Origin of the sequence: Natrinema versiforme JCM 10478 (assembly GCF_000337195.1) — an archaeon.
In the GTDB taxonomy this organism is placed as follows: domain Archaea; phylum Halobacteriota; class Halobacteria; order Halobacteriales; family Natrialbaceae; genus Natrinema; species Natrinema versiforme.
The window spans coordinates 1-55,753 of sequence record NZ_AOID01000027.1 but is presented as its reverse complement, the minus strand read 5'-3'; the positions used below and the strand labels follow the sequence as shown (position 1 = coordinate 55,753).

General features: G+C 62.1%; 58 protein-coding genes and 1 pseudogene. 30 read left to right on the top strand and 29 right to left on the bottom strand.

Going from position 1 to position 55,753, the window contains the following annotated elements; all coding sequences use genetic code 11:
- The first annotated feature begins 129 nt into the window (after positions 1-129).
- From C489_RS22585 to C489_RS09160, 3 genes are all read left to right on the top strand, one after another.
- Positions 130-753: a beta-class carbonic anhydrase gene (locus tag C489_RS22585; RefSeq protein ID WP_006430942.1), complete on the top strand. Its 624-nt coding sequence runs from the start codon at positions 130-132 to the stop codon at positions 751-753.
- Positions 754-797: 44 nt separating this feature from the next.
- Positions 798-914: a winged helix-turn-helix transcriptional regulator gene (locus C489_RS22580; RefSeq protein WP_394296299.1), complete on the top strand. Its 117-nt coding sequence runs from the start codon at positions 798-800 to the stop codon at positions 912-914.
- A 91-nt stretch (positions 915-1,005) separates the two neighbouring features.
- Positions 1,006-2,424: an FAD-dependent oxidoreductase gene (locus tag C489_RS09160; protein ID WP_049890743.1), complete on the top strand. Its 1,419-nt coding sequence runs from the start codon at positions 1,006-1,008 to the stop codon at positions 2,422-2,424.
- A gap of 46 nt (positions 2,425-2,470) precedes the next feature.
- On the opposite strand, the gene C489_RS09155 is transcribed toward C489_RS09160, so the two are convergent.
- From C489_RS09155 to C489_RS09125, 7 genes are all read right to left on the bottom strand, one after another.
- Positions 2,471-3,403 carry a VOC family protein gene (locus tag C489_RS09155; protein ID WP_006430939.1) on the bottom strand — a complete coding sequence of 311 codons (933 nt, stop codon included), beginning with the start codon at positions 3,401-3,403 and terminating at the stop codon, positions 2,471-2,473.
- A gap of 68 nt (positions 3,404-3,471) precedes the next feature.
- On the bottom strand, positions 3,472-3,750 hold the full coding sequence (locus C489_RS09150) for a MarR family transcriptional regulator (protein ID WP_006430938.1): 279 nt from the start codon (positions 3,748-3,750) through the stop codon (positions 3,472-3,474).
- 120 nt (positions 3,751-3,870) lie between these two features.
- A complete protein-coding gene (locus C489_RS09145) occupies positions 3,871-4,554 on the bottom strand; it encodes a haloacid dehalogenase type II (RefSeq protein ID WP_006430937.1) in 684 nt (227 codons plus the stop codon).
- Between the two features lie 82 nt (positions 4,555-4,636).
- Entirely contained in the window at positions 4,637-5,119 is a 483-nt protein-coding gene (locus C489_RS09140) for a peroxiredoxin family protein (protein WP_006430936.1), read from the bottom strand.
- An 89-nt stretch (positions 5,120-5,208) separates the two neighbouring features.
- Positions 5,209-6,300 carry an AI-2E family transporter gene (locus C489_RS09135; protein ID WP_006430935.1) on the bottom strand — a complete coding sequence of 364 codons (1,092 nt, stop codon included), beginning with the start codon at positions 6,298-6,300 and terminating at the stop codon, positions 5,209-5,211.
- A 153-nt stretch (positions 6,301-6,453) separates the two neighbouring features.
- Complete coding sequence (locus C489_RS09130) at positions 6,454-7,143, bottom strand: haloacid dehalogenase type II (protein ID WP_006430934.1); 690 nt, start codon at positions 7,141-7,143, stop codon at positions 6,454-6,456.
- A 103-nt stretch (positions 7,144-7,246) separates the two neighbouring features.
- Positions 7,247-8,047, bottom strand: coding sequence for a class I SAM-dependent methyltransferase (locus C489_RS09125; protein ID WP_006430933.1), 801 nt, complete (start codon positions 8,045-8,047; stop codon positions 7,247-7,249).
- Between the two features lie 144 nt (positions 8,048-8,191).
- Here C489_RS09125 and C489_RS09120 point away from each other — a divergent pair, with 144 nt between their 5' ends.
- Both C489_RS09120 and C489_RS09115 read left to right on the top strand, forming a co-directional pair.
- Positions 8,192-8,560 (top strand): methylglyoxal synthase, encoded by a 369-nt coding sequence (locus tag C489_RS09120; protein WP_006430932.1) that lies wholly within the window; start codon positions 8,192-8,194, stop codon positions 8,558-8,560.
- Positions 8,561-8,654: 94 nt separating this feature from the next.
- On the top strand, positions 8,655-9,314 hold the full coding sequence (locus tag C489_RS09115; RefSeq protein WP_006430931.1) for an HAD family hydrolase: 660 nt from the start codon (positions 8,655-8,657) through the stop codon (positions 9,312-9,314).
- Positions 9,315-9,754: 440 nt separating this feature from the next.
- Here the strand turns inward: C489_RS09115 and C489_RS09105 are convergent, their stop codons facing one another.
- The 3 genes from C489_RS09105 to C489_RS09095 all read right to left on the bottom strand — a co-directional run bounded on the left by C489_RS09105 (position 9,755) and on the right by C489_RS09095 (position 11,370).
- Positions 9,755-10,153 carry a hypothetical protein gene (locus C489_RS09105; protein WP_006430929.1) on the bottom strand — a complete coding sequence of 133 codons (399 nt, stop codon included), beginning with the start codon at positions 10,151-10,153 and terminating at the stop codon, positions 9,755-9,757.
- Between the two features lie 23 nt (positions 10,154-10,176).
- Entirely contained in the window at positions 10,177-10,635 is a 459-nt protein-coding gene (locus tag C489_RS09100) for a DUF2240 family protein (RefSeq protein ID WP_006430928.1), read from the bottom strand.
- A 93-nt stretch (positions 10,636-10,728) separates the two neighbouring features.
- Positions 10,729-11,370, bottom strand: coding sequence for a ribonuclease H family protein (locus C489_RS09095; protein WP_006430927.1), 642 nt, complete (start codon positions 11,368-11,370; stop codon positions 10,729-10,731).
- Between the two features lie 278 nt (positions 11,371-11,648).
- Here C489_RS09095 and C489_RS09090 point away from each other — a divergent pair, with 278 nt between their 5' ends.
- Positions 11,649-12,014, top strand: coding sequence for a DUF7344 domain-containing protein (locus C489_RS09090; protein WP_006430926.1), 366 nt, complete (start codon positions 11,649-11,651; stop codon positions 12,012-12,014).
- Between the two features lie 206 nt (positions 12,015-12,220).
- A complete protein-coding gene (locus tag C489_RS09085; protein ID WP_049890754.1) occupies positions 12,221-13,147 on the top strand; it encodes a DMT family transporter in 927 nt (308 codons plus the stop codon).
- Positions 13,148-13,246: 99 nt separating this feature from the next.
- On the opposite strand, the gene C489_RS09080 is transcribed toward C489_RS09085, so the two are convergent.
- Complete coding sequence (locus tag C489_RS09080; RefSeq protein WP_006430924.1) at positions 13,247-13,522, bottom strand: hypothetical protein; 276 nt, start codon at positions 13,520-13,522, stop codon at positions 13,247-13,249.
- Between the two features lie 218 nt (positions 13,523-13,740).
- Between C489_RS09080 and C489_RS09075 the strand changes: the two genes are divergently transcribed.
- Genes C489_RS09075 through C489_RS20785 form a run of 8 tightly spaced genes read left to right on the top strand, consistent with a single transcriptional unit; the run spans position 13,741 to position 24,331 of the window.
- The gene (locus tag C489_RS09075; RefSeq protein WP_006430923.1) at positions 13,741-14,625 is read left to right on the top strand and encodes a DUF7310 family coiled-coil domain-containing protein; all 885 of its coding nucleotides are present in this window, start codon (positions 13,741-13,743) and stop codon (positions 14,623-14,625) included.
- Complete coding sequence (locus C489_RS09070; RefSeq protein ID WP_006430922.1) at positions 14,622-15,086, top strand: DUF7311 family protein; 465 nt, start codon at positions 14,622-14,624, stop codon at positions 15,084-15,086. Before C489_RS09075 ends, C489_RS09070 begins: the two co-directional genes overlap by 4 nt.
- A gap of 31 nt (positions 15,087-15,117) precedes the next feature.
- Entirely contained in the window at positions 15,118-17,088 is a 1,971-nt protein-coding gene (locus C489_RS09065; protein ID WP_006430921.1) for a type II/IV secretion system ATPase subunit, read from the top strand.
- A gap of 7 nt (positions 17,089-17,095) precedes the next feature.
- Positions 17,096-18,811: a type II secretion system F family protein gene (locus C489_RS09060; RefSeq protein ID WP_006430920.1), complete on the top strand. Its 1,716-nt coding sequence runs from the start codon at positions 17,096-17,098 to the stop codon at positions 18,809-18,811.
- A gap of 47 nt (positions 18,812-18,858) precedes the next feature.
- On the top strand, positions 18,859-19,785 hold the full coding sequence (locus C489_RS09055) for a DUF7283 family protein (protein ID WP_006430919.1): 927 nt from the start codon (positions 18,859-18,861) through the stop codon (positions 19,783-19,785).
- Complete coding sequence (locus C489_RS09050) at positions 19,763-20,245, top strand: DUF7285 family protein (RefSeq protein WP_049890741.1); 483 nt, start codon at positions 19,763-19,765, stop codon at positions 20,243-20,245. The genes C489_RS09055 and C489_RS09050 overlap by 23 nt, the downstream gene beginning before the upstream one ends.
- Entirely contained in the window at positions 20,242-21,300 is a 1,059-nt protein-coding gene (locus C489_RS09045) for a DUF7284 family protein (RefSeq protein WP_006430917.1), read from the top strand. The genes C489_RS09050 and C489_RS09045 overlap by 4 nt, the downstream gene beginning before the upstream one ends.
- The gene (locus tag C489_RS20785; protein WP_083902788.1) at positions 21,293-24,331 is read left to right on the top strand and encodes a DUF7286 family protein; all 3,039 of its coding nucleotides are present in this window, start codon (positions 21,293-21,295) and stop codon (positions 24,329-24,331) included. Before C489_RS09045 ends, C489_RS20785 begins: the two co-directional genes overlap by 8 nt.
- Here C489_RS20785 and C489_RS20780 read toward each other — a convergent pair.
- Positions 24,324-25,442 (bottom strand): outer membrane protein assembly factor BamB family protein, encoded by a 1,119-nt coding sequence (locus tag C489_RS20780; RefSeq protein ID WP_160163640.1) that lies wholly within the window; start codon positions 25,440-25,442, stop codon positions 24,324-24,326. The genes C489_RS20785 and C489_RS20780 overlap by 8 nt on opposite strands.
- A 312-nt stretch (positions 25,443-25,754) precedes the next feature.
- Between C489_RS20780 and C489_RS09030 the strand changes: the two genes are divergently transcribed.
- Positions 25,755-27,044, top strand: coding sequence for a DUF7125 family protein (locus tag C489_RS09030; protein WP_049890751.1), 1,290 nt, complete (start codon positions 25,755-25,757; stop codon positions 27,042-27,044).
- A gap of 35 nt (positions 27,045-27,079) precedes the next feature.
- On the opposite strand, the gene C489_RS09025 is transcribed toward C489_RS09030, so the two are convergent.
- From C489_RS09025 to C489_RS08985, 9 genes and pseudogenes are all read right to left on the bottom strand, one after another.
- Positions 27,080-27,778: a MinD/ParA family ATP-binding protein gene (locus C489_RS09025; protein WP_006430912.1), complete on the bottom strand. Its 699-nt coding sequence runs from the start codon at positions 27,776-27,778 to the stop codon at positions 27,080-27,082.
- Positions 27,775-28,146: a DUF7857 domain-containing protein gene (locus tag C489_RS09020; RefSeq protein ID WP_006430911.1), complete on the bottom strand. Its 372-nt coding sequence runs from the start codon at positions 28,144-28,146 to the stop codon at positions 27,775-27,777. The genes C489_RS09025 and C489_RS09020 overlap by 4 nt, the downstream gene beginning before the upstream one ends.
- A 78-nt stretch (positions 28,147-28,224) precedes the next feature.
- Positions 28,225-29,022: a protein sorting system archaetidylserine decarboxylase gene (locus C489_RS09015; RefSeq protein ID WP_006430910.1), complete on the bottom strand. Its 798-nt coding sequence runs from the start codon at positions 29,020-29,022 to the stop codon at positions 28,225-28,227.
- A 140-nt stretch (positions 29,023-29,162) separates the two neighbouring features.
- Positions 29,163-31,217, bottom strand: coding sequence for a PAS domain-containing sensor histidine kinase (locus tag C489_RS09010; protein WP_049890740.1), 2,055 nt, complete (start codon positions 31,215-31,217; stop codon positions 29,163-29,165).
- A 175-nt stretch (positions 31,218-31,392) separates the two neighbouring features.
- The gene (locus C489_RS09005; protein ID WP_006430908.1) at positions 31,393-34,233 is read right to left on the bottom strand and encodes a DEAD/DEAH box helicase; all 2,841 of its coding nucleotides are present in this window, start codon (positions 34,231-34,233) and stop codon (positions 31,393-31,395) included.
- 140 nt (positions 34,234-34,373) lie between these two features.
- Positions 34,374-35,066 (bottom strand): hypothetical protein, encoded by a 693-nt coding sequence (locus tag C489_RS09000; RefSeq protein WP_006430907.1) that lies wholly within the window; start codon positions 35,064-35,066, stop codon positions 34,374-34,376.
- A gap of 87 nt (positions 35,067-35,153) precedes the next feature.
- A pseudogene (locus tag C489_RS08995) lies at positions 35,154-36,387 on the bottom strand (ABC transporter permease).
- The gene (locus C489_RS08990; protein WP_049890750.1) at positions 36,384-37,682 is read right to left on the bottom strand and encodes an ABC transporter permease; all 1,299 of its coding nucleotides are present in this window, start codon (positions 37,680-37,682) and stop codon (positions 36,384-36,386) included. Before C489_RS08990 ends, C489_RS08995 begins: the two are co-directional and overlap by 4 nt.
- A complete protein-coding gene (locus tag C489_RS08985) occupies positions 37,672-38,433 on the bottom strand; it encodes an ABC transporter ATP-binding protein (protein ID WP_006430903.1) in 762 nt (253 codons plus the stop codon). Before C489_RS08985 ends, C489_RS08990 begins: the two co-directional genes overlap by 11 nt.
- A 538-nt stretch (positions 38,434-38,971) precedes the next feature.
- Here C489_RS08985 and C489_RS08980 point away from each other — a divergent pair.
- Complete coding sequence (locus C489_RS08980) at positions 38,972-39,244, top strand: hypothetical protein (RefSeq protein WP_006430902.1); 273 nt, start codon at positions 38,972-38,974, stop codon at positions 39,242-39,244.
- A 413-nt stretch (positions 39,245-39,657) separates the two neighbouring features.
- Here C489_RS08980 and C489_RS08975 read toward each other — a convergent pair whose 3' ends face one another.
- Genes C489_RS08975 through C489_RS21340 form a run of 3 tightly spaced genes read right to left on the bottom strand, consistent with a single transcriptional unit; the run spans position 39,658 to position 41,509 of the window.
- Positions 39,658-40,710 (bottom strand): tyrosine-type recombinase/integrase, encoded by a 1,053-nt coding sequence (locus C489_RS08975; RefSeq protein ID WP_006430901.1) that lies wholly within the window; start codon positions 40,708-40,710, stop codon positions 39,658-39,660.
- On the bottom strand, positions 40,707-41,345 hold the full coding sequence (locus tag C489_RS08970) for a hypothetical protein (protein ID WP_006430900.1): 639 nt from the start codon (positions 41,343-41,345) through the stop codon (positions 40,707-40,709). The genes C489_RS08975 and C489_RS08970 overlap by 4 nt, the downstream gene beginning before the upstream one ends.
- Entirely contained in the window at positions 41,342-41,509 is a 168-nt protein-coding gene (locus C489_RS21340) for a hypothetical protein (protein WP_006430899.1), read from the bottom strand. The genes C489_RS08970 and C489_RS21340 overlap by 4 nt, the downstream gene beginning before the upstream one ends.
- A gap of 412 nt (positions 41,510-41,921) precedes the next feature.
- On the opposite strand from C489_RS21340, the gene C489_RS20770 reads away from it, so the two are divergent.
- The gene (locus C489_RS20770; protein WP_006430898.1) at positions 41,922-42,233 is read left to right on the top strand and encodes a winged helix-turn-helix transcriptional regulator; all 312 of its coding nucleotides are present in this window, start codon (positions 41,922-41,924) and stop codon (positions 42,231-42,233) included.
- A gap of 508 nt (positions 42,234-42,741) precedes the next feature.
- Entirely contained in the window at positions 42,742-43,560 is an 819-nt protein-coding gene (locus tag C489_RS21555; protein WP_152423136.1) for a hypothetical protein, read from the top strand.
- 205 nt (positions 43,561-43,765) lie between these two features.
- Here C489_RS21555 and C489_RS08955 read toward each other — a convergent pair whose 3' ends face one another.
- Together C489_RS08955 and C489_RS20765 are read right to left on the bottom strand one after the other, a co-directional pair.
- Positions 43,766-44,353, bottom strand: coding sequence for a tyrosine-type recombinase/integrase (locus C489_RS08955; protein WP_006430895.1), 588 nt, complete (start codon positions 44,351-44,353; stop codon positions 43,766-43,768).
- Positions 44,354-44,502: 149 nt separating this feature from the next.
- Positions 44,503-45,078 (bottom strand): metal-dependent hydrolase, encoded by a 576-nt coding sequence (locus tag C489_RS20765; protein ID WP_083902785.1) that lies wholly within the window; start codon positions 45,076-45,078, stop codon positions 44,503-44,505.
- Between the two features lie 1,100 nt (positions 45,079-46,178).
- On the opposite strand from C489_RS20765, the gene C489_RS21550 reads away from it, so the two are divergent.
- Entirely contained in the window at positions 46,179-47,132 is a 954-nt protein-coding gene (locus C489_RS21550) for a hypothetical protein (protein WP_152423135.1), read from the top strand.
- 111 nt (positions 47,133-47,243) lie between these two features.
- Here the strand turns inward: C489_RS21550 and C489_RS08945 are convergent, their stop codons facing one another.
- From C489_RS08945 to C489_RS08935, 3 genes are all read right to left on the bottom strand, one after another.
- Positions 47,244-48,107 carry a hypothetical protein gene (locus C489_RS08945; RefSeq protein ID WP_006430893.1) on the bottom strand — a complete coding sequence of 288 codons (864 nt, stop codon included), beginning with the start codon at positions 48,105-48,107 and terminating at the stop codon, positions 47,244-47,246.
- A 160-nt stretch (positions 48,108-48,267) separates the two neighbouring features.
- On the bottom strand, positions 48,268-50,007 hold the full coding sequence (locus tag C489_RS08940; protein ID WP_152423134.1) for an SIR2 family protein: 1,740 nt from the start codon (positions 50,005-50,007) through the stop codon (positions 48,268-48,270).
- A 134-nt stretch (positions 50,008-50,141) separates the two neighbouring features.
- The gene (locus C489_RS08935; protein WP_152423133.1) at positions 50,142-50,438 is read right to left on the bottom strand and encodes a hypothetical protein; all 297 of its coding nucleotides are present in this window, start codon (positions 50,436-50,438) and stop codon (positions 50,142-50,144) included.
- Positions 50,439-50,850: 412 nt separating this feature from the next.
- Between C489_RS08935 and C489_RS08930 the strand changes: the two genes are divergently transcribed.
- The 10 genes from C489_RS08930 (at position 50,851) to C489_RS08890 (ending at position 55,745) form a co-directional block, all read left to right on the top strand.
- Positions 50,851-51,174 carry a hypothetical protein gene (locus C489_RS08930; RefSeq protein ID WP_006430890.1) on the top strand — a complete coding sequence of 108 codons (324 nt, stop codon included), beginning with the start codon at positions 50,851-50,853 and terminating at the stop codon, positions 51,172-51,174.
- A complete protein-coding gene (locus C489_RS08925) occupies positions 51,174-51,821 on the top strand; it encodes a hypothetical protein (protein WP_006430889.1) in 648 nt (215 codons plus the stop codon). The genes C489_RS08930 and C489_RS08925 overlap by 1 nt, the downstream gene beginning before the upstream one ends.
- Positions 51,805-52,347, top strand: coding sequence for a hypothetical protein (locus C489_RS08920; protein ID WP_006430888.1), 543 nt, complete (start codon positions 51,805-51,807; stop codon positions 52,345-52,347). Before C489_RS08925 ends, C489_RS08920 begins: the two co-directional genes overlap by 17 nt.
- The gene (locus tag C489_RS08915; protein ID WP_006430886.1) at positions 52,344-52,922 is read left to right on the top strand and encodes a hypothetical protein; all 579 of its coding nucleotides are present in this window, start codon (positions 52,344-52,346) and stop codon (positions 52,920-52,922) included. Before C489_RS08920 ends, C489_RS08915 begins: the two co-directional genes overlap by 4 nt.
- The gene (locus C489_RS08910; protein ID WP_006430885.1) at positions 52,919-53,707 is read left to right on the top strand and encodes an ATP-binding protein; all 789 of its coding nucleotides are present in this window, start codon (positions 52,919-52,921) and stop codon (positions 53,705-53,707) included. The genes C489_RS08915 and C489_RS08910 overlap by 4 nt, the downstream gene beginning before the upstream one ends.
- A gap of 4 nt (positions 53,708-53,711) precedes the next feature.
- Positions 53,712-53,888: a hypothetical protein gene (locus C489_RS22130; RefSeq protein ID WP_006430884.1), complete on the top strand. Its 177-nt coding sequence runs from the start codon at positions 53,712-53,714 to the stop codon at positions 53,886-53,888.
- A 103-nt stretch (positions 53,889-53,991) separates the two neighbouring features.
- Positions 53,992-54,267, top strand: a complete 276-nt coding sequence (locus tag C489_RS08905) for a hypothetical protein (protein ID WP_049890738.1) — start codon at positions 53,992-53,994, stop codon at positions 54,265-54,267.
- Complete coding sequence (locus tag C489_RS08900; protein ID WP_006430882.1) at positions 54,268-54,759, top strand: hypothetical protein; 492 nt, start codon at positions 54,268-54,270, stop codon at positions 54,757-54,759.
- A complete protein-coding gene (locus tag C489_RS08895; protein ID WP_006430881.1) occupies positions 54,759-55,496 on the top strand; it encodes a hypothetical protein in 738 nt (245 codons plus the stop codon). The genes C489_RS08900 and C489_RS08895 overlap by 1 nt, the downstream gene beginning before the upstream one ends.
- 6 nt (positions 55,497-55,502) lie before the next feature.
- Positions 55,503-55,745, top strand: coding sequence for a hypothetical protein (locus C489_RS08890; RefSeq protein ID WP_006430880.1), 243 nt, complete (start codon positions 55,503-55,505; stop codon positions 55,743-55,745).
- Positions 55,746-55,753: the final 8 nt, after the last annotated feature.

Here is a 55,753-nt window from a genome sequence, read left to right as displayed (position 1 = left end):
GCTTCCGTCTGCGTGGCGGCGGTCGCTCGCGATCCGTCGTCCGCTCGTCGGGACAGTCACTCCAGCGATGTGGTGGCAGCGGTTGCCGTTACGCTAACTGCGATAGGCGGTACCGTATGACGTTCCACCGTGACCGATCACAGCGACCACTCCGAACCGGAAGCCGGACGGGTATTCGAGTCCGTCGATGAGCGAGTCGAACGGCGGGACGACTGGGCGCGCCGCCGTCGAAAAGGGATCCCGACGGACAAACAGCTGCTCGTCGTCGCCTGCATGGACGAACGGATCCCCGTCGAAGAGGCGCTCGGCCTGTCACTCGGCGACGCGCAGATCTTTCGAAACGCCGGTGGGAAGGTGACCGACGACGTCGTCCGGAGCGCCGCGCTGACGGCGAACTTCTTCGACACGACCGAGATCATCGTCGTCAACCACACGGACTGCGGGATGATGAGCGCGCCGGACGACGCCATCATCGACGGACTCGAGGCCGCCGCCGGCGGGGACCTTGACGACGTCGACCTCAACCCCGCGCTCCCCAACTTGGACATCGGCGACGCGTCGATCGCCGACTGGGTCTCGATGACCGACGACATCGACGAGGCCTGTCGAGCCCAAGTCGACTACCTCGCGGAGCATCCGCTCATCCCCGACGAGGTCGAAGTCCACGGGTACGTCTACGAGGTCGAAAGCGGCGCGCTCCGTCGTCCCGGCGAACGGGTCTCCGAGGGGGTCAACACGCGCGTCTCGGAATAGAACGGCTCGTGAACCGCGGGGTCGTCGGCGAGAGGCCGGGCCGCGTGGAGTACTCACTGACCGAACTCGGCGAGTCGCTCGAACCGGTCATCGTGGAGATGCGCGACTGGGGGCGCGAACACCTCGCTGCCGCGTCGGACGAGGACAGTTCGATCGCCTGAGTCCGTCGTCCGCGGCCCAGTCAGCAATCCGCTGTTGTGGACCACCGCGGTCCGGTCAGTAGTTATGTGTCTTCCCGCCCACACGGTCGGTATGAGCGATCCGTTCGTCGTCGTCGGCGGTGACGCAGCCGGAATGTCCGCGGCGAGCAAGGCCAGGCGCGAGGCACCGGACCGCGAGATCGTCGTTTTCGAGAAGGGCGAGTGGGTGTCCTACGGAGCCTGCGGGCTACCGTACTACGTCAAGGGGGAGATCCAGTCGCTCGAGGACCTCGTCTCGGTCACGCCCGAGGAGTTCCGCGAGGAACGGGACATCGACCTCCGGACGGGTCACGAGGTCGTCGCGGTCGACACCGACGAGCGAACGGTCACCGCCGAGAGCGAGTCGGGGACGGTCACGCAGTCCTACGGCGATCTCCTGCTCGCGACCGGCTCGGAAGCGGTCGTGCCGCCGATCGACGGCACCGACCGCGAGGGCGTCTACACGCTCGGCTCCATGAGCGACGGGAAGGAACTCCGCGAGTACGTCGCCCGCGCCCGCGACGGCGAGGGCTTTCAACAGCCCGACCGGGGACCGGCCTGTCGCTACCTCGAGGACTGTACGGGACCGGTCGGGGTCGTCGGCGGCGGCTACATCGGCATCGAGATGGCCGAGGCGCTGGCCGAAAACGGGTTCGAGGTGAACCTCTTCCAGCGCGGCGACCGCGTGCTGAAGGGCTTTAGCGACGAGACCAGCGAGTACGTCGCCGACCACCTCCGTGATAAGGACGTCGCGCTCCATCTCGACGCCGAGGTCGAGGAACTCGCGGGCGGCGACCGCGTCGAGACCGTGGTCACCGCCGACGACCGGATCCCGGTCGAGATGGTCCTGCTCGGCACCGGCGTACGACCCAGAACCGATCTCGCGGAAGCCGCCGGGATCGAACTCGGCGAGACCGGCGCGATCTCGGCCGACGCCTACCGCGAGACGAGCGCGCTCGATGTCTACGCCGCGGGCGACTGTGCGGAGGCGACCCACGTCGTCACGGGCGACCCGACCTACGTCCCGCTCGCGCTGACGGCCAACCGCCACGGGCGGGCGATCGGGCAAACGGTCACCGGAACCCCGACCGAGGGCGGCGGTGTCGCTGGGACGGCCGCGGTCAAGGCCTTCGACGTCGAGGCCGCCCGCACCGGGATTCTGGACTACGAGGCGGCCCGCGCGGCCGGGTTCGACCCCGTCAGCGAGACGGTGACCGCGAAGTCGCGGGCAGGCTACTACCCCGAGGGCGGGAACGTCCGGCTCACGCTGACCGCCGACCGCGACTCCGGACGGGTACTGGGTGCCAGCCTCGCCAGCGAGTACGGCGAGGGCGCGGTCCACCGGAGCCACGCCGTCGTCGCCGCGCTCTCGGAGGGCGCGACCGTCGCCGACCTCGAGAACTACGACCTCGCGTACGCGCCGCCGTTCAACACCACCTGGGACCCCGTCCTCGTGGCGGCGAAGGTCCTCGGCGGGCAACTCCGGGACTGAGCCGCTCGAGCCGTCCGCCCCTCATACGTCCCCGTCCGCGACTGTCTCAGTCCTCGAGCCCGAGGTCCGGAAGCCCGGCCGCGATCTCCGCGCGGCGGTCCTCGAGCCACTCGGGGAGCACGAGCCGTTCGCCGAGCGACTCGAGGTCTTCGTCGACCGTATAGCCCGGCTCCTTCGTGGCGAACTCGAAGAGAACCCCGCCGTGTTCGCGGACGTAGACCGATTCGAACCACTTGCGGTCGATGATTTCGGTCGGGCGCAGTCCCTGCCCCTGGAGGACGGTGCGCCATTCGGAGTGGTCGTCGGCAGTTGTTTGAAACGCCACGTGATGGACGGTCCCAGCGCCGGGTTGGCCCCGCTGGACCTGTGGCTCCTCGCAAACGTCGACGACGTACCCCAGCTCACCCTCGCTCTCGTATCGGGTGCGGGTCCCGTCTGTCTCGGTCTCGGCGTAGCCCATCGTCTCCAAGACTTCGGCGGTCGGGCCGGCCGTCGACAGCGACAGCGTCACGCCGAAAAAGCCGCGAATCGCGTGCTCGTCCGGAACCGGTCCCTCGGGCGGATCGCCGGCGGGCGCGTCCGACCGGGCGACGAGTTCGAGCGGGAGCCCGTCCGGGTCTCGGAAGGGAATCACGGTGTCGCCGAACCGTTCGTGGGGCTCGTCGGCATCGACGCCGGCGTCGGCCAGCCGATCGGTCCAGAACTCGACCGCCCCGTCTGGAATCAGGAACGCGACCGCGCTGGCCTGTCCAGTACCGACCTGTCCCTGCCGGGCGTCGGGGTACGGGAAGAACGTCATGCTCGTCCCGGGGCTCCCGCTCCGGTCGCCGTAGAACAGGTGGTAGACCGAGGTGTCGTCCTGATTGACACTTCGCTTCACGAGGCGGAGCCCCAGCGTCTCGGTGTAGAACTCGAGGTTGCGTCGGGGGTCGCTGCCGATGGCGGTCACGTGGTGGATGCCGGGAATGTCCGCGGGCATACCGCCATATATGCGTGTCAGTGGTATAAAACCGGGAACGAACGGGCGAGCCTCGAGTCTGCGGGTGATCAGCGGGGGTCCGGGTCCGCGAACCGGTCGCCGTTGATCGAATAGACGTGTTGTCTCGCGTCCGCAAAGGAGATCTGTGAACTGACGAGGTCGTGTTCCTCGAGCTGTTTCAGCGCGTAGCGGACCGTCCGTGCGGGGAGCATCGTTTCCTCGGCGAGCCGGGACTGCGTGAGGTTCCCCTCGTGTGCGAGGACGGTCAACACGAGTTTGGCACTCGGTGGGACATCGTCGACGGCGTCCGGGGCAGTATCCGACGTGAGGACGACCTGGTCACTCATATATTGCTCTCTCGCCATCGATTGCCTTTAATCGTCCCCTCCAATGCGTCGGTCCCGCACGACCGTTGCGAGACCGTTGGCGGGCCATCGTCCCGACCGAGCGGCCGACGCCGGCACGCCTTAGACGCCGAGCTCGTCCGCGAGTTCGTGGAACGACTCGACGGTCAGGTCCGGATCGCCGGCGACCGGCTCCCACGGGCGGCCCTTCCGGTCGACCCACGCACCCTGCATGCCGGCGTGTTTGGCACCCATGACGTCGTACCAGCCCGCGGTGACGTGGACGATCCCGTTGATCGGGGTGCCGGTCCGCGCGGCCGCGTGGCGGTAGAGTTCGGCGGCCGGCTTGAACGTCTCCACCTCGTCGGCGCTGACGGTGTCCGCGAGGAGGTCGCCGATGTCCGCGTGGGCGACCATCGAGGACAGCATGTCGGGGTCGCCGTTCGAGACGACGTAACAGTCGTAGCCGCCCTCACGGAGCCGCTCGATGCCGTCGCGGACGTCGTCGAAGACCTCGAGTTCGTGGTAGACCGCCAGAATCTCGTCGCGCTCGTCCGCGGAGATGTCGACGCCGTGGACATCGAGTGCGTACTGCAAGGCGTCGCGGTTCATCTCGTAAAAGGGCTGGTACGCGTCGAGGAAGTTCGCGACGAGCGTGTACTCGAGTGATCGGAGCCGCCAGAGCCGCGAGACCGGTTCGGGATCGTCGACCCGGTCGGCCAGCGCCCGTTCGGCCGCGTCGACGTCGACGATGGTGCTGTACGAATCGAACGTGACGGTCTCGACCGCGTCGGGATCGAACGCCATGCGGCCCCGTATGCGGCCCGCGTCGATAATTCGTATGGCCGGCAGGCGGTCCGGGGTCTGGGTCTGCGGCATTTCCGGCCGACTACTCTCCGAACGGGTCCTCGTAGTCGTTTCGGATGAAGTACCGGATCCAGTTGCCGTAGGTGCGGTCGGCCGGGTCGTCCGCGACCTGTTCGTATCGGACCGTCCCCGATTCGTCGACGACGTAGACGCCCGCGATGCCGGTGAGGCCGTGGCTCGTCTGCTCGGTGCCGCTGTACTGGTCGGCGACCTCGCCGTTCGGATCGGCCTGGAGCTGGATCTCGAGGTCGTAGCGGTCGCGCATCTCGGTGACCCGCGGCAGGGGATCGGTCACGACCGGCAGCACGTCAACGTTCTCGTGGAACCAGAGGTCGTAGGAGACCTCGCTGAACGTCTGGAGCTGTTCCGCACAGAAGCTACACCAGTGGCCCCGATTGATGACGACGACGGCCGGTCCCTCCTCGAGCCGGTCCGAGAGCGAGACCTCGTCGCCGGCGGTACTCGGCAGCGTGAAGTCGGGCGCTTGCTCGCCTTCCAATCCCATACGCAGACGAGGGTCCACAGCGGGGTATGGCTGGGGGCTGAATGTGGAAGCAACGGGCAGCGAGGGCACCGCGACGGAGCCGCGGGCCGTCACTCCCACATGAAATCGCCGGCGAGGCCCGGAAAGACCTCCTCCCCGAAGTGGACGGCGAGGACGACGACGATCGGGCCGAGGAACAGCCCCCACCAGCCGAACGCGAGCGTGCCGAGGAAGTAGCCCAGGAGGACCAGCCCCATGTGAACGCCGCTGCGCGCGGAGAGGAACGATCGCGCGAAGAAGTCGGGGATGGTGTCGACGACGACCAGCGTGAGCGCGAGGAAGGCGATCGGGTGCCAGAGCGGCTTCGGGGTCGTCAGCGCGACGCCGAGGAGAACCAGTCCGTAGGGCACGTAGACGATCTTCATCCCGACGGCCGGGATCAGCGTCCCGATGCCGATGAGCAGGGCGAGCAGGACCGGCGTCGGGACGACGGGACCGCCCGAAGAGAGGACGTTGAGACCGTAGTACGTGATGGCGGCAGCGCCGGCCGCGACCGCGATCACTGCCAGGTTGCTGAGAAAGACCGTCTCGAGGTCGTTATCGACTGCCTGCGTGTACGAGACGACGTCGTCGTCGTGGTCGATGCTCTCGTAGAACCACTGGCGCAGCTTCCAGTCGTCCCGCAGGAGATAGAACAGAAAGGTGATCATGAGGAAGAACCGCGCGAGGACGGCGAAGACGCCCGCGGCGATCGACCGCAGTTGGCCCACGACCCCCGGTAGCCCCTGACTGAGGACGCTCGTGATCGAGCCGCCCGAACCGGAGGCGATCGCTTCCCGCAGTCGATCGACGTTCCCCTGTCTGACGATACCCAAATACGGCTGAAGCGCCGACCGGACGGCCTCGAGGTCGCTCGTGGCGAGGAACTGATCCAGTTCCCTGAGTCCGACGACGATCGCGTAGCCGACGACGGCCAGCATCGGGAGGATGACGAACAGTATCGTCGCCGTCGCCGTCACGTTCGGATGGTCGATGACGCGATCGATCCGCCGGTACAGCGGCCGCGTCGCGTAGTACAGGAAGACCGCGAACAGCAGGGGCCCGATGTACCGGAAGAGAGCGAGTCCGATCAGTGCCGCGAGGACCAGTCCGAGCACGACCCAAGCGACCCGCTTGCCGTCCCAGTTGTCGAAGACGCCCATGGGACACCCACAGCTGTAAGTGCCAAAAACGACGGTCTTGCGAACTCACACGGTGATCGGGACGTGACCGTCACATCGAACTATGGAACGCGCTCGAGTTGCCCTTCTCCCGCGCGCAGCGATCGGGAGCGCGAGAGGGCTCTCGGTCCGCCGTCAGTCCTCGAGTTCGTCCGCGAGGTCGTGGATGCTCTCGATTGTCAGCGCCGGGTCCCGCTCGTACGGTCCCCAGAGGGTGTCCTGCCGGTTGATCCAGACGCCCTGCATACCGGCAGTGCTTCCACCCGGCACGTCCCACCAGCCCGCGGCCGCGAACGCGATCTCCTCGCTCGGCCTGTCGATCTCGTCGGCGGCGTGGCGGTAGAGTTCGGGTTGGGGTTTGAACTGCCGGATTTCGTCGGCGCTGACCGTGTCGACGATCAGGTCCCCGAGGTCGGCGTACTCGAGCAGCGACTCGAGCATGTCCTCGCTGCCGTTCGAGACGATGTAGCAGTCATAGCCCGCGTCGCGCAACCGCTCGATGCCGTCGTGGACGTCGTCGAAGACCGGCAGATCGTGGTATTTCGAGAGGATGTCCTCGCGGTCGTCCGCGTCGATTTCGACGCCGATCGTCTCGAGGGCGTACCGTAACGCGTGGCGGTTCATCTCGTAGAACGAGTCGTACTCGCCGATCGCGTTGCCGACCATCGCGTACGACAGCGAGCGCTCCCGCCAGAGCTTCGCGACGAGTTCGGGATCGTGTTCGTCGACGTGGTCCGAGAGCGGTTCGGCAACGGCTGAGACGTCTACGAGCGTCCCGTAGGAATCGAACGCGATCGTTTCGACCGCGTCGGGGTCGAAAGACATGGCCACGACTACCCTGCGACCGTCGAAATAGCTTGGCCCGACATGCGGGCTCGCAGACCGGCGGGGCGACGAGTCGGCGCTCGTCGTTCGCGCGGCGTCGCGGTCACTCGACGACGGCCCGCACCTGCAGGTATTCGACGCGGATCGCGTTGTCCCCGAACCACTCTTCGAGGGCGGCGACGGCGTCGCGTCGGAGCGCGGCCCGCGAATCGTCGTCGTCCATGCGCCGGAGCACCGGCGAGAGCGGCCCGGACTCCTCGGCGAACTCGCGCCAGAAGTGATGGGGCGTAGCGTATCGGAACTCGAGGAGTCGGCGCTGGAACGAGCAGTCCGCGACATCGGCGAACTGCTCGCGGACGAACTCGGGGTCGCCCCACTGCAGGTGCGACCACGGATCGCTCGGCGGGTCGGCGACGTGGTCGGTCAGGACTCGAGTGAGGTCACCGACGACGCCGTTGGGCGACCACGCGGTGAAACAGACCCGGCCGCCGGGTTTGGTCACGCGCCGGAGTTCCGCCCCGGCGCGGGTGGAGTCCGGCGCGAACACGTGGCCGAAGTTCGAGAGGACGACGTCGAACGCGCCGTCCGGAACGGGGAGGGTCTCGGCATCGCCGGTGAGCCAGCCGATGTCGTCGTAGCCGGCCAGCGCCGCGTTGTCGCGGGCGAGGTCGAGCATGTCGTGCGCGAGGTCGAGCCCGAGGACATCGGCCCCCGCTCGACGGGCCGTCAGCGCGGCGTTGCCGGTCCCGCAGCCGACGTCGAGGACGCGGTTGCCCGGATCGATGCCGGCGACGTTGACCAGCCGTGCGATAGCGGGCAGCATGTTCGGGGCCATCGCGGGGTAGCGGCCGGCCGACCAGACGTGTCTCGCCGCTCGGTCGCCGGGTTCAGTCGGGTCGTCCATATCCGGAGGTCGGTCGCCACGCACAAAAGTCGATAGCCGCCACTGCCGTCGATGCGAGCTATCACGTCGGACCGGTCGCCCGCTTGAGGGACGGGCGACCGACCGCGGACGAGCGTTTATTTCCCGCGAGGGTGAGAGGACGGTATGACGCGCGTCGCGCTGATCGCCCACGACGAGAAGAAACCGGATATCATCGAGTTCGCACGGACGCACGAGGAGCAACTACAGCAGTACGAACTGATCGCGACCGGGACCACGGGGGCGCAGCTCATGGAAGAGACCGACCTCGAGCTCGAACGCAAGGAGTCGGGGCCGCTCGGCGGGGACCTGATGATCGGTGCCGAAGTCGCGGAGGACCGCCTCGACGGGATCGTCTTCCTCCGGGATCCGCTGCGAGCACAGGCACACGAGCCCGATATCTCGGCGCTGCTGCGTATCTGTGACGTCCACGACACGGCGCTCGCGACGAACCTCGCGTCCGCGACGTTTCTCATCGAGGGGCTCGCCGAGTGACGCGGGCCGCGGGGCGTCCGGGCGGCCATCGAGGACTGCGTCACCGCCCGTTCGAAGGGATAGCTTCAACCCGCTCGAGGCCCCTCACATAGCTATGCCACAGGCGGTCGTCTTCGACCTCGATTACACGCTCGCCGTTCCCCGTCGAACTCGGGCGACCATCCTCGAGGAAGCCACGGCCGCGACGGGCGCGCCGTCGCTCACTCGCGACGCGTACCTCGAGGCCCACCGACGGAACCTCACCAGCGAGACGCGCGAACCCATTTTCGCCGACCTGCTCGAGGAGTGCGAGAGCGACGCCGATCCGGCCGCCGTCGCGACGGCCTACCGGGAGACGATTTCGGACTCCCTGGAGCCCCTGCCGGGGGTCGAAGCCATGCTCGCGGACCTGCGGGGCGAGTACCGGGTCGGGCTGCTCACGAACGGGCCTGTCAAGGCCCAGCGGGACAAACTCGAGACGCTGGGCTGGGAAGATACCTTCGACGCCGCGCTGGTTACCGGCGAACTCGAGGCGGGCAAGCCAGACCCGCGCGCGTTCGGGGCGATCACCGACGCGCTGGGCGTCGATCCCGGCGACGCGGTCTACATCGGCGACGAAGTCGAGGCCGATATTCGCGGTGCAACCGAGGCTGGGATGGCCGCGATTCAAGTGCTGCTCGCGGACGGGCCCGAGCCCGATTCGCGCGCGATCGCCCACGTCGAGCAGGCGGAGATCGCCGCGACGCTACCGGAGATCGTCGCGGACCTCGAGTAAGAAGTCGAGTCCGTGGGGCCGGCCTCGAGATCGACTTCGCCGTTCGATGGGATCACGATCGTTTCGGACGACTGGTTTCGTGGTACTGCCGATCGTCGTACTGGCGATCGTGGTACTGCCGATCGTCGTACTGGCGATCGTGGTACTGACGAAGAACGGTGCTCTGCGCCGGCTGGCAGCACGGAAAACCACAGCCTCCCCAACCGATTGCGGTCCTCGCTCCCCGGCTCGCGGCGTTGCCGCTCGCCTTTCCGCGGCGTCCTCAGAAGTGCAAAGCACTTCTGATGGGCTCGAGAATCGCGACGCGATTCTCGAACGCTTCGCGCCGCGCTTTCGGTCGCTGCGGTCCGCATCCCTCGCACATCGTCGTCGGCCGCCCTCGCTTGCACTCGGGCGACCGACAGCGCGCGCCCCTGCAGTGCGCTCTCTATAAGGCGACTCTATTCCTCTTCGTCGGTCTCCGCGAGCACCCGACTTACCTGCTGTACCACGTCCGTCGCGCGTTTGACCTCGGCTCCGCTTTCCACGAAAACCAGCGTGCGGGGCGGATCCGTCGCCTTCGGACGGACTCGGAGGTCGACGTCCGAAGCCGCCTCGGCCGCCGCGTCGTGGCCGGCTTCGAACTCGAGGTGTGCCCGGTCGTCGTGGACGAACGCGCGGGCGATCCGCTCGTCGTGGCGGGTCACGTCGTAGGCGCGAGCGCCGTCGGCCGTCGGTTCGACGTCCCGATCGGCGTTCGTCACGGCGAAATGAGCGAGTTCGCCGTCCTCGCGGCCGTCGAGTTCGCTCGCGAGCAGTTGGGCGATCCGGCGGCCGTCGGTGATCCGATCCTCGACCATACTCGGTGGTGCGGGCGGCGGGATTAACCCTCTTCGGTGTCGACGACGGCCTCCCGGGCGATCGGGACGAGGTCGTCGGTATCGATGCCCTCGCGGCGGGCGTAGACCACCGCGGCGGCCTCGATCGTCAACCCGAGGTCCCGCTGGAGGGTGTTGATTGCGCCGACCGCTTCGTGTTTCGCCATGCCCTCCGCGACGAGCGAGTCGAGGACGCGTTCGAACGCGGAGCGTTCCCGCAGGAGGTCCTCGTCGGGGACGAACTCCTCGGGCACCGTCACCTCGGCGGGGTCGAACGCGACCTCGAGGCCGTCGTCGCCGCGCTCGAGCAGGCCCTCGCCGGTGGCGATGTCGATCAGTCGCTTGGCCTGATCGGGGGAGAACCAGTCCCGGTCGAGCGAGAGGGCGACGACGAACTCGTTTTCCTGCAGTCGACGGGTCCCGTTCTGGATGAACGGGGCGGCGACCGCGACGCGGAGGCTCATCGGGGACGACTTGCTCGAGCGGTGAGAAAACGATGGCGGTTCCGGCCGACTCGGGGGCCGGAGCGCGAGCGAAACTGCTGGCGTGGCAGGCGATCAGTCGGAGGCGCGACCGCCGCCACCGCCGTTCCGATCGGCTCGAGACGGTGGCGGGAACTCGCCAGCCGCCGGCTCTGGCGTCTCGGGGAGGACACAGCGGTCGAGTTCGCGATTGACGTGGCGGTACTGGTCCGGCGCGTTCGCGAGGGGGTGGGCGGGGTTCTGATCGCTGTCGATCCGGGCAGCCCGCACCTCGTCGAACCCGCTGAGTCGGGCCTGAATCCCGCGCCAGTGATACCGCGTCGCGGCCGGGACCGAGACGGGACGGGGTGCTTTCCCGTCCGGGTGCCGCGTCGCGAGGATGGCACTGTTGACGTTGCTGGCGAGCGCGTCGTGGTCGATGAGGACGCCGACGGCGGCGTCTCGCGGCGCTCGCGCTGCGAGGACGTCGAGTCCGAGGTGGAGCGCCCGATACTCCGCGACGTTGTTGTCCGGCGGCGTATCCGCAGTCGAGACGCGTGCGACGCGGGTGCCGTCGCGCGTTTCGATGACGGCACCCAGCCCACCGCCCGAGCCCCGGAAAGACCCGTCGGTAGCGACGTAGAAGTCACGGTGATGGGTCCGCGGCGGATGGGCGATGTGGGGTGTGGGCGACTCGTCGAACAGGTCCCGTAGTGCGGGCCGGCCGTGAGCGGCCATGCTCCCGTCTACGGCACTCGCCGTCTTAACTATTCTGTCCCTGATAACATATGACAGACATAGTCATAGGAACCGATCGGATCATCCTGACCCACAGCGACGACGGAAAGACAGGTTATGGAAACAGTCTCGAGACGCCCCATGAACACCGAATTCGACGAAATCGGTCGGCTGTGGGCTCGTACCGAGCGCCCTCGAAAGCGGGCTCGTCGGGGCGGGGATTCGGACCCTATCTGTGTTGGCAGTAGGTGTAATACCGCTTGGTGCGTGGACGAGATATGAACCAGACGAACGCCAGTCGGATGGAAGCGGCCTGTTCCCTGCTCGCCGAGTCCGAGCGGCGCTATCTGCTCTACCAGTTGGCCGACGACGCCACTGCGAACCTCGAAGATCTCGTCACCCAGGTCGCGGCATGGGAACTCGACGCCCGCACCGACGCGGTCGGCAAGGAGACCAGACAGCGCGTCTACGTCTCGTTAGTTCACAACCACCTGCCGCGGCTCGAGGACTACGACATCATCGAGTACGATCTGCGCAGCGGCGATATCGTACTGGCCGAGGGATTCGACGACATCAAGCCCCTGCTCGAGCAATTCAGACAAACCGAGGAGGAACCCGAGATTCGCGAACGGCCCCCGCTCTGAGCCCGGCGTCCAGTCTTCCTTCTTGAGTCCCGATTGCCGACCCCCGATTTCCGGTTCCCGACCGCAAAGCGGCAAGTCACTGATCTCTTAATCCGAACGTGGTCGGCGACGGTCCCAACTGGATCGACAGACGAGTCGGCGGTTCGCCGGTCGCCGAACCGGTCTCGAATCGAAAGACAAAGGCCGTCTCTGCCGGGAGGGCCACTGTGAGCCGCTATCGAAATCTCGTCCTCTTCCTGACGCTCGCAACGCTGTGGGGGTCGGCGTTCGTCGCGATCAGCGCCGGCCTCGAGTACATTCCGCCGGTGCTGTTCGCGGCGCTGCGATACGATATCGCCGGCCTACTGATGCTCGGCTACGCCGCCATCGCCGTCGATCACTGGCGGCCACGCGGCGGGCTCGAGTGGACGCAGGTCGCCGTCGGTGCCGCGCTCTTAATCGCGGCCTACCACGCGTTCCTGTTCGTCGGACAGCTGAACACGACGGCCGCGGCGGCCGCGATTTTGGTGAGTCTCTCGCCGGTCCTGAGCACCGGGTTCGCCCGATTGCTCGTCCCCTCCGACGCGCTCTCGTCCGTCGGGATCGTCGGCGTCCTCGTCGGCCTCGTCGGCGTCGCGGTGATCGTCCGGCCCGACCCGTCGAACCTGCTCGCCACCGACGCGGTAGCGAAGGGACTCGTCTTCTGTGCCGCGGCGGCGTTTGCACTCGGCAGCGTCCTCACCCGGCGGATCGATGCTTCGCTCCCCATCGAGACGATGGAGGCGTGGTCGATGCTCGGCGGCGCGCTCTTGTTGCACATCGCGAGCCTCGCGATCGGCGAACCCGTCGAGCCCGCCGCGTGGACCCACCCGGAAGCGATCGGCGCGATCGCGTACCTATCGGTGGGTGCAAGCGCCGTCGGCTTTCTCATCTACTTCGACCTGCTCGAGCGACTGGGTGCCGTCGAGATCAACATGGTATCGTACGTCGCACCGATCGTCACCGCTGTCGTCGGGTGGCTCTACCTCGGCGAGGTCGTCGACGCCGCGACGCTGCTCGGATTCGGGCTCATCGCGGTCGGGTTCGTCCTCGTCAAGCGGCGGGCGATCCAGCGGGAGTTCGGCCACGTTCGATCGCGGGGCTCGAGCGACTGAGACGGTCTCCCGTCCGTCAGTGCCGGCACAACCCCGACCCCGACCGAATGACGGTTCGGTAAATCGGTGCAGTAACCCATATGAACCCCGCGAGGCGTCTCACTGGCGGTGTGCGTGCCCGACGTACAGCGCCAGCAGGTTCCCGACGATCAGCGCCAGAAATACGCCCCCCTCGAGCGACGACGACAGCCCCCTGGCGAGCAGGGGCAGGTACAGAATCGGCATGGCGATCGCCGTCCAGAACCCCGCCGCGCGGATCGGCGTCGCGATCGCCGGTGCTGCGCGCTCGAGCACACCGTGTTCGTCGTCGCGGCGGTCACTCGACGAACTCGAGTCGGTAGATCGCCGGTCGGGGAGGGAAGGGGGGCTCGCCATGGTGTCTCCGAGAGTGTACTGTCGGGCGCGCCGACGCAAATACCGGCCCGACCGTTTCGGACGATTACGGCGAGTTCAACGGGATCGGGCAGATTGAACGAGCGATTTACCGCCGAATGCCGTCTTTGACATGCGAACAGTGATGGGACCAGTAGCGCCCTGATTCGGCACAGCGGCGTAGTCTCATGTTTAAATACGAAGGTGGAGCAACGCTCGCCATGAGCGACATCGAGCGGATCGAGCGGCGACTCTCCGCCGTCGAGCGCGCGGTCGTCGACGGCGACATCGAACTGGACGAACTCGCCGACATCGCGTCCGTCGCCGGGATCCTCGAGGAACTGACCGCACAGGTCGAGGAGCACGAACGCCGTCTCGCCGCCCTCGAGGGCCGGACCGACGCACTCGACGGGGCCGTCGGCAGCGTCGACTCGGTTAACGAAGCCGTCGAGCGCCGTGCCGACGCGGCCGTCGCCGCGGTTGATCGACTCGAGTACCGCCTCGACGAACTCGAGGGGGCCGTCGACGAGACGATTGATCTCGACGTGGACGTACCGCGCCCCGCCGCTGACGGCATTACGTCGGAAAACCTGACCGAAAACACCGAGACGGATGGGGCGGTCCCCGCTCGAGACGACCGCGATTCGAGCGCGGTATCGAGCAAGCGGGTTGATGCGAGCGAGTCAGGCAGCGACCTGCCCGCCGTCGAACGAACCGTCTCGGAGATTGTCTCGCCGGCGACCGAAGGGGACAGCGAATCGGGCCGCGAACGCGCCGACTCGAGCCACGGAGACAGCAACTCGAGTATCGGAGCCAACAACTCGAGCCACGAAGGCAACGAATCGGACGGGGACCCACCGGATGGACACACCGGCGGTCTCTCGAATCGAAACGGCTCGACGGCTCGAGAGCCACGGACCACCACCGGCGCGACGCAGGCCGCCCTCGACGATCGACTCTCCGATTCGGCCGATCCGAACGGAGCGGCCGGCAGCGACGGTGTCGACGGAACCTCCCGAACGGACGACGCACGCGACGTTCCGCCCGATGGCGACGAGGAGTCCGCCGGCGGCGTATTGCAGTCGATTCGGGCCAGACTGCCGTGATCCGGTACGTTGTCGCGATCGTGCTCACGGTCGCGATCGTGGTGCTCGCGGTCCCGGCGATCGAACGCGGAGCGTCGATGAATACCCAGCGGCAGGTCGACACGAGCATCGCGGCGATCGACGACGCGGCGACATCGCTTTCCGACTCCGGCGAACTCTCGCCCGACGGCCACCCCGATTCCCGGCGAGTCGTCGACGTGACGCTGCCGCGAGGGTCGCTTACGACCGCATCCGTCGATCACTTCGAGATCACGCCGCGGGCGAACGGGAGCTACAGCGCCGTCAGCTACGTGCTCGAGGACGGGACGACACGCAAGTCGGTAATCGGAGAACCGATCGTCTGGAACGATCCCGCGGCCAACGAATCGGTCGAACTCGGCGGGACCGGCGGGATCCGGCTCGCACTGACGCTTCAGGCCGACAAGAACGGGGACCCGGTCGTCGTCGCGAGCCGTGTGTGAGTTTAAATCGGAAGCCGCTGCCAGCACCGGTATGTCTCAGGACGAGATCGGACACCTCCGGTCGGTCATCGACGGCCTCGGCGTTCGCAACTTCCTCGGTCGGGACAACCCAGGAGTGGGGCGTCTCTTCGGCCGAAGCGAAAATGCACGATCACCGTGTGCCTGTCGGGTATCCGTCGAGGACGAGACGCTGCTCCTCGATGCGGCCGACTGCGATGGCGACCTCGAGAGCGCGAGCGCCTGCCGGCAGACGGCAGTCGACGCGCTTGCCGACCGCGACGCCGACCAGATCGTCGTCCGATCGAACGGGCTCGAGTACCGGTACGACGGTCGCGGTGTCGCCATCCTCAGGGCGGCCGGCCGGTTCGTCGCGCTGCTCGGCGATCGTGACGAGCAGCTGGCGACGGCAGCCACACGGGAACCGCTCGCGGTCGCCGAGGACGTCCGACGACGAGTCGGCCCGATCGCCGACATCGGCGTCGAATCAGGACTGGTCGCAGCCGCGAGTGGGCTCGAGACCGGGAGCGACGACGCGGCGCTGACGCCGACCGTCGGGCTCACCATCGGCCAGTACTTCGTCGACCGGACGATCGCCGACGGCGCACACCTCAGGGACGTCCGGTCGCTCGAGACCGGGAGCGACGCGCGAATCTACGGACGGCCGGACGGCGTCGCGCGCTACGCCCTCGACGTGATCGACACGACACTCGCCAGTGCTGAACGCCAACGTCTCATCGAGGGGTACGAAGCGATCGCGGAAGGCGTCGTGGAGGGGGATCGCGCAGCCTCACGGGCGATCGAAGCCGTCGGTGACGAGCCGGCCGATCCGCGCTTGACTGCAATCTTACGCAAACACACGATCGGGTACGGCATCCTCGAGGACCTGTTCGCCGATCCTCGCGTCACCGACGTGTACGTCACGTCGCCGGTCTCGGCGAACCCCATCCGCGTCGTCGTCGACGGGGAGTCGATGACCACGAACGTCCACCTCACGCCCGGCGGCGCTCGAGCGCTCGCCTCGCGGGTTCGGCGCACGAGCGGGCGGGCGTTCTCCCGGGCGAGTCCGACGGTCGACGCGACGGCCGCGCTCGAGAGCGGTACCCGGATCCGGGTCGCCGGCATCACCGATCCGGTCGCGGACGGCATCGCCTTCGCGTTTCGGGAACAACCCGACGACGAGTTCACCCTGCCGGCGCTCGTCGCGAACGGGACCATGTCGGCGGCGGTCGCAGCGTTTCTCTCGGTCGCCGTCGAACGCAACGCCGCCGCGTTGATCGCCGGGACCCGCGGCTCCGGAAAGACGACACTGCTTGGAACGCTGCTGTACGAACTCGCGGCGGAGACCCGAACGGTCCTGATCGAGGACACGCCCGAACTCCCGGTTGGGCCGTTGCAGTCGGTGGGACGGGACGTGCAGGCGCTGCGAACGGGGTCCGGCGACGGGCCCGAGATAACGGCCGAAGCGGCGCTGCGGACGGCGCTTCGACTCGGTAACGGGGCGCTCGTCGTCGGCGAAATCCGCGGCGAGGAGGCGCAAGTTCTCTACGAGGCGATGCGGGTCGGTGCCAACGCGAACGCGGTGCTCGGGACGATTCACGGCGACGGTGCCGACGAGGTCTACGAGCGCGTGGTCTCCGACCTCGCCGTCGAACCCTCGTCGTTCGGTGCGACGGATCTCGTCGTCACCGTTCAGGCCCACCGAACGCCTGAGGGGCGACGGCGACGCCTCGCCAGCATCGAGGAAGTCGTCGGCAGCGGCGACGATATCTGGTTCGAGCCGCTGTACGAGTTAGACGGCGAACGGGCGGTCGCGACCGGACGCATCGACCGCGGCGAGAGTCGGGTCGTCGAGCGCCTCGCCGGACCGACCGAGAGCTACGCCGACGTTCGGGAGGCGATTTCGGCGAGAGCGGACCTCCTGTCGACGCTCGCCCGCGACGGCCGAACGGACCCGCAATCGGTCGCCGCAGTGTACGCCGGCCGGGGCAACGGAGAGGAGTGATCGCGGAATGGGACACTTCTCAACGCTCGTCCGCACGCTCGCCGCGCTGTATCCGGCCGCCGTCGACGGGAGCGACGACCTCGAGGAGTCGCTCTCCTTTACCGACTCGCCATACGACGCCGAGACGATCATCCGGGCGGGATACGGGGCCGGGATCGTCGCGGCCTTTCTCCCGCTGGCGTTACTGGTAACGTCGGCTCCGCTCCCCTTCGTCCTGTTTTTCGTGCTGGTCGCACCGCTCGCGGCGATCCATACCGTTCACTCGATGCCACACTTGCAGGCGGCGTTTCGCCGGACCGAAGCGCTCGGCGACACGCCGAATCTCATCGGCCGAGCGGTGCTGCGAATGCAGGTCCAGCCGGCGCTCGAGGGCGCGGTTCGGTTCGCGGCCGAAACGGGCCACGGCCCGCTCTCACAGAGCCTCGACGGCCACATCGACCGGTCGATCGGCACGCCTGGAACGGGCTTGCTCTCCTTCGCCGACGAGTGGGCCGAGTGGTTTCCGGCGCTCCGGCGGTCGGCGCACCTGCTCGTGGCCGCCCAAGACGCGCCGGACGCCGAGCGCGTCCGTACGCTCGATCGATCGCTCTCGGCCATCCTCTCGGGGACTCGCAGCCAGATGGCCGATTTCACGACCGCGATCCGGGCTCCGGCGACCGGGCTGTTCGCGTTCGGGATCATGATCCCGCTCGCGCTGGTCTCGCTCGTTCCGACGGTCCCGATGGTCGGCTACGCGGTCAACATCTGGTTTTTCGTCTTCCTGTACAACGCGGTCCTCCCTGCCGCGTTGATCGGCGCGAGTCTCTGGTTGCTCGTCCGCCGACCGGTCGCGTTTCCGCCGCCAACGATCGGGCACGATCATCCGGACGTTCCCGACCGGCTCCGGCTTCGGGCGCTCTGGGGCGTGCTCGCCGGCCTCTGTAGCTATCCGCTGATCGCCGCCGTTGGCCCCGCACACCTCGCGCCGATCGCTGCCGTCGGTATCGGCCTCGGCATCGCGCTGCTGGCCACGTACGCCCCCATCCTCGCGGTCCGCCACTACGTCCGCGACGTCGAAGCACACCTCACCGACGCGCTGTACATCGTGGGACGGCAGGTCGCTGAGGGCGAGTCCGTCGAATCGGCGGTCGAACTGGCGGCCGACCGCGTCCCCGCCGAGACCGGCGAGGTCTTCGAACGGGCGGCCGGCCTCCAGCGGCGGCTGCACATGGGCGTCCGGGCGGCGTTTCTCGGCGACTACGGCGCGCTGAGAGACATCCCGAGCCCGCGCGCTCGCGGGACCGCCGCGTTGCTCGCGATCGCCGCCGACGAGGGGAAACCCGCCGGCCGCGCCATCGTCTCGATGGCCGACCACCTCGAGGAACTCGAGGACGTCGAAGCCGAGGCGAAATGGAACCTCGAACAGGTGACGAGTACACTCGACAACACGGCGGCGTACTTCGCGCCGCTCGTGGCCGGTGCGACCGTCGGGATGGCCGCGATGATGTCCAGTGCGGATCTGACCGGGGCAAGGGGGGTCGACGCCGCCGCGTTCCCCGCCGACTCGCTCGGGATCGTCGTCGGCATCTACCTGATCGCGCTGTGTTTCATCGTCACGCCGCTCTCGATCGCTCTGCGCCACGGGATCGATCGGGCGCTCTTCGGCTACCACATCGGCCGCACGCTCGTCTCCTCGATGGTGCTGTACGTCGCGACGGTGACCGTCCTCGAGGTGTTACTATAAGACTCACCGGACTCGGATTTAAATACGAACACGCGGCGAGAGGCAGCATGGATTTGGAAACCCCAGTCGACGGCTGGTACGTCTGGCTGGCCGTCTCCATCGTCAGCGTCGCCATCGCGGGTATCGCAGTCGGGTTACCCAACGGGCCACCGCCGGACGCAAACCGAGCAGCAAACGCCATCGAGGAAACCGCCGGCAGTACCGCCGACGCGAGTTCGACCTACGACCACGACGCGACCGAGATCAAGTTCGACGGCCGGACGGTCGCGATGCGAAACGAGCACGGTACCGCTCGAGCGAGTCTCACCTACGGCCACGTCGTCCCCGTCATGGGCCACGAACGCCTCGAGAACCTCTCCGCGGGACGCGCCTTCGCAGAGGAGTACGCGACGGAACTCGACCGAGCGGACGTAAACGCGTTCGACGTCTTTCTCGAGGACGTCGACGACGCGTACGCGGACAACACCGGGGAGTGGCGGACTGCGGACGAGCGGCTGCGCACCCGAACCGTCAGTACCACGCCGGTCCCGACTGTCAGCGCCGCCGTCGCATTCGAATCCGTTCCGGGAGACCAGACGCATGAAGGTCGGTTCGCCTACGAGGCGAACACGGACGCGACCGTACAGATACTGGCGACCGGCAGCAATGACCTCGGTCAACTCGAGAAATCCGTCGATGCAGGTCCCTCGAAGAGGACCGCGAATCTCGGACCCGACGATCTCAGCGATCACAGTGTGTTATATTTCCCGATCGACGTGCGGGTCCGGGTCGGCGACGAGATCGTTTGTACCGAGACGATCAGCGCCGAGCAGAGCGTCGACGCTCTCGAAGGGGTCCCCGCGGACCACGATACCGAAATGGTCCCGGTGTGTGGCTCGGGCGGCGCAGCCATCGATACGCCCGCGGAGATACCGGGATACGTGAGACACAACGCGGCGACGGAACGGTTCGATGTCACGCTCGTCGATGTTTAGCGGCCGGCGCGGGCAGACCGAACCGCTCGCCGCGCTCGTCGCCGTCTCGGCGCTCATTGTCGGCGTTGGACTGTACGGGCTCTATATCACCGAGACGCTCCCCGGAGCGACCGATCGGACGACGGAGACGACGGCAGTCAGCCGGATCAAGGACGATATCGAAACCGACGGCGTCGTTTCCGGCGACGACCGCGCGCTCGGAGACGATATCGAGACGGCCTCGCTTCCGCACGGGCGGAACGTCTACGTGCAGGTCACGATCATCGAGGACGGCCGCGAGACCGTCGTCGCCGACGCGTTCTTCGGAACTGACGGCCGGCCGGATCGGGACCCGATCGAGAGCGGGGAACTCGAGGGGCCGCCGGCGGAAGCGGGCGTAGCCGAACGCCCGGTCGCCGTCGAAACGAGACCCGGTTCCGTTCGGGGCGGAACGCTGACCGTGGGGGTGTGGGACGGATGAGCGGCGACCGCGCCGTGAGTACGGTCATGGACGTCGCGATGGCGCTCTTGCTCATCAGCGCGAGCGTGTTGCTGGTCGGGCTGCACCTGTCCGGCTCCGACGACGAGTTCGACGACGACCGCGCCGACAGAACCGCCGAACTCCTCGGCGAGTCGACGCTCAGCGTTCGGTACAGTCTGGCTGACACCGCACCGATCGACGACCGCGCTGGCGAGTCCTACCGAACCGAGTACGGCTCGGCCACGGGACTGCTCGCGGACGCGGCCGTCGCGAACGCCCGCATCGACGGGACCCGAATCCGACCCGCCGGCGACGAGTTCGAAACCGCCGTCGACGCGTCCGTCGAAAGCGCTCTCGTCGGCTCGAGCGGCGATTTCTACGCCGTCGCCGAGTGGGAGCCCTACGACAACGCCTCGATCAACGGCACGGCCACCGCCGGCGAGCGACCCCCGCCGACCGCGGACGTCTCGAGCGTCACGCTGACCGCCTCGAGCGGGTTCCCGGCCGTCGATTCGGCCGAAATCGAACGCGCGTATCTGGACGGCGGTACCGACTGGAACGAGTATCTGGGCAATCGAACCGACCGCATCGATACGCCCGAGAACAAATCGTTCGAGGCGGCCGGGATGGTGGTCGGTTCGGCGATCGTCGACGGCTACTTCCCGCCGGCCGACACCCAGCGAACCCTCGAGAGCCAAGGCGTCTCCCACGAACTCGCGGTCTTTCGCTACGAGCAGATAGTCGCACCCCTCGAGTACGAGTTTACCGGGACGACGAACCCCGATCATCACGGCCCGCTCAAGCGCGACGAGGCCGACGCCGTCGAAGCGAACGCACAGGTACTCCGCGGACTCGAAGACGCCGACGCGTTCGGTCGAAACGGGTTGGGACACTGGATCGGGAAGGACCTACAGACCGCTCTCGAGCCCGAAATTGCGGCGATCGAGGAGAAGTACGACGGCGACCGACGAGACGAGGAGATCGCGGCGCTGCTCGCCGACGAGATATCGACTGCCGACGTGACGATCACGATTCAGACGTGGAACCATGACTGACCGACCCCATACCGTTTCGATCGCAGACGACGACCGTGCCCGCATTCCGTTCGCCCTGATCGCCGTCCTGTTGCTGCTCAGCAGCATCATGATCGTCGGCGTCCTGGAATCCAGAGACACACCGACCGTCGACACCGACAACGCACTCGCGATGGACCGCGCCGAGTCCGTCGCCGTCGGCGAACTGAGACAGGCGGTCCTCCGCGCCGCCGACGATGCCGCCAGCGCGCCCGTCACATCGACCGACGGGGCGGACGCGGCCTTCAGCAGTGCGATCGACGAGGACGAGGCGGTGTTCGACCAGTATTTCAAACTCCTCATCTACCGCGAGGTCTCCGAATCGTTCGCGACCGCCGAGCAACGGGTCGATCACGACACCACCGCCCGAGCCTCGGTCGACCGGATCGACTGGGGCGACGGCGACGACCTCGAGGCAGCGATCGACCGCGTCTCGATCGACAGGCGGGAAGCCGGTGTCATCACCGTCGAAGTCGACGGGATCGAACTGACCGTCAGCGAAGGCGACGGCGAAACGGCGACCGAGCAGCGATCGCTCGCGGTGACGGTTGGCACACCGCTCTACCAGCTCAAAGACCGAACCGAGGAGTTCCAGAGCCAACTCAACAAAGGCTTCTTCGAAACCGACAGCTACGACGGCTTCGGGCGGTACTTCGCGGCCCGAATGTACCCCTACACGTGGGGGAAAGCCTACTACGATCGCCTCTCCAGCGGCGACCGCGCCTTCCATAACCTCACCCCGAACGAGCACACCGAAGTGATGGTCAACGACGCCGTCTTCGGCCTCCAAGAGAAGACCTTCGGCACGACCGACCCCTACAAGGACCGCGCCATGCTCCTCCCGACGCTCTGTATGGGAAGCGATCTCGCCTCGAGTGCAGGTGATGTCAAAACCGAGGACTTCCTTCCCGGCGGCGAGAACAACTCACTCGCCAACGAGAGCGACCTCTGTAACGCCGATCTGATCGACGCCGAGGGTGAGCTCCCGGACGCACCGACCGTCCAAGATATCGTTTTGACGATGCTCGAGGACAACGTCGAGACCGATGTCGAGATTCAGGCCCATCCGTTCGCTGATGTCTCCTATATGCAGATGGCGGCCGGGATGGACATGGGTCAAGTTGAATCAGAGTTCAATAAATCATTAAAGGAAGACGAGCGATTCAATGAAGACTACCTTAAACACTACTTTGCTAATGATATCGATAACTCGGGACAGGCAGAAAGTGTCGCTAATCTAGGTAACACTATTGGTGAAATTGACGATTTATACAGTGTTGCAGAAGAATCTGATGAAATCAGTGAATTGATATCCGATATATATAGCATAGATATAAAAACAAGTGAAGCAGGACCATATCGTCATGAGAGTTTACCAAATCCATCACCGCCGAGTGACTGGGCTCAACACCCCGGAAACTGGTCTGGTCCGATCAACACAACTTATCTACCAAACACCTTTCCTGCGGATGCTAATGTTTCAATCGAATTTATCTCTGATAACAAGAATACTGATTTTAACAATCGAGATCTGGCCAAGGTTAATATAGAATATGAAAACTCGATTGGTATAAAATCAGAATGGAAACATGACGATGAAAATCGTTCCTCTTATACGCATCTGAATTGGAAATCTGGAATAACATATAGCGCAGACTATGAAATATCCGGAGACCTCGCGTCAGATAGTGCTACTGCTGAAAAAGAATCGCACGGTTTGAAATCACCCTTCTCTACAGATTCGTGGAATGAAAGTTATGGAGATGTGGATAACTTTGAGGGTGTAGAAGAAAAATCAGTGAAGAAAAGCTTTAATCTTCGATCTGCATCTATTAGTTCTCAAGAACAGGAACTTGAGCGTAGAATAGAGAAATCGAGTGGTTCGATAATCACAGAGAGTGACCTCGAGCAAGCAATTTCTTATTCTGCAAACCCAGAGGTCGACGTCAGCCCACGAGATAAAGATGAACTTTATGAATGGCTATTAGCCGAGCTTAACCAAACCCATTATGAGACTGTAACAGTTGTCGATCCTCACCAGTCAGATCTATCAAATATGGTTAAGAAGCCAAGTCCGATTAGACAAGTGAAGGACAACGTGAGTAAGATAGAGCATGAAATAGTATATCAGAATACATCCATTCCATATAACAATACGGCAGACCTCTTGCGAGTTGAAGTACGAAAGCAGTATTACCAGAATACATACAATAATATTGATCAGGTTAGCGATTGGCATGATGAGACACTTGGTGAGAGCAGTGCGATACTTAATTCTCTCCTTGGAGATCTCCTTGATACAGGTAATAATCTCCTTGGTGGGCCAATGGACTTCATCGATCGAATGATGGATCCAGAAACACGCCCCAATGATACCCTTGCCTCAATCGAAAAATCACCATTAACAGAAGATTCTAACTATCAAATTGAGGCATCTCCAACGTATCTGTCACTAGAGACGGTTAATCGATCAGATGTTCCGGCTGTCCGACCAGAAGGAGAAGGCGTTCTTGAGATAAACGATACAGAGCATGCTCCCTTGGGAGCTGGTTATCTTGACGGAGTCGGCCATCCAGGTCTTCCCCTCATGCCATGGCCTTCCCTGTTTTACCTACAACTTGATGCATATTATGTTGATTTACAAGGAGAGTATGCTCGCTTTGAGGTTCGTACAACCAATGGGGACCCAACAAATTCTAACCAAATGTCCTATGCTCGTCAAGATTCAGAAGTGACAATTGAAACAGCATCTTGGGCAGATCAAGACGAATTGACAGTTGGCACTGTGGAACCAATCTCGTTCGAGAATACTCTACTGATACCGATTGTTGTCCCGAGTCCGCAATTACTAGCCCAAGGATCACCCGGTGTTGGAGATACGTGGAGGTATGGAAATAGCGGTGCGACACGTCAGAGTTGTTCAAAGGGCTGGAATAAAAGCGGGCCTAGTTTTACTGAAAGTGATAGTAACAAATGTATAACTAATGGTGCAAATGGGCTTCCAATTAACTGATTTTGTAAACATTTCCGTCCGCTGCTGACGCATATATATCATTATCAAATACAACTGGTGAGACACTAGCAGGCTCCTCAAACACTTCACTTTTCCAGATCTCATGTCCTTTTTCAGCATCAAATGAATAGATAGTTTTAAGATCAACATGATATACCGATCCATCAACGATAACTGGTTTTGAACTTGTCGTAGAAGTAAGTTTCTGCTCCCACACTATTTCTTGTTTGTTTATATCTATCGCAAGTAACCAGGAATCTCCACCAAGGTAAGCAGAACCGTTCGCCTCAACATAGACTATACCATTTGCTACTGACGGGTCAGATGGAACTACGGATTTAGTATCAATTGACCACTCTTTCGTCCCGTTGATGGAGTTAATCGAATAAAGTTGTTGATCTTCACCACCAACATAAACAGAGCCATCAGAAATTGCTGGATTACATTCACCCATTATTTCTTCATTCGGATTTTCAAAACTCCATTCTATTTCACCGTCTTTAGGATTCACTGCATACAACATAATCCCGCTTGTAAAATACACTCGATTATTATTCACTGCTGGTACTTTCGAATAGGGGCGCCCTCCAGAATGGTCACGCATGTTATGTATGGTCGTTTTGTTGCCGCGTGAATCAAAACGGTGTAAAAACATATTCTCTGTACCAATTATACCGTTCGGAACTGGAGTGGGTTGGATATTACTTATTGCTGAATTATATTCCCAATCAATGCTCAGATCGTCTCTATCAAGTGCTACTATCCCGTCTTTTATTCCGACAAATATGCGATCATTTTTGAACGCGGGATGAGAATCATGCAACGAGTTTATCACTTTCTCGCTATTTAATTCCTCCTTATCAAGATCATATGAATAAAAATTCCCATCTGAAGAACTCACATATAGGGTGCCCTCAACAATTATCGGACTATTTCTAATCGATCCTTCTGTTTCTACAACTACATTTGATTCAACATTTTCATTAGTTGGCCCAGTCGCAGTCGGATGATACCCCGTATTCTGCGGATCGACGCCGTACATTGGCCATTCGCTGGGCAGAAGTTCGTCACTGGCCCCGTTCTTATCATTATCGCTCTTATCGGTATTCATACACCCAGCGAGTCCCGAAATCCCGGCAGTCACGCCGAGACAACTCGCCAACCAATTGCGACGAGTTCGGATCGATCGATTGCCCATAATATACTCCGTATTTCCTGTTCAATCAAATAAAACGCTTGGAATCTCATACTTCGACGTGGATAATGTATCTCGAGAGAACCCGATCGAGAGATGGCGAAAACGAGCGCGGTAACCCGTTCCATCGAGAACCCCCCCTCTGCCAACCACGCACTGACAGACGAGGGCGAAGGCTACGACCGCGCTCGAACCGAGGTTCAAAAGGGATGCCGAGCCACTGTCGGTATGATCGCTATCGCGGGTGCGAAAGGCGGCTGTGGAAAGACGGTGACGACGATCGGGCTGGCCGAGGCGTTCGGCCGGCGCGGGACGGCGGCGGTCGCGGTCGACGCCGATCGACAACTGCCGAACGTCCACGTCGCGGGTGGTGTCGATCGGGAACCGACGCTCGCGGCACTCGAGTCTGGCACGAATATCGACTCGGTCGTCCAATCGAGTCCGCGGGTCTCGAACGTCGGGTTGCTCTCGGCTCCGGAGCCGTCGACGCAGGTCGACTTCGAGGCGGCGTTCGAGTTGCTCGAGACCGACGGTGTCCAGACGTTCGTCGACTGTCCGTCGGGTGCGGGGCCCGATGTCGTCGAACCGCTTTCGGCGGCCGACGGCGTAATCGTCGTGACGACCGACGGCGAGCGCAGTTGCAGCGCCGCGGAGACGACGATCAAGCTGGCGCGGCGACTCGAGGTCCCGGTGCTCGGAACGGTACTGAATCGATGTGACAGCGTTCCGGAGGCGGTCGAATCGTGGACCGACGTTCCGGTGTTGGGCCAAATCCCCGACGAATCGTCGCCCCTGACGGACGAGGAGACCCGCGCGGCCTACGACGATCTCGCACAGGCGCTCGAGCGGAGGGCACCACCGGACCGAACGCCGGTGGAGTACGACGACGATCTATTACCGACGGGAATCGACGAACTCGATCGACGGTTGGGTGGGGGACTGGCCCCGGGATCGCTGGTCGCGGTGGTCGCGGATCCGGCCAGTCAGTCGGAGCAACTCCTCTACGAGGCGACCGCCGTCCGTGGGACGCTCTATCTGTCGACCGAACGGTCGGTCGCGAACGTCGAGCGAGCGCTCGAGGCCGCGGCAACGACGACCGGGACCCCGACGGTTCGTCGACTCGACGGCGATACCCGTCCTTCGGCGGCGACGGACCTGATCGAGAAACTACCTGCCGCGTCGACGCTCGTCGTCGATCCCGTAAACGCACTGGAGAGCGGCGACCGGGACGCCTACGTCACCTTTCTCGACGACCTCAAAGAGCAGTTGGTCGCCACCGAAAGTATCGGCCTGTTACACTGTCTCGACGAGCCGGCAGCCCCCGACCATCGGACCACGACGATGCACGCAGTCGATGCAGTCCTCGAGATGGAGACGATCACACCCGAGGCCGACTCGCGTCTCGAACACCGTCTTACGATCCCGAAGTGCAGGGCCGGCGGGCGGTCGATGGAGCCGATCGAACTCGAGTTCGGAGCTCCCTCGAGTCAGGTCGAATCAGCCGGAAAGGATGGCTGAACGGCCGCGAGCGTCTGGACGATAGATCGGAGCAGTTAGATGACGCCGATTCGATCCGACAGCCGCTTTTCACAGCGTTCGATCCGTCGGGCGACCGTTCGGATCGCATCGACTGCGGCACAGTTGGGATAGACATCGCGGACCGCCCGCCACCGGCGCTGTGCGTCGGCGACCGCCGCTCGCTCTTCGATCCCGATTACCGGCGCGCCGAACGTCCGCTCGACGCGGTCAGCGAGCCGCTCGACGGCAGCGGCGTCGGCTCTGTTGAGGACGACCGCTGCGACCGGCGTCTCGAGGTCGAGGGCGAGCCGTCGCGTGCGGAGCGCATCGGCCAGCGCCGACTCCGTTGGTGTCGACACGAGGACCGTCAGTTGGGCGCTTTCCAGTTGGTGCCCCACGTCGCGTGCCAGCCCGGCCGGACAGTCCACGACGACGCGACCGCACTCGCGTTCGATCCGCTCAAGGACGCGTGGAAGCGCCGTCACATCCGCGGCGCGGGCACCGGCGAGCGTGCGTCCGGCCGGGAGAACGCGGACGGCCTGGTGCCGGTCGATCGCCTCGAGGGGGTCGGCTCGGCCAGCCAGCACGTCGTGGAGGTCCGGCCCGTGACCGCGTGGGAGGTCCGCGGTCGTCAAATCGCCTTCGACGACGACGGCATCGAGTTCGCGGCCGAGGTTGAGCGAGACCGTCGATTTGCCGACGCCGCCTTTCCCGCCGCTGACGGCGACGATCATCGCACCCGGTCGAGGCTGTCGAGGGGCGGTCGCCAGTCGGCCATCGACGCGAGCACATCGGTCGGTTCCGAGACGCGGTCGCTCGCACGGTGAGTGTCGGTCACCGCAAGCGGCGGGTCAGCTATCGCTGCCGGGTCCTTCAGGCTCGCGAAGCCGAGCCCGCGGCGGCGGTTCGGTTCGACCAGCCCTTCCCAACAGCCGTCACTCCACTCGGGTGCCGATCGTCGATCGCCGTTCGGGGTCCAGAGCGGTCCGTCGACGCGGTTTTCGATACGGACGATCTGGGGCGTCGTCAGCGCGTTCGTGACGATCGCCGAGATCAGCGTCACTCCCTCGGTTCGGTCCGTCTCCCAGTCGAGTTCGATCACGGCCGGCTTGGCCGCCCGATCCAATAAAAAGGTAACCGCCGTCGGGGCAACTGTGGCGGTGGCTCAGTGGGAGGCGCGCTACTCGGTCCGATCGTCGCCGCCGGCTCCCGCGTCGGTTCCGAGGTCGAACTCGCCAGTGAATGAGCCGCCGGCGGACTCGAGGACGACCGTCTCCCCGGCGGTCATCGACTCGCCCATCTCGACGGCGATATCCTCGAGGTCGACTGCGGGCGGGAAGAGCAGGTCGACGCGGCTCCCGAAGGCGATGTGGCCGATGCGGTCGCCGCGCTCGAGGGCGTCGCCGCGCTCGGCGTAGGGATGAATGCGGCGGGCGAACGCGCCGGCGATCAGCGTGACTTCGGCGTCGTGAGCTGGTTCGTCGGGGTGGGAATTCGGGGGGCCGTCTCCGGCCATCTCCTCGCTGTCGGTGGCGACCGGTTCGCCACCGTCGTCTGCGATCGTCGTCGTTTCGTCACTGTCGGACGGCAGGGTCGGAGCGTCGGTCTCGAGGCGGACGTGGACGCGTTCGTTCCGGTCGGATTCCTTCGAGAAGGCGGGCCGGTTCGCACCGGAGACGTGTTCGACATCGGTGACGCGGCCCGCGAAGGGTGCGCGGATGACGTGGACGTGCCAGACGTTCATGAAGATCCCCAGTCGGACTTGGTCGCCCTCCTCACGGAGGACGGAGACGTTCCCGTCGGCCGGCGAGACGACGCCCGACGGCGGCGGGGTGCGTTCGGGATCGCGGAAGAACGCGAGGGTACCGGCACCGGCCGCGAACGTGACGAGCCCTGCCGTGACACTGATGAAAAGGGCGAACGGGGCGGCGAGCAACGGAAGGATCGCGTACTTCCAGGCCCCCGGCGCGAAGTTCATAGGAGCGGTAACGTGATCGAATCGTATGGCCGTTACGGATGGGGCGGTCGGGGACGGCGACGGCGCGTTCGATCGGTGAGCGACGGCGTCGGCTCCCGGCCGAAGAACAGCCGTTCCGATGACCGGGGACCGGCGACGAGCTACTGTGCGCCCTCGACCGGGATCGTAAAGGTGAACGTCGACCCCTCGCCGGGGTCGGAATCGACCCAGATGCGGCCGCCGTGGCGCTCGACGATGCGGCGACAGAGCGCGAGTCCGATGCCGGTGCCGTCGTACTCCTCGCGGCTGTGCAGGCGCTGGAAGACCCGGAAGACTCGCTCCTGATCGTCGGGATCGATGCCGATCCCCTCGTCCGCGACCGATATTTTCCAGTTCCTGCCGGTCCGCTCGGCGCTGAGGTGCACCCGCGGCGGCTCGTCGCCGCTGTACTCGATCGCGTTCGAGAGCAGGTTCTGGAAGAGTTGGCGGAGCTGTCGCGAATCGCCCTGTATCTCGGGGAGCGACTCGGCCGTTATCTCGGCGTCCTGCCGGTCGATCATCACCTGCAGGTCCGTCAGAACGTCCTCGAGCACGGCGTCGAGATCGACGGGTTCGAACGGGTCGCCCTGCGAGTCGATCCGGGAGTACTCGAGGAGGCCGTCGATCATGTCTCGCATGCGGTCGGCACCGTCGACGGCGTACTCGATGAACTCCCGGCTGTCCGCGTCGAGTTCGTCGGCGTAGCGGCCCTCGATGAGTTGGAGGTAACTCGAGACCATCCGCAGGGGCTCCTGGAGGTCGTGGGAGGCGGCGTAGGCGAACTGCTCTAAGCGCTCGTTCGAGGCCTCGAGGTCCGACACGGTCTCGTTGAGTCGGCGCTCGTAGCGCTGGCGCTCGATCGCGGTCGCGAGGATCGTCGCGACGCTCTCGAGGAAGTCGACGTCGTGATCGGCGAACTCCCGCGCGGTGGTATCGTAGACGTCGAGGACGCCCCACGGGTCGGCCGCCGGGCCGACGGTGACGGTGATCCCGCTCCGGACGTCGGGATCGTCCACCACGGACGGCCCGTCGAACCGGTCTTCGGTCTCGAAGTTCTCGATCACGACGGGCCCGTCGTCGGCCAGCGCGGCCGCGCCGATCGAATCGGCGACGGACGCGGTCACCCCGTCGGCGGCGTCGAAGCCGGTGCCGGCTCGGAGCCGGAGCGTCTCGCCGTCGGGGCCGGCCGCCTCGTGTTCGAAGATAGCCGCGTACTCCGCGTCGAGTGCTGCCACGACCAGTTCGGTCGCCTTCTCGAGCAACTCGTCGGTATCGGCGCTCTCGAGGGCGTTACGACCGAGATAGGAGACCGACTCGAGCTGGACGACTTTCTCCGTCAGCGTTCGTTCGGCCTCCTTGCGCGGGGAGATGTCACGGAAGAGGCCGACGAAGTAGCGGTCGCCCTCGTACGTGAAATCGTTGAGCGAGACGCCCAGCGGCACCTCGTGGCCGTCGGTGTGCTGGCCCGGCAACTCGACGTAGGTCCAGTTGATGTGTCGCTCGCCGGTGTCGAGATAGCGCTGGAGCGCCGAGAGGTGGGTCTGGCGCAGCCGCTCCGGGATGATCTTGACCTTGCTCGAGCCGACGAGTTCGTCGGGGTCGTAGCCGAGGATGCGTTCGACGGCGGGATTGGCGTACTGAATGTCGCTGTTCGTGTCGAGGACGATGATGCCGTCGGGGAGCGCGTCGGCGAGCGCCTCGAAGGTCCGGCCGTACGTGAGATCGGACTGGGACGTCACCGTCGAACCGGCTACCGGTTCTCGGCGGCGGACGATTCCGGTGATCGACGGCTGCCGGTCGACATCTCCCTCCCCGTCTCCCCCTCGCGACCGTCGCTCGAGGTGGACGGTACAGGGAACGACATCCGTCTTCGTTCGGATCGGGACCGATGTCGATACCGGTGGTGAGTCCCCGTGACCGAGATCGGACACGAGCGACTCGAGGGTCGTTCCGTCGTCGAAAAGCGTCTCGAAGGATCGCTCGCGGAGTTCGGTTCGCGTGTAGCCAGTCAACCGCGTGAACGCGTCGTTGACGCCGACGATCGTCCCCGCCGCCGTCGCTCGGAAGTAAGCGACGTCTGCCGCCTCGAGCAGCCCCGCCATCCCGTCGGCTATCGGGCCGGTGGCGGCGGTCCCGTCCTCGGATACGGACGGGTCATTTGACGGGCCAGGTTCCATTGACAGCCCTTCGACGGTACCGTAGATAAGGGCTGTGGAACGCGGTATCTGTAGACCCGGCGACAGCTTTCTCAGCAATTCTGATGACGAGAAAGTACGCAGGACGCCACCTCAAATTGGCGTCTCGAACTGGCCACAGGACCTCGCTGGAACGCCGTACGCTGGTCAGTCGCTGTCAGTCCCAGAACGCCTGCGTCCGGGCATACTCGCGCTCCTTCGAGAGGATGTCCCGGTAGAACTCGGACTCGTCCTCGCGGAGCTTGTTGATGATCTGGGCGGCGTTGTGCGGGCCGACCCCGCGGGCGGCCATCGCGATCACGGCCTGCTTGCCGTGGCTCTGGACGAGGCTCGCGGCCCGGAACGCGCGTTCGGTCATCTCCCGTTGCTCGTCGTCTTTCTCCTGGGAGCGGACCGCCTGCACGACCTCGTCGGCCCACGGATTCAGCGATGCGATCCGGGTCGAGCCACACTCGGGACACTCGGGCTGGTCGGGCACCCGCTTGACTTTCGTCTTCACCTTCCACTCCGTGCAGTGGGTACACAGCAGAATGACGCGGTCGTTCTGAATCCGCTCGCGGACCGTCTTGATGACGCTCGCGTCGGCGTTCTCCGGCGCGAGCAGTTCCTTGCCGCCCGAGGAGCGCCCGCCCTGTCCGATCGGTGTGCGCCCGCGGTGGGTCACCAACTCGAGGTCGCCCGACTGAATCCCCTCGAGCACCGCACTCGCGCGCTCGATGTCGAGGTCCTCGTGGAACACCTCCCGGATCGCCTCCTCGTACATCGGCGTGTCCTCGAGGGCCGACAGCAAGCGGTCGTTCGAGAGCCGGCCCGACCCGCTGCCCTGCCAGCGCTTGAGCGCGCCGAACTTCGCCGAGACCTGCGCGAGCCGAAAGGCGAGCGCGTCCGACCGCTTGAGCCCGAGTTCGACGATCGCCTCGACGTGCTCGGGATCGGTCGTCTCGAGCACCTCAATCACCTCGCTGGTCGCGATCGAGTTCGGTACCTCGAGTTCGATCCGGTAGGGATCGGTCTCGAGGCCGACGGAGGAGCCCGCCCGCTGGCCGAGCAGCGCGGAACAGATCCGCCCGAGCGTCTCGTTAGCCGTGTGGCCGAAGGGGGCGTTGAGCACGATCGTCCGGCCCTGTCGCTCGAGGACCAGCCGATCCGCCGTCGGCATCGGCGACCCGCTGTCGATTTGTTGCTCGAGTTGGATGCAGGCCTCGGTCAGGGTGTACTCGTCGGACGGGTAGCGGTGGGCGAGTTCGCGCCCGACCGCGGCCGCGTCGGCTCCGGCTTCGAACTGCGGCTCCGCGACGGCGCGGATCTCGCCGACCTCACCGGCGACCGCTGCGGGGACTGGGATTTCCTGGCCGATCCACGACGGCACCTCGCCCGCGGGGTCTTCGATCGGACTGACTTTGACCCGAGCCTCCTCGTCGTCGATCTCGGCGATCCGCCACATCTCGCCCCGTTGGATGAACACCTCCCCCGGCTGGGCGAAGTTCACGACGAACCGCTCGTCTAAGGTCCCGATCTGGCCGCCCGAGGCGATGTCGTGGACCTCGTAGGTCTCCTCGTCGGGAATCATCGAGAGGTTCGCGTAGACGTACTGCCACGTGCCGCCGGTGGTCTCGATGCGATCCTCGCCCTCGTCGAACCACAGGATTCGGTTGCGGTCCAGTTCCGAGATAATCTCCCGGATCGTCGCTTCGGGCACGTTCCGGAACGGATAGGAGCGGGTGATCGTCTCGACTGCCTCGTCGACGTACGTATCGCCGCGGCTCTGGACGATCGCCGGCAACTGGTTCGCGACCACGTCCAGACTCCCCTCGTGGATCGCCGCCGGCTCGACTTCACCGTCGCGGGCCCGGCGGGCGATCGACAGCGCTTCGAAGGTGTCGTCGGGCCGGGTCGTGACGACCGTCCCGCTCGAGACCTCGTCCTGCCGGTGGCCCGCGCGGCCGATCCGCTGGAGCAGACGGGTGACCTGTCGGGGGCTCTTGTACTGGATCACGTGGTCGACCTGCCCCACGTCGATCCCGAGTTCCATCGACGAGGTACACAGCAACCCGTCGAGGTCGCCGGCCTTGAACCGGTCCTCGACATCGATCCGCGCTTCCTTCGAGAGCGAGCCGTGGTGGACCCCGATCGGCAAGTCGAGTTCCTTGAACCGCGAGCCGAGCGCCTCGGCCGTCTGGCGCGTGTTCACGAAGATCAGTGTCGACTCGTTTTCCTCGACTAAGTCCCGGATAACGCGGACGTGGCTGGCCGTGTCCGCTTCGGTCATGAGTTCGCCGGCCAACCGCTCGTCTTCTTCGGTGATCTCGGGCTCGCGAACCGTCACGTCGACGTTGCTTCCCACGTCGATCTCCCGGATCTCGCAGGGCCGGCCGCCCGTGAGGAACTGGCCGACCTCCCCCGGGTCGCCGACGGTCGCCGAGAGCCCGATCCGCTGGAACCGCCCCGCGAGGTCGTGGAGTCGCTCGAGGCCGATCGCCAACTGCGCGCCCCGCTTCGAGGCCGCGAGTTCGTGGACCTCGTCGATCACGACGTGGGAGACGTCTTCGAGCGCCTCGCGCAAGCGCTCGCCGGTGAGCATCGCCTGGACGGTCTCGGGCGTCGTAATCAGCACGTCCGGCGGATCCTCGGCCTGTTTCCCCCGCTGGTACTGGGTCGTGTCGCCGTGGCGAACGTCGACCTCGAGGTCTAAGTACTCGCCCCACCACTCGAGGCGCTCGCGCATGTCGCGGTTGAGCGCCCGCAGCGGGGTGATGTAGAGCGCGCCGAACCCGTCGGGTGGGCCATCCTCAGCAACGAGATGGTCGAAGACGGGCAACATCGCCGTCTCGGTCTTGCCACTGCCGGTGGGCGCGATCACGAGCGTGTTCTCGCCGGCCGACAGCGGCGGAATCGCCAGTCGCTGCGGTGCCGTCGGCTGCGAGAAGCCGCGTTCGGAGAGCGCCCCCCGGACCGTCGGTCCGAGGCGCGTAAAGGCCGCGACGTCCCCGTCAGTCATCGAAACGCGCTAGGGGCGAACGCCGGATAAGGGCCACGTTTCCGGTGAACGCGGCACGGATCGACTATCGGCTCGAGTCGATGTCGGAAGCCGAGACGCTGAGGGTCATCGACGGCCACGAAATTCGTCTCGAAACCCACTCACTCCTCGGATTCGTCGCTCTCGCCGTCGGATTCGGCGTCGAAATCCGCGTCGACGAGTTCCTCCGCGACGTCTTCGTCGACCGCCATCTCGCCCGGCTCCGACGGTGTGTCTTGCACGTCGGGTTCGGCGCGTTCGGTGATCTCCTCGTCGGCGCGTTCGTCGGCGTAGTCGGCCTTCGTCTCGGTCTCCTCGAGTCCATCGTCTCCGTCGTCGTTCGCGCCCGGACCGGGTTCGGTCTCGTTCATCTCGTCATCACTGCTCCCGTCCAGCCCCGTCACGTCGGCGTCCTCGCGCTCGGCCTCGTCCGCGTCAGCGGACGGGTCGACGTCCGGATCGGTCTCGGACGCCTCGCTTCTAGGCCCCTCGATAGAGATTTCGGTGATGTCGTCGGGGACGGTGGCGCTGGTCCGGTTCCGGATCGTGTCGAGTCGATCCCCGGGGACCGCGTCCGCGGCACGGCGCTGGATCTCGTCGGGAACGGCGTCCTCCACGTCGGCCTGCACCTCGTCGACGGACTGGACGGGAACGTCGTCGCGCGGGCCCAGCACTCGCAACACCAGGTAAGTGAATCCGAGGAGACCGGCCGCAGTGAGCAGGTGTTTGGCAAAGCGTCTCGAGGAAGAGGAGGCGGCCGGCGGGTCGGCGGCCACCGAGGTGGATCGATCGCCGTCGGATGTTCGGAGTCGCATCACGCGTCGTTCGAACTCGGTCGGGAAGTGGGTTCGGCGTGCGCAGGCCGGCAGCGATCGCGGGTCGGCGGTGCCGGCCGCTCGCGATCACAGCTCGAGGTGTTCGATGCGGGCGTAGCGGCCGGCCCGCCAGCCGGCGACGATCGCGACCACCGTCCCGACGACGAGCGCGAGCGCGAAGCCGCCGAAATAGACCGCGGGCGGGGTCCGGAGGAGTCCCTCGAAGCCGAGTATCGACGCCGCGAATCGGTTCACCCCGAGGACGGCCAGCGGCGTCGTCGCGAGGCCGACGAGTCCACCGAGCAGGCCGATGACGAGCCCCTGCGTGCCGATCGTCCCGGCGAGCACCCGCCGGGAGAGCCCGACGGCCCGGAGCGCCGCGAGTTGCTCGCGCTGTTGGTGGGCCACGAGCGCGAACAGGTTCGCCGTCAGGACGACGCCGCCGACGACGGCGAGGCCGACCAGCGTCGCACCGCTCGCAAGGACGATCGTGCGTTCTTCGACCATCGATTGGACTTGGTTGTCGCTGGTCCGAACGTCGTACTCGGGATACGCCTCGTCGAGATCGTTCGCGACGGTCGCCCGATCGGCGTCGTCGGTCACGTCGGCGGTGATGAACGTCGCCCGGTCGGTACCCGACGTGCCGGCGACCGCTTGCAGATCGCCGAGCGGGACCGTCACCGCCGGCGAGCCCAGATACTGCGAGTAGTAGCCCGAGGTCCCGACGACGGTGAACTCCGCGGCATCCGCGGTCTGTCTGCTGGTGCCGACGTAGATCNGTCTCGCCGACCGAGACGTTCAGCGAGTCGGCGACGCGCGGATCGATCACGATCTCGCCCACCTCCGGCTCCTCGGGCGGCGGACTGGCGGCGGTCTCCTCGTCGACCTCGAACCCGCGTCCCTCCCGGAAGTCGAACCCGTCGTGGGTCTCTTGGACGCCGACGGCGGGCCTGCGTTCCAACTCCGACGCGTTCGTTCCGAGATAGACGTCGTACATCGCGATCGGCGAGGCGCTCTGAACGTCGTCCCGTGCGGTGATCTCGGCCGACTTGGCGTGTGCCCCCACGATCGGGTTTTCGGTACCGCTGGCGGACGGGTCGACCGGGTCGCTCGAGATCCAGATATCCCGGTCGGCGTTGTCCAGTCCCTGCTCGCCCTTGTCGACGACCCCGACGCCGAGGCTCGCGAGCACCGTCACCGAGAGCACGGCCAGCGTGACCGCGAGCACGGTGAGTGCAGTCCGGCCGGGTGACCGCCGAAGCTGTGCGACCCCGAGTCCGACGACGGCCCGCAGGCGAACCACCGCCCCACTCAGCGTCATCGGCCCACCTCCTCGAGGACGGACGTTCGCGCCGCCACGGCGAGCGGGTACGGAACGGCGACCAGTCCGGACAGGAGGGCGACGCCGATCGCGTAGGGTACCAGCAGCGGGTGGAAGTGGGCGACCGCTCCCGGCGCGACGGTCGCGTTGGCGGCGGCGTTGACGCCGACGATCCCGACCATGCCGAGCCCGACCCCCGCGATCGAGCCGACGAGCGTCGTGATCCCCGTCGACACCGCAACGACGGCGAGTTGGCTGTGCGTCGGAAATCCGACCGACTCGAGGACAGCGAGAGTACGACGGTCCTCGTTGACAGTCATCCCCATCGTCGTCGCGACGAACGACGCACAGATCGTCACGCCGACCAGCAACGCGATGACGCTCGTCGCGAACGCCAGTCCGTCGTCGAACAGCGCCGACGGATCGGTGCCGCCGGCCACCTCGACCGCGGCGGTCGGATACGCGCCGGACGCGGCCGACTGCGCCGCCTCGGTCTCGCCCCAGATCAACAGTCGATCCGCGAGTTGGCCGTCGTCGCCGCCGGAATACGACTGGAGTTCGCTCAGGTGAACGAGCGCGACGGGCGCGTCGCCGGTCCCGCTCCCCTCATCCGCGACGGCGGCCACCGTCACCGTGACCGAGGGCGCGGCGGTATCGACGCGCTCCGTTTCGCCCGCGCCACCGATCGAAACGGGGATATCGTCGCCCGCGTCGGCGTCGAGTCGCTCCGCGGCCGTCGGCGAGAGGACGATCTCGCCCTCCCGCGGGCCGTCGTACGAGCCGTTCGCGTAGTGGGGATCGCCCGCCTCGAGTTCGCCGGTCGGCAGCCCCGCGACGGTTCGCGGCTCCTCGTCCGGGACGACGCCGACGAGTCTCACAGTTCGGGGCTCGGCGTCTGACGCCTCGAGCTGTGCCGTTTCGACGAGGACCGGTGAGGCGTGGTCGACGCCGTCCTGGGCTCGGATCGTCGCGGCCCGCTCGTTGGTCTCACCGAGGCGCGGTCCCTCGACCCCGTTGACGGACGATAATGTCCCGCTATCCTCGGGAATCACGCGGACATCGGCGTCGTCACCGGTGGTCACGCCGCCGTCGGCGAGCGCCAGCGCGACGCCGGTTATCACCACCAAGAGCGCGATCGTCAGCGCGACGGCGGCGACCGTCGACACGATTCGGCCGGTCGTCGTTCGCGTCGCCCGCCGCCACCACCTGCCCAGGGTCAGGCCGACGATGCCGGACCAGCGGGTCCGCCGCCGCGAGTCGACGGCCTTGGGCAGCTCGCCGTCGTCATCGGACATCGTCCACCCGTCCGTCACACAGCGTGACGACCCGATCCGCGACCTCGAGCGTGGCCTCGTCGTGGGAGGCGACCAACACCGCCCGATCGCGGCCGACGTCGGTCAGCAGTTCGAGGACGTCCGCCCCGGTCGCCGTGTCGAGTTCGCCCGTCGGTTCGTCGGCGACGATCACGTCCGGGTCCGTCGACAGCGCCCGCGCGATCGCGACGCGCTGGCGCTCCCCGCCGCTGAGTTCCCCCGGCAGATGCGTGGTGCGATCGCCCAGCCCGACCTCCTCGAGCAGCGCCGTCGCGCGCGCTCGCCGGTCGGCCCGGGGCACTCCCGACTGAACGAGCGGCAGGGCGACGTTCGCGCGGGCAGAGAGCGACGGCAAGAGGTGGAATCGCTGGAACACGATCCCGATGTGGTGTCGCCGAACGCGGGTCCGCTCGGAATCGGACAGCGCCGCGAGGTCGGTCTCGCGCAGTTCGACGCTGCCGCTCGTCGGAACCAACAGCCCCGCGACCGCGTGTAACACCGTCGACTTCCCGCTCCCGCTCGGCCCCTCGAGCCCGACGATCATCCCTTCCGGTACGTCGAAGGAGACGTCGCGGAGCGCGGTCACCGTCCGCTCGTCGCCCGATCGGAACCGCCCGCCAGTCGACCCGTACTCGTGGGTGACGCCCTCGAGGCGAACGGCCGCCGTCGATTCGCGTTCGTCCGCCCGGTCCCTCGCCGACGATCGCGAACCGTGTACTGATTGGTTTGACATTCCCAACGGTCTCACTCGCAGTGACCGCCCACCGACTCATTGTTTCGACCCCGCTACCCCTGTCAAACGACCGCTACACGGTGTTTTGCTCGTGAAACGGTCTCGAATGGAAGGCGAATACGGTGGGAAACGCGACTGTCTCGGTCGCTGGGTGGGATTCGGGTGCTCGAGGCTAGTTTTGGGAGGTAGGGGGCGCATTGTGCGCCGCCCGCTCAGTGAAACGGGTACGTACAGGTTAGCGAGTGATCAGGTTCACGTCGGGCGATTCTCTGGTTTATCTGACTTTCTCTGTCCAGAATGCGAACGTAATCTGCTGCGTGATATTGTTGGCAGTCTCGAGCAACTGTTCCACTTCGTTCTAGCTGAGTCAGATCGTCATGTCGTCGCGATTCCCGTGCTGGCTCAGATGCGTGTCCGTGTTGATCGAAAGCGACGGGATTTGACCGGCCGCTACGCCGGTCAAGGAACCCAAATGAGAGGATCGCTTCGATACCTCCAGTCGCAAAATATATTATTGGTAGACAATCTCTTCTAGAAAATGTCGCCCTCCAGACCGTTCTTCGACCCTGCGACCGGCGAACTCGATACCATTCAGCTCATCAAAGAGGTGATTCCCCTTACAAAGCTCATTGGAGCCGTTGTCTTGGTGGCTCTCGTTCCGATCCTGTTCCGAGTCACCTTCGGCGTTCTCTTAGGGTTAACCTCCGAGTTCGGTTTGTACGTGCTCGCGAGCCAGTTCGTCATCGCCGTTGGAACCGGGATCGTCCTGCTATACGTCATCGTCCGGGCGAACCAGATGATCGACGAGTGAGGGTCTGCAAGTCGTAGATCGGACGCCAAACAAGAGTCATCGAAAAGTTAGCGGGAAGCTGCTACTCGGTCGCCGTTTCACCGGCTTCAGCCAGATTCCTCCAGCAGATCATGCGGCCGGTCTCACAAACGCAACGAGGGAGACCACCGGGCGAGGTCTCAGTTGTCATACGCCCACCGCAGTGGAGACAGTGCCGGCTCACGCGTCCCACCTCTCTGCTATGTAATTCGCCAGACAGCGCGGACCCCCAACAAAATCCTTGTTCAACTCCAAATTTTCGGCCGTCTCGAATCATCGAAAATCGCAAGACTGCGGGCTATTCGGTGTCTACTGTACTTCGACGGGAAAGAGAGTCCGCCCTCCCCGCCCGCACTTCTGCGCTTGTCTGTCGGTCTGGGTAGTGAACATCGGATTCATGTGTCTGGTAGGAGGTTGCGTCGCTGCTCGGCCTTCTGTCGCTCAGAACGCCGGTCGTAATGCTTGTCGAGAATCTCGTTACTCGCGTCCATCCGGTCGCTGACGGCTCCTCGGTCCGTTTCGTTGAGCCTGTAATACGTAAGACGACCACTCCGGACATCGTGTGGCGAGCGAGCCGACGGACACTTGCTCATCCGCTCTGCCCGCTGATACTCACACGTTTCCGGATCCTCGTCATGTGGACACTCTTTACCGAGCCAGCATGGCCGTGTGATGCGGTAGAGAGTCGTTCGGAGAGTCGTCCGAGCCATCCGACCGTGTTCCGTCGTGATGAGTGGATCGCGCCCGTACTCGTCGAGGACGGGAATCCGCCGATCGTCGACGTACGCCTCGAGGACGCGAGCGACGTACTCGCTGAGGCTGTTCCAGCGCTGGCTCTTCGACTTGTTCTTCAGCGGCGTCCCGGCGTCGGGTCTGTGGACGAAGTGGATACCAGGACCGTCGGCGTTCGGGCGATCGCCCTTGAGGTCGAGGTCGCCGACATCGAGCGCACGGAGCGCCCCCACCCGGCACCCGGTGTGCCAGAGGAGGAGGAAAATAACGTGCGTCCGGCTGGCATACTCGTACTCGCCGAGGTAGTCGAGGATCGCCTCGGCCCGTTCGGGATCGAGCGTTGTATCGCTCACTTCGTGCCCATTCACCGACGGCAGCGGGACACGGTCGAAGAACTCCTGTGGGACGGCGTCGATGTCGCCACAGAACCGGAGGAACGCCCGAAGCGTCGCGAGGTCACCACGGAGTGTCGTCGGGGCCAGCTCCTCGTCGTGGTCGGAGTAGTTCCCCTCGCGTCGCCAGATGCGATACGCGTAGAGGTCGCGTCCGTTGAGTTCGTTCAGGTTCTCGATTCCTTCCTCGTCGCACCACGTCGCGAACGCACGGAGCCGGTAGAGTTGCCCCTCGCGGGTGTTCTCAGTGGTGTCGTCGCGACGAGCATCGAGGTACATCTGGATGGCCTCTCGAGGGGCGATCGGCTCGAGGTCGTCGCTCATCGGTTGCCTCCAAAATCAGTGTCCGTGTGCTGTTGTTGATCGCTACCGCCGTCAGTCGCTAGATCTAGCGTCGTCTGTTCGGTTAGTTTGGGGACATCGCCAGCGATCGGCGCACCGCCGCCTTTTCGATCGACGGAGAGCGCGATATCGTACCCAGACCAATTCGGGGTACGGAAGTAGTAGGTCGCAACCCGTTCCCATCCGTCCCATCCGTCGAGTCCGTCGGAGTTGTAGCCGAACGTTAGGACGTGGCCACCGGGAGCTGTTACGTTCGCGATCGAACCGCGCGGTTCCCACTTTCGGCCGATATGATTCCCGTCGTAGTGCCTCTCGGCCATCTCCTTGGTGTACGGTGGATCGAAGACGACGGTGTCGAATCGGTTGTGATCGAGGTGTTCGTCGATCTCTCGAACGTCGTAGTGAGTATCCGCGTCGTGGTCCCGATCGATGTCGTTTCGGTGGATCGGGGCGTCATGGTCGAGGTTCGTCTCTCCAGCACAGGCATTCAACACTTCGCCGTGAAGCCACCGTTCAACGATCTCCCGAATCTGTGGAACCTCGAACGTCCACGGCGAGAGGTGAACTGGTTCTCCCCCCTTTGTCTTCCCGCCGATCTTGATGCGTTCGACCGTCATGTGTGCCTCGCGACGCCGATGTTCGTCGGCTGATTGCCCTCGTCCTCGTACTCCACTGCGAGTTCGTCTGCGCAGTCCTCGCAGAGGTATCCGTCAGGAGTAATCACTTCCTTCAGCCCGGTACACCGGGGCGTGTCACAGGAATAGAGCGAGTAGCCGTTCATCGATCCACCTCCAGATCGCTACTGGGTATGAGATCGATACTCGTCGCTCGAGCAGTTGCGCACGATCGACAGGCTGGTTCGTCGCGTTGAGCGTCGTAGCCGTCCGCGTCTGCGCCGCAGGTACAGCGAGCGTCAGACCTTTTGGCTGGCGATGCCTCTTGCCGTGCGTGGGGTACACGCCCCACGAGAGTTCCGCAATTCATTGTGGATTCCGGAGCTACCTTCTGGGCGGCGTGCCAGCGCCGCCCGGTCTCACATACCAACAAGAGTCATCTTCAGCCGAGTTGGTAGCTCCGTGTTTCTGTGTATAGGCTCCCTTTGCATAAATGCAACGACTGACTAAAGTAGGTCAGTGTTCTATTGAGTGGAGAATACCGTAGGAATAGGTTAGTGCGTGCTGAAGTGGGCAGCAATGAGAAAGTCGGGAACGTGGATGACGATCTGGGACGATCGTATTCTCGAGACTCTACGAAAGGAAGGCGCAAAACCAGTCGGTGAACTTGCCGAAGAAGAGGGTCTCAGGATTTCTCATTCTTCTGTCTCACGGCGCTGTAAGAAGCTCGCCGAAAACGGATTACTGACCCCGCTCGGAAATGGCGTATATACTATAACTGATCGAGGAGAGGCCTATCTCGATGAGGAGTACGACGCTGAAAACGGAGTCTACCTTAACGGAAACGGCTCGAGAGACGGCCCCACGGCGAGTGAAACCTCGGAATCGTGACGGACCGAAGACCAGCTCGATGGATGTGTACACTCGATGAACGAATCCTCGAGTACCTCGAAGAGGATTCCTGGTCAACCCCCCGCTACATGGAACAGGCTATGGGATTCAATGCCTCTCGAGGGAGGATTCAAGAGCGGTGCCGAATGCTTACACAGGCTGGTTTGGTGACACCGATGTTTGGCGATCATCACATGTACGAGATTACGGGTAGAGGTCAGAGGTATCTCGAGGGAGAATTAGATGTGAAAGATCTTCCTCAGCCTACGATTCACCGTCTTCTCTAATTATAGCCTATCCGGCCTCCCACTATTAACGGTAAATACAGGCCATAAGTTTCCAAATAATTACTCTGTATCGTCAAGTGCCATCAAAATCGGCGTACTGAACACAGACCATATATAACATCATCAACATGACAATATCTACATCAGTTGTTCAAATAAAACACTTGGTGGATAAAGATGTTTAATATTGATATGGTCTCAGTACGGGGATATCAATCTATATGACAGAACTGCTCTCCGTAAGCGGCCTTGTAATCGATATTATCGGAGCAGTTATTCTCGCGATACCAGACTTAAGCTCTATCCTGGGGAAATTTAATCGGATACCGGGTTCAAAGATATCCAAATTGAAAAATATAGAACATAAACTTGAGACAGCTTTAGCAGGTATTCCTGTAGCCAATTTAACTGAAGAAGAAACTAGTATATTAAAATCAGAATTAGATAACGCCTTTGATCGATTGCCTGATTCCTCTAAACGAATCCATCCAGAACGCCCAACGTGGGAACTTGAGTTTGATGAAGAATTCATTAATAGATTGCCAAAGATAAATCCTGAAAAATTAGTGTTTATGAAAGATGATGAATCTGGAGACTTCGTTCTAACCCCCGATATAGACCCTTTCGGAATTGATGAAACAATTGATAGAGAAAGACCTCAACCTAATCTTACCCTCTCCAGAGTTCCTGGCACTCACCAAACTTTGAAAATAGACTTGGATGAATTACGTGAGGATATTGGCTACGATCCTGAGGGCCTTGATGAACGATATAAAGAACGTATCGATACACTATCAGATGCAACTGACGTTCAAAAAGAGGAATCGCGCGAAGTACTGCCACCGCCAGAAAAACCAGAGGGAGAGTACTCTGTTGAAATCACACCCGACGTTATTCCAGGAAAAAGTTTAGAAGTGGAATATATCTACTATGAATTAACTGGGAAAATTGTAGAACTAGAACGTATGTACCGAATATCCGGATTGAGTCTCTTGGTAATTGGATTCTCATTACAAATATTGGCCACAATGATAAATTGAGCGCGTATAAGATATTCCTCTTGATGAAGTATCAACCTTTGAAGGGAATGACTAGTATTACTAGTTGGCGTACCAAGTTTGGATTGCTATTAATGTGAAGCGAAGAATGTAATCGATATAGGTCTTGTATTCAGCACGCAATCACGATATTTCTCAGCCTTAACAGAGCGTCTAGCGTTCAATAAAGGCGTGTAGTGGGGATCTCTTAGAGCCAGCTAACTTTCTGGCGCTCTCGTTGCTGTGCCTCAGGACTGTAGCTCCCCCGATAATGCTCAAGGAAGGTCTCAAGATCGTTCCACCCACCCCAGTCACAGACCAAGAGCGGGTCGACATCGTCGGAAGCGAGTGCAGTCGCCCAGGTCCGGCGGAGATCGTGGAAGCCGAGGTGATCCCAGCCGGCGTCTCCCGTCTCGTCGTACAGCCGATCGGCAGCCGACCGCACCCACCGCCGGAGTGATCGCGTACTCGTGATTTCGACGAGCGACGAGTTGGTCGGCGCGTCGCGCACGTCGTCGACCGTCCGGATGGTCGTCGCGAGATCGCGCGGAACCGGCGTCTCTCGGAACTTGTCGCCCTTCCCGTGCCAGACGCGGAGCATCGTCCCGGCGTCGGTATCAACGATGTCCTCCGGCGCAACGTCGAGGACCTCGTGTGAGCGGAGCCCGCATCGCGCTCCGAGCGCGAACGCGATCCGCTGCTGGGTATCGTCGGCCGCCTCGAGCAACTGTTCTACTTCGTTCTGGCTGAGCCAGACCTTCATGTCGTCGCGGTTCTCGTGCTGTTGTAGATTCATGCGTCCGGGTTGCCTGCATCCCGGACAAGAACCGCCGGGAATCTAGTTTTTTCGGTGGGGCTCGAGGGGGAGATCGGGCTGATTCTGTCCGACTCTACTGCAGTTCTCGGACATAGCTCTCTGTGCTACGATAGGTTCGTAACCAAGACCTATCGATCTCCGACGTAGACGTGGATGAAGACACCGAACGCAGCTGCTGCTCCTATTGCCATTGCTGCCTTTCTTGGGAGAATACCAGCAGAGTACGAGAGTCCAAACGCGACTACGCCACACAGTCCAAGGAATTCCTTTGAGTGGAAGAAACCTCGGTGGTTGAACAGTTCATCTAGTCCGTATCCTATCGACTTCGCTATTAGAAGAGTGAAGACCATCGTCGCCGCGAGGCCCACATATACGACAGGAATCGAACCTAATTCGAGTGCTTCTACTAACCGGAACCCCAATGTTCGGAGGAGAGATGGGTTGTTCAAGAGTAATAGCACTGGAAGAAACACGGCAATGGCTTTTAATACCTTTCCAAGACCTTGCCGAGGCTTAGACGAATGCACGTCCACGTCCGGAACAATCCCACCCAGAACTACTGCAGCGAACACTATTCCTGAAAACAGCATCAGGTCCTGGCCGATTCCGATCACCCCGAAGTGGTAAATCGCGTACGTGGCAGCAATCGTAAAGCCGATTCCACCAATTACTGCTAACCGTAGGTGTCCATCAAATCCCGTCATTATCTATGTACAGAGAGTATTGATCCACTAAGAAAGTGTTTCGGGATGTATAGATAGTGTCTTATCGAGTATAGACGCGGTCAGTACGTAGGCCAAATATATCGGTGAAAATTGGAGAATACGACTCTCTCCGAGTTCTCGGACAACTACTATCGTTCAGTACAGGTGAATTATACCACTATTCCTTTGGTCGTTATACGACTTCATTTATCAGTGTCGGAGAAGGAACTCGGAATACGATTATTAATACTACAGCGAATATAACACATAGGAATGTGATTTCATAAGCGATAGCATAGTTTAATCCTAAGTCCAATATTTCACCGATATCTGTTATAACTAACACCAGAGACAAAGATATATACACTAGCCCACCAGTTAGTGCAGTGATTGAACGACGGAACCACCTCACTTTTCTCTCCAAATGCATGCTGTTTGTCTCTATTATATCATAATAGGACCTAACTGTGCCTGTGAAATTGCTTCTGTCCAGATAATCCGTAGGTATCCTACGTCTGGAGAGAGGACCATACTTTATTCTACTTGTGAAAGTCGAAATTATCGCACATACGATGGAAGTGTGAAAAAAGAAGGTGCCCATCGCGAAAGAGCAGATTGCACCAGAATTAGTCGGTTTGATCACTGGAGACGTTGTAAGGAGTAAGGAGACACCAGTAAGTAAGGAACCTAATAATAAGATTGTGAGTCGAGCAAGAGCCATTGACTTGTCATCAAGCGATCGTGAACCCTCAATTTGGAAGTTGATTACCCTTTCAATTCGATCAATCTGGTCCTGGCGGGTTTCTCGGTCCATGTAGAATTGGTACTTAGTGTATTTCAGAAGTTATCGAGATCTTCAACCGCAGCTGGCGAGTCCCACTACCAGTTTTGCGTATCATCCCCTTCATTTCGAACACTATTCTACTCACCAGTGTTAATGATTGTCGTATCTTTGGATAAATTGCGTCGGAAATGCAGGAGAGGCCGACACTGATGAATTCTCGGACAAGCCACTACGCGTTCTTGGACACAATTTCCGTTTTGCTAAGTCGGGACAGGACAGTTGGAATTATGCGATCATAGATACTAGTGGGTTTCACATGACAAAGAGTGACCTCCATGATGACATTATGTTTAGAGATATTGATGAGGAGTGGATCTTCCACGACTCCAATGTCATATATCGGATTTTTAAACTCAAGGAAAAAGTATCTGAACTTCATGAGCGAATGGATCTTCTTGAGACATTCATTGAAGAATACGAATCAGATGAGGAAGAGCCTTCGCCGAAATTAATAAGAGAGGCTAGGCGTTCCATACTACGGTTGATGAATTGTGTGGAAGTTATTGCTTGGAATTTTCCCCACTTAGCATCTGAAACGTGGTTTGGTCATTTCAAAGAAGATATCGCACATGGTTACTGGCGAACTGAAGAGGGTCGGTATCGAGATGCAGAGACTGATCAAGATGAGCTTGGACAATTGTATTCAGAGGCTCGGAGAATATTCGATAATACTTCTAATTCACAATCTCAAGGCGTATTAAGCAGATTGTCAGAGTATTTCGAGTTTATGGATATTGATTTCCAAATGAAGAAAGTTCCTGAAGAATATGATGATGCTATTCGGGAAGCAGCAGATCTCTACTGTTTGGGTTATTATTCAACGGCACTCTTGGTTCTTGGACGGGCTGTTGAGAAATGCCTGTTGCAACTCGGAGAAGATCGAAGAGTAGAATCTGTTCGAATGTATGGGGATGAAGTTGATTGGGAAGATACAAAATTCCACTTCCGGAATGTTGCCCTCAATCGAATAAATATGCCAAAAATGCATGGGAAAGTACTGTCTGATCGTCAGTATCACCAGATAGCTATTCTTGTTGACTATCGTAATAATGTAGCTCATTCCGACTATGAGCAAATTGATCGAGATGCAGCACTTCGCCAGTGCATGGAATCTGTAGATTTATTAGAAGAATTGAATGATGCTCGAGAACATTTGCAAGAACTAGATGACGAAGATATTGACCCAATCTACAACCAAAAAGTCCAATAATGTAAGGTCAGATATTCTACAGACAATCGCTGGTGAGTCAAGACCGGCTATCCGACTCTACTGTGATTCTCGGGCATGACTCAGTGTGTCACGATAAGTTTGTAACCAAGACTACTCTTCCCCGAGAGTGGCCAGAGTAACATCCTCAGCCGGGAACCCTTCGACTATATCGATTACATCCTCATCGAGTGTATATTCGCCTTCCGCTGTTCGTTCAACTTGAGACTGGAACGCATCCTCGTCGAGCTCGTGCTCAGTCCATTCCGTGTGTGAGACGGTTGCTCGGAAGCTATCGACTGTTTCTGGAATCGCCGGCACATCTTGGTAGGTAGTTGGGTAGCCTTCAAGCAGAGGTGCATATCGGAACGGGATTGAAACCTCGTGGCTCTGAGTTGGGGAGCCACTAATTAGGCATCGACCTGGATCTTCGGCGAATGAGTCCTCGAGTCGGTCCTTGTCCGACCGGTCCCGATAGTCCATCGTCTCCCCATTGTGGATATTGACGATTTCATCCAATTCAGCTGTACTACCTGCAACATCCGCGTTCGCCAGCCAACAAGCAACTGCGAGTGCATCATCACCACTGCTGGTGATAGTATAGTATTCAGAATCCCACGAACTGAAAGTGTCATACCTGAGGTGAACCGCAAAGGACGTCTGCGGATCAATATCCGGCTTTTCATCGATCTCAGGACTGCTCTCTCGTTTTCCCATATCCGAATTGAGACCCTGAACGAATTCGCTATTACCCATCCTCTCAAACTCAACCGGGATAACCTCTATTGTGTCAGATTCAGACTCAAACCGCGCCTGAACGCCTTCCTTTTGATCGGGGCCGTACACACCTTGTTCGAATTCGGTTTCCTCCCAGCCATCTGGGATGGTGAACTGACCATCGTCTATTAGAGTCGGAGGTTCAAGCTCTGGGAACTCCATTTCAGACGTTCCGTCATCCTCATTGAGATTATCAGTCATAATTTATTGATGGCCTGTTGAACACATAAATTGACCGGCCCGCTAGCTTAGTAGGGAAAAGGGCCCGATGGTTCCGTGAATCTCGGACGCAGTGCTTCCGATGACTACGTCTACGATTTGAGGCATTTCCGTTCGAAAGAACTTGAGTCGTCGCCCCTAATCAGCGATGAAGTTCTTTCAGTTCAGATAGAATATTCACGACTTCGTCACTAGTTAGATCAAGGATACCAGTTCGGATTGGGGGCCAGTCGCCCTGTTGTTCCACTACCTGTTCCTCTACGCGATTTACCGCCTCGTCCCAGTATGTTGTCCCCAAAGACCGGACATACTCACTACCAACCTCTGCGTACCACAGTATATCAAATAGAACTTCGAAGTCTGTGAACACTCGATTATACTGATTTTCGGAAACGAGGAATTCCTTTCCTGGATCTTGGAGTGTCTGTCTCATTGACGACCGAAGAGACTTCTCTGCGCGTTCTCTATCGAAGCCTCGACCCCACTCTTTGGTTAGTCGCCGCGGGTGTAGAGCCTCGACAGGCGGAACTTCAGCCGGTTGTCTCGAGCGTGACTGAGATGTCTCGATGGGATTGGTAAGTAGAGTGGAAACCAGATCCCAGTTATCTCCGGCTATCCCAGCAAGACCAGCACCGTATAGAACAAGAGTGGCAGGATATCGTCGTAGATCATTCAAGCCCTCCTGGAACAGACCATTAGGACTCTGCTTTGGTGAGAGCGTAGAAAGAGCATCAGAAACAGATTTTTCTCCTAAATTTACTGTGTCTCCGCCCCAGTACGCGCAGGTCATCACTTCGGCAACTATTGTTCGCGTCAGATCCCCATATTCTTGGTATCGATCTTCAACCGAGAAGTTGTCATTTAACTCCTTTCTGCTGAGTGGCAATCGCTCCTCATCTTGGACGTTTTCCCCCGAACGCTGCGCCGTCTCACTGATTAGATCCGCAAGATCGATCCGGTGTTCTTCGCGTGGAAGGTAGCGTTTTACGCGCTCTCGGGCAATCGGCGTTGACAGGGGCTCTCCTTCTTCTGCGTCCACTAACGCTTGGACTCGATCCCGGAGGTCAGTGAAGAGCGAAATTGCGCCATCGTGGTTAATCGTGAACCCGTCACGGTGGGAGACCAACTCATTGGCGACATCACCCAATTCGCTGTAGTACGTCCAGTACGTCGAGTAACGATGGGTTTCACATTCTTGAAGGGACTGCCGAAGTCGTGTATCGTGTTTACCGGACCACCCGCAGATGATTAGCCCGTATTCTTGGAAAACGCGATCGATAATCTTCTGAATTGGCTCGGAATATGATTCTAATTCGTAGCTAAGATTCTTGACGTTTGTTTGCTTGTAGTCGCCATTCACCTTCACCACGACCGCCTCCTGATGTTGTAAGGGCTCCGCTCCCTGAGCAGTCTCCTTTCCAGAGATGACAACGGGATTTACACCTTGATCTCGAAGCGCTTGCTCTAGAAGTTGATCGAAGTTAGTCGTGAGGATGACATTGATATAGCCGTTGTCGACGAGCCATGCGATACTCTTGTGTGCTTCAGTAGGTGTTTTCTCGCCCCGTTCAGCTTCCTCCTCAGTTGGTTCGAAGAATCCCTCAAGAAGTGATCGACGCTCTGTCTGCGTTTTCGCAAGTCCCTCAATAAGGTTCTCGTAGGTTGCTGGCTCGTCGTAAGTTTCCTCATACCAGTCGGTCGGGTTAGTGTCGTTGTCAATAGATGTTTCCTCGGTTGCGGCGACACGCTGGGCGAGATTGGAGACGACAGTCCAGCCAGTTGGGATGCCGGCTTCTGTAGAGACGCCGGACCCGAGAAGGAGAGCGTATCGGCCAGGATTATTCCGCACAGAGAACGTTAGCGACATCCGAGTGTCTACCATCGGATACCCTCCACCATAGGACTACAAGTCATGGAATCGTCATGGTAGCGGGAGGAACTAAGTGTTACCCTATCTCGAGACAAACGAGGAATCTAATTCGAGATTAGCGAAGACAGTAGTTTTCCGGAAAGTCATCAGATTCCGTTTTCATGATGGTATTCTTGAAGAGCTAATCCAACCGTTTCAACATCTTCATCTTTTGCGATGATTGTCCACCCATCAGTTTGATCATATCGGAGGGCATATGCAATATTCTCCAACTCGATTGTAAAGTCATAGACGTATATCGTCTCACCCTGCCGGTCCATTTTCATCGGTACAATTCCGATGACTGATTCATGTTTCTCCAGTTTGTCAAGGAACCCTTGTGATACAGGCATTTCTGGCATTTTCGAAACTACATCTGGCTCGTCTGCTCCGTCGCTATCCATACCTTGTTTCTAACCATTCTAGATATAAATCAGTTAATATGAAGGACAGCTACGTTTCCTATAGATACGGAGTCCCACAGACAGTCTGAACTTATCGAGTGGGCTTGTTCAGACTCCTTTCATTTGGGTAGTCGTTCGGATCGATCACTGAAACTTCCCACGTCCCCGTATCAGTCCGCGTCACCCGCACTGGTTGATCTTTCACATTACCCTCTTCATCGACCAATCCAAGCGCCCGAAGCTCGCCCTTCGGAAGCACAACACCGCCCGACGTACGACCAACTTGTGTCAACTGGTGGATCGGCATGGCTACATTCATAACTGGTACTGAATCTGTTTAAACATTGGTCTCACCAGTACGAGACTATGATATTCACGGCCACTATCACTCGCTCGAGAGTCCCATCGAAGCATGGGTGCAGACAACCCGCCACCGACTGACGAGAAGTCTATCGACGAGGTCTACCACGACCGGAATCTCCTCGCGATCGCCTTCGCGAGAGCGATCCGTCTTACCTGGGGACGGGAAAACGCGGGCTGGTACTGGCACGGCGAGTGGCCCGTCATCTGGGTCGATACTCCGGCCGGCCAGAAATCGTGGCACGTCACGCCCGACCTCGAGGATGTCCTTGAGCGGTCGTCACTCCAACAGACCGAGCCGACCGGCGGCTACGACGGTCACTCGAGGACGCTGAAGAACTGCCGGCTCGCCCGCTATATCACTGGATCCTACTGATGACAGGCTACTTCTGCCCCGTCGAGGGGTGCGACAAACACACCGACGAATGGGACGACGAGCAACCACCTTTCGCCTCGAAAGAGGCGGTCAGGAGCCACATCAACGCGATGAGTGGCGACGACCACCAGCGAGCAAGAGACGATGGGGTCTGGAAGGAGGCCCCAAGCAGCAGCGAAGGCACAGACGGCGAGGGGGTCGAGAGCAGCGACGAGCAGCAACCCGAAGGGACCAAGAGCAGCAACGAGCAGGCAGAAAGCAGCAACGAAGGGGGCCAAAGCAGCCCCTCGAGCAGCGACACGACCGACGAGAGCAGCGACAACCAAGGGGACGAGCAAGTGAAACCCGTAGACGGCACCGACCCGTGGAACCCAGGCGAGCAGCCAAACGACCAGCAAACAGGGGGCGCTCAGGGGGCCTCGAGCGGTGGGTCGACCCCCTCGAGCGGCGGCTCATTCGGTCCGAGCCTCCGGACGACTGCGTTCTTGATCGGGGCGGCCGTCGCGATCTCCATCCTGATCCTGCTGTGGCGACGACGGCGTCGGTCCTCGGCGATCGATGTCGACTCGGCCGACCCGACTCCGGACGATGAGGACGAGTCGGGCGACGGCATCGACCGCGAGGCCGGGGGTGGTCTCGTTGACTGACGACCCGGACGACGCCGACCCCGAGGACAACGCCAGCGACGAGCCTGAGCCCGAACTCGAGGAAGAGTCGTATGCGGAGATCGACCCAGAAATCGCCGAGCAAGTGGCTGCAGCAGACACAGAGGAAGCGGACGGCGACGACGGTGCCGATGACGCCGGCGACGCTGGCGACGGTAGCGACGGTGCCGCCGACGACACTCCCGACAACCTCTCGCCCGGTCACATCTACTGCAAGGCCCTCGGAGCGGGGGCAACGATCAGTCAGGAGCGGATGGGGTCGGGCGTCGACGATCGGTCGGCGGCGATCGAGGACTACGCGGAACTCGCGAAGGATCTAGATCTGGATGACTACTTCGACCAGTGGTATGCGGAGAACATCGGCGGTAGTGGCGAAGTGAGTCCTGGTCAGGGCCTTATCGCGTTCTCGTCGTTGTTCGCAGTGATGGTCCTCGTCGAGGACGCGGAGATGCTCGATGGGGCGATCGATTCGATGAACGACCTTTCGACAGAGACGGAGGCAGCATGAACGTTCGAGACCTTGCAACCGGCGGAGACCCACGGAAAGCGATGGCAGAACAGTTCTTCAAGAGCCAGCAAGCCGAGGCGTTCCTCTCGATTGTCGCCCATCGCGAGCGGCGGATCATGGAGGCTGTCGCCGACCTCCAGGAAGCCGTCGACGACGAAGACGTCGAGCCCCTCGAGGGACTCCCGTCGGTCGACGACCGGGTCGAGCAAATCCGCTCGATGGCGCTCGCGATGGTCGACGATTCGCTCCCGTCGTGGTACGTCGAGGAAGCGATCGACATCGAGAACGCCGGAGAAGCCGCCCAGTACGCCGACCTAACGCCCGAGGAATGGCAGACGACCAAAGAGACGTGGGCCGAACGCTACCGCGAGCAGGACCTCGAGGGCACCGTCGACGAACTCGCGACGGCGCACGTCCGGACCCGGTTCGATGTCGAGGGCCTCGAGGAGTTCCGCGAGGCCGTCGTCGAGTGGCCGGCGGAGCGGCAGAAAGCAGTCCTCGAGGAGGCACTCGCCGGCGGGCTCCAGATGGCCGAACAGGGAATCAACGAGGTAGCTGAGGGACTCGAGGGATGAACCTCGCGTTCGGTGCCCGGACGAACTGGGGGAAGAGCTACGGCCTGCAGGCGTACACCGAGCGCAACGCATCGGAGTACGATCGGACGATCCTCGTCGATTACAAGGACGAGTACGCGGGGCTGGTCGAGACGGGGCTTCTGCAGCGGCTCCCGCTCCGGCCCGGAACCGAGAACCTGTCACGGTCCCAGTGGCGACAGATCCTCGAGGACAACGGGAACCTGCAACTGGCCCGCGACGGGATGACTGACGACGCCTGGCGCGACGCGATCGCGACCGTGATCGAGGCGCTGGCCCAGCTGGAGGAACGGACGTTCCTCGGGTTAGACGAGGCCCACCGTCTCGCCCCGCAGGGGAAGGGCTATCCGGACGCTTTCGACACGCTCGCGACGACGTGGCACGGTGACGGGATGGGCGTCGCGTGGGTCACCCAGCGATTCGCGAAACTTGACGAGGACATCTGTTCGCAGTGTCAGGCGTCGATGCTCGGTGGGTTCGGTTCCGGGAATGACCTCGACAAGGTCCGCGGAATCGTCGAGTACCCGGCCGGTGTCCACAAGGCCGATGCGGAACGGTGCCCGCGGACGCTCCCCGACGATCTCCTCGCCGACGGCGAACCGCTCACCCTCCGCCGGTTCACCGACAGCGCGGGCAACACGATCGGCTCCGAGTGGATCTATTCGGACGACACGACGCTGCAGCGGATCGACTCGCGGGATTGGACGCTCAACAGCACGCACTACGGCAGCGACCGAGTGCGGATCAAACATCCTTTCGACGACTAACCAGATGCGCACCGACATCACGCTCCGCGGGAGCAAGGCCGACCAGTTCGAACGGATACAGGACCTCCTCGAGGAACGTCGCGGCCACGACCTTTCGCGGGCCGATGTCATCGGGATCTTGATGGCCGACTACGAGCAGGGCCTCGAGGACGATCGCGGGCTCGAGCGGTCGCGACCGTGACGGCGGTCCGCGGGCAACCGCGGGCAAACGACGGCGGCCCGCGTCGGTTGACGGCGGTCCTAACGCGCTCTTATACCTGATTTCGGCTATTTGGACTGATCGCATGGCAATGCAATTCGATCAGGCCACGGAGGTCCTGACTGACAGTGACGTGTGGATGGATGTCGGCTTCGTCGCGGGCGGCTACCTCGTCCCGTACCTCGTCGACACCGCGACGGGGACGATGCTCCCGTCGGAAATCTTCGGTATCGGTGGGATGGCCGTCGGGGAGATGGTCGTCAACAACCGGGCGTTCACCCTCGGATCGGGCGCGTTCGCCGTCCGCGAGGCTGCCGAGCGCTTCAACGCTCAGGGCATGATCAACGAGGTGCTGGCGTAGATGAGTCTTCAGCTCTTCGCGGCGCTCGGCGACTCGAGCAAGTACGTCGAGACGGCAATGAACACGCCGGATCAACTGACGCCGGTCCTCTCGATCAACCCCAAAGACGGCGTGGGTGTCGTCTTCCGCAACCACGTCGACGTGGGTGACAAGACAGGCATCCCGATCTACGGGAAGTTCGTCGACACGAACGGGAACCCGCTTCCGGCCGACACCCGCGTCGCGATCGGGTACCAGGCACCGACCGACGAGTCGATTCAGGTCGTCTCTGACCCGAAGTCGACCATCGCGAGCTACATCAAGAACAGCATCTCGGACCAGCAGGACGACCGGCGAGTCGACGCGGTCAAGCACGCCCTCAAGGGCGAGAAGCTCGAGGTTCGCGACATCGACGAGGCGTACATCCTCGTTGATTCCACCGAGCAGATCGACCACTCGCAGAGCGAGATCTACATCGAGGAGTCGGCGCTGGCGGAGGTGGACCTCGAGTAATGTCGGTCGAAAAGCAACTCGAAAATGCGTCGTGGGTCCCCGGCAGCGTCTCGCTTCGGGAGTTCAACACCCAAGCGGGAACCCCGGGGGAGGAGTCGGTCGTCGCGGAGATCGAGACGGGCCGGGCGCTCCAACTGCGTGACGATCCCGACGCCGAGCTACGGCTTGTCCTCCCGGCACACGAGCATTTCACGACCAACGGCACGGCGGACGAGCAAGAGTCGTTCGACCTCGGTCACAACCTGATCGAGAGCCCGACGACGCAGGACTTCCTGCTGTGGGAGGACGGGTCGGTCGTCCAGCCCGACAGTATCGACTACGACGCCAACTCGTTCGACTACACCTCGAGCGGGACGAACACCGACCTCGACGTGTTCTACGTCGCTCGCAACCCGGCCAGCGTCGAAATCCGGAAGACTGCACCCGGAGCGGGCGGCAAGGTCAACCAGACCCTCAAGGAGGCACAGACGGCGATCCTGCACACTCGCGACCAGGCTCAGCAGGAAATCACGTTCGGGTTCGACCGGACGCCGCTGCAGCCGTACCTGCCTCGCAAGTTCCGGCTGCAGGTCGCCGTCGACGCGCCCTACACGGTCGCGTTCGAAGCCCCCGAGCGAGCGAACGGGACGCCTCGAGCGAACAACGCCCTGCTGTCGCTGCCGCGGTACCAGACCGAGGCCCGGATCGAGGGCCTCGGGACCCGCGTCAAGCAGGACATGATCGGAGTCACGGGGTGATCTCCCGTGCAGGGCGGTCTTTCCGAAGAAACCGGACCCGGCGAGCTTGCGGTCACCGCGACGGGAACGTCGTCGGGATCGACCGCGACGACGACCTCGAGCCCGGCGAACCAGAACCAATCCCAGCAGCCGCCGGAGAGTCCGACGGCGCGACTCGTCTACGGGACGCAGTGGACGCAGGACGACATCATGATCGGCCTGCTGGCGCTGCAGGCGGTGCTGCTGGTGTTCGTCACGATCCGATCATGAACGCACAC

Bases quoted from the DNA above. Each gene is read 5' to 3' on its own strand.
- C489_RS09150 (WP_006430938.1), bottom strand. From the start codon at position 3,750: ATGAGTGACCAGGTCGTCCTCACGTCGGATACTGCCCCGGACGCCGTC.
- C489_RS09080 (WP_006430924.1), bottom strand. From the start codon at position 13,522: ATGGCGAGCCCCCCTTCCCTCCCCGACCGGCGATCTACCGACTCGAGT.
- C489_RS09055 (WP_006430919.1), top strand. From the start codon at position 18,859: ATGGATTTGGAAACCCCAGTCGACGGCTGGTACGTCTGGCTGGCCGTC.
- C489_RS08915 (WP_006430886.1), top strand. From the start codon at position 52,344: ATGAACGTTCGAGACCTTGCAACCGGCGGAGACCCACGGAAAGCGATG.
- C489_RS21340 (WP_006430899.1), bottom strand. From the start codon at position 41,509: ATGAACGGCTACTCGCTCTATTCCTGTGACACGCCCCGGTGTACCGGG.
- C489_RS09005 (WP_006430908.1), bottom strand. From the start codon at position 34,233: ATGACTGACGGGGACGTCGCGGCCTTTACGCGCCTCGGACCGACGGTC.
- C489_RS08925 (WP_006430889.1), top strand. From the start codon at position 51,174: ATGACAGGCTACTTCTGCCCCGTCGAGGGGTGCGACAAACACACCGAC.
- C489_RS09105 (WP_006430929.1), bottom strand. From the start codon at position 10,153: ATGGTCGAGGATCGGATCACCGACGGCCGCCGGATCGCCCAACTGCTC.
- C489_RS20770 (WP_006430898.1), top strand. From the start codon at position 41,922: ATGAGAAAGTCGGGAACGTGGATGACGATCTGGGACGATCGTATTCTC.
- C489_RS20780 (WP_160163640.1), bottom strand. From the start codon at position 25,442: ATGAATACCGATAAGAGCGATAATGATAAGAACGGGGCCAGTGACGAA.
- C489_RS09060 (WP_006430920.1), top strand. From the start codon at position 17,096: ATGGGACACTTCTCAACGCTCGTCCGCACGCTCGCCGCGCTGTATCCG.
- C489_RS09135 (WP_006430935.1), bottom strand. From the start codon at position 6,300: ATGGGCGTCTTCGACAACTGGGACGGCAAGCGGGTCGCTTGGGTCGTG.
- C489_RS09065 (WP_006430921.1), top strand. From the start codon at position 15,118: ATGTCTCAGGACGAGATCGGACACCTCCGGTCGGTCATCGACGGCCTC.
- C489_RS09140 (WP_006430936.1), bottom strand. From the start codon at position 5,119: ATGGGATTGGAAGGCGAGCAAGCGCCCGACTTCACGCTGCCGAGTACC.
- C489_RS08980 (WP_006430902.1), top strand. From the start codon at position 38,972: ATGTCGCCCTCCAGACCGTTCTTCGACCCTGCGACCGGCGAACTCGAT.
- C489_RS08935 (WP_152423133.1), bottom strand. From the start codon at position 50,438: ATGGATAGCGACGGAGCAGACGAGCCAGATGTAGTTTCGAAAATGCCA.
- C489_RS08940 (WP_152423134.1), bottom strand. From the start codon at position 50,007: ATGGTAGACACTCGGATGTCGCTAACGTTCTCTGTGCGGAATAATCCT.
- C489_RS09115 (WP_006430931.1), top strand. From the start codon at position 8,655: ATGCCACAGGCGGTCGTCTTCGACCTCGATTACACGCTCGCCGTTCCC.
- C489_RS08990 (WP_049890750.1), bottom strand. From the start codon at position 37,682: ATGTCCGATGACGACGGCGAGCTGCCCAAGGCCGTCGACTCGCGGCGG.
- C489_RS20765 (WP_083902785.1), bottom strand. From the start codon at position 45,078: ATGACGGGATTTGATGGACACCTACGGTTAGCAGTAATTGGTGGAATC.
- C489_RS08910 (WP_006430885.1), top strand. From the start codon at position 52,919: ATGAACCTCGCGTTCGGTGCCCGGACGAACTGGGGGAAGAGCTACGGC.
- C489_RS09015 (WP_006430910.1), bottom strand. From the start codon at position 29,022: ATGAACTTCGCGCCGGGGGCCTGGAAGTACGCGATCCTTCCGTTGCTC.
- C489_RS08905 (WP_049890738.1), top strand. From the start codon at position 53,992: ATGGCAATGCAATTCGATCAGGCCACGGAGGTCCTGACTGACAGTGAC.
- C489_RS08985 (WP_006430903.1), bottom strand. From the start codon at position 38,433: ATGTCAAACCAATCAGTACACGGTTCGCGATCGTCGGCGAGGGACCGG.
- C489_RS09025 (WP_006430912.1), bottom strand. From the start codon at position 27,778: ATGATCGTCGCCGTCAGCGGCGGGAAAGGCGGCGTCGGCAAATCGACG.
- C489_RS09000 (WP_006430907.1), bottom strand. From the start codon at position 35,066: ATGCGACTCCGAACATCCGACGGCGATCGATCCACCTCGGTGGCCGCC.
- C489_RS09010 (WP_049890740.1), bottom strand. From the start codon at position 31,217: ATGGAACCTGGCCCGTCAAATGACCCGTCCGTATCCGAGGACGGGACC.
- C489_RS21555 (WP_152423136.1), top strand. From the start codon at position 42,742: ATGACAGAACTGCTCTCCGTAAGCGGCCTTGTAATCGATATTATCGGA.
- C489_RS09125 (WP_006430933.1), bottom strand. From the start codon at position 8,047: ATGGACGACCCGACTGAACCCGGCGACCGAGCGGCGAGACACGTCTGG.
- C489_RS08955 (WP_006430895.1), bottom strand. From the start codon at position 44,353: ATGAATCTACAACAGCACGAGAACCGCGACGACATGAAGGTCTGGCTC.
- C489_RS09145 (WP_006430937.1), bottom strand. From the start codon at position 4,554: ATGGCGTTCGATCCCGACGCGGTCGAGACCGTCACGTTCGATTCGTAC.
- C489_RS21550 (WP_152423135.1), top strand. From the start codon at position 46,179: ATGACAAAGAGTGACCTCCATGATGACATTATGTTTAGAGATATTGAT.
- C489_RS09095 (WP_006430927.1), bottom strand. From the start codon at position 11,370: ATGGCCGCTCACGGCCGGCCCGCACTACGGGACCTGTTCGACGAGTCG.
- C489_RS09160 (WP_049890743.1), top strand. From the start codon at position 1,006: ATGAGCGATCCGTTCGTCGTCGTCGGCGGTGACGCAGCCGGAATGTCC.
- C489_RS08945 (WP_006430893.1), bottom strand. From the start codon at position 48,107: ATGACTGATAATCTCAATGAGGATGACGGAACGTCTGAAATGGAGTTC.
- C489_RS09050 (WP_049890741.1), top strand. From the start codon at position 19,763: ATGTCACGCTCGTCGATGTTTAGCGGCCGGCGCGGGCAGACCGAACCG.
- C489_RS09130 (WP_006430934.1), bottom strand. From the start codon at position 7,143: ATGTCTTTCGACCCCGACGCGGTCGAAACGATCGCGTTCGATTCCTAC.
- C489_RS08975 (WP_006430901.1), bottom strand. From the start codon at position 40,710: ATGAGCGACGACCTCGAGCCGATCGCCCCTCGAGAGGCCATCCAGATG.
- C489_RS08895 (WP_006430881.1), top strand. From the start codon at position 54,759: ATGTCGGTCGAAAAGCAACTCGAAAATGCGTCGTGGGTCCCCGGCAGC.
- C489_RS09155 (WP_006430939.1), bottom strand. From the start codon at position 3,403: ATGCCCGCGGACATTCCCGGCATCCACCACGTGACCGCCATCGGCAGC.
- C489_RS09030 (WP_049890751.1), top strand. From the start codon at position 25,755: ATGATCGCTATCGCGGGTGCGAAAGGCGGCTGTGGAAAGACGGTGACG.
- C489_RS09120 (WP_006430932.1), top strand. From the start codon at position 8,192: ATGACGCGCGTCGCGCTGATCGCCCACGACGAGAAGAAACCGGATATC.
- C489_RS09090 (WP_006430926.1), top strand. From the start codon at position 11,649: ATGAACCAGACGAACGCCAGTCGGATGGAAGCGGCCTGTTCCCTGCTC.
- C489_RS08900 (WP_006430882.1), top strand. From the start codon at position 54,268: ATGAGTCTTCAGCTCTTCGCGGCGCTCGGCGACTCGAGCAAGTACGTC.
- C489_RS22130 (WP_006430884.1), top strand. From the start codon at position 53,712: ATGCGCACCGACATCACGCTCCGCGGGAGCAAGGCCGACCAGTTCGAA.
- C489_RS09100 (WP_006430928.1), bottom strand. From the start codon at position 10,635: ATGAGCCTCCGCGTCGCGGTCGCCGCCCCGTTCATCCAGAACGGGACC.
- C489_RS09045 (WP_006430917.1), top strand. From the start codon at position 20,242: ATGAGCGGCGACCGCGCCGTGAGTACGGTCATGGACGTCGCGATGGCG.
- C489_RS20785 (WP_083902788.1), top strand. From the start codon at position 21,293: ATGACTGACCGACCCCATACCGTTTCGATCGCAGACGACGACCGTGCC.
- C489_RS08970 (WP_006430900.1), bottom strand. From the start codon at position 41,345: ATGACGGTCGAACGCATCAAGATCGGCGGGAAGACAAAGGGGGGAGAA.
- C489_RS09075 (WP_006430923.1), top strand. From the start codon at position 13,741: ATGAGCGACATCGAGCGGATCGAGCGGCGACTCTCCGCCGTCGAGCGC.
- C489_RS08930 (WP_006430890.1), top strand. From the start codon at position 50,851: ATGGGTGCAGACAACCCGCCACCGACTGACGAGAAGTCTATCGACGAG.